Source organism: Candidatus Pelagibacter sp. HIMB1321, from assembly GCF_900177485.1.
Classification (GTDB): domain Bacteria; phylum Pseudomonadota; class Alphaproteobacteria; order Pelagibacterales; family Pelagibacteraceae; genus Pelagibacter.
Window position 1 is genome coordinate 1,264,040 of record NZ_LT840186.1, and the last position, 56,610, is coordinate 1,320,649.

General features: G+C 28.6%; 59 protein-coding genes (1 of these 59 running past the window's edge). 30 read left to right on the plus strand and 29 right to left on the minus strand.

Annotated features, from left to right (window positions below; translation table 11 throughout):
- From B9N70_RS06765 to atpC, 7 genes are all read left to right on the plus strand, one after another.
- A protein-coding gene (locus tag B9N70_RS06765; RefSeq protein ID WP_085115034.1) for an O-linked N-acetylglucosamine transferase, SPINDLY family protein crosses the window boundary here: on the plus strand, positions 1-946 show its 3' end. The gene continues 986 nt to the left of window position 1, outside the view; the window shows 946 of its 1,932 coding nt (coding positions 987-1,932); the start codon falls outside the window, past its left edge; the stop codon is at positions 944-946.
- Positions 947-991: 45 nt separating this feature from the next.
- On the plus strand, positions 992-2,947 hold the full coding sequence (priA, locus tag B9N70_RS06770) for a replication restart helicase PriA (RefSeq protein ID WP_085115035.1): 1,956 nt from the start codon (positions 992-994) through the stop codon (positions 2,945-2,947).
- A gap of 110 nt (positions 2,948-3,057) precedes the next feature.
- On the plus strand, positions 3,058-3,615 hold the full coding sequence (gene atpH / locus B9N70_RS06775) for an ATP synthase F1 subunit delta (protein WP_085115036.1): 558 nt from the start codon (positions 3,058-3,060) through the stop codon (positions 3,613-3,615).
- Between the two features lies 1 nt (position 3,616).
- Complete coding sequence (gene atpA / locus B9N70_RS06780) at positions 3,617-5,149, plus strand: F0F1 ATP synthase subunit alpha (RefSeq protein WP_085115037.1); 1,533 nt, start codon at positions 3,617-3,619, stop codon at positions 5,147-5,149.
- An 8-nt stretch (positions 5,150-5,157) separates the two neighbouring features.
- Positions 5,158-6,033 carry a F0F1 ATP synthase subunit gamma gene (locus B9N70_RS06785; protein ID WP_085115038.1) on the plus strand — a complete coding sequence of 292 codons (876 nt, stop codon included), beginning with the start codon at positions 5,158-5,160 and terminating at the stop codon, positions 6,031-6,033.
- Positions 6,034-6,035: 2 nt separating this feature from the next.
- Entirely contained in the window at positions 6,036-7,454 is a 1,419-nt protein-coding gene (gene atpD / locus B9N70_RS06790) for a F0F1 ATP synthase subunit beta (RefSeq protein ID WP_085115039.1), read from the plus strand.
- Positions 7,454-7,846, plus strand: a complete 393-nt coding sequence (atpC, locus tag B9N70_RS06795; protein WP_085115040.1) for an ATP synthase F1 subunit epsilon — start codon at positions 7,454-7,456, stop codon at positions 7,844-7,846. The genes atpD and atpC overlap by 1 nt, the downstream gene beginning before the upstream one ends.
- Here the strand turns inward: atpC and B9N70_RS06800 are convergent.
- The 12 genes from B9N70_RS06800 to metX form a co-directional block, all read right to left on the minus strand.
- A complete protein-coding gene (locus tag B9N70_RS06800; protein ID WP_085115041.1) occupies positions 7,829-8,314 on the minus strand; it encodes an RNA pyrophosphohydrolase in 486 nt (161 codons plus the stop codon). The genes atpC and B9N70_RS06800 overlap by 18 nt on opposite strands.
- A gap of 1 nt (position 8,315) precedes the next feature.
- Positions 8,316-9,452 carry a S41 family peptidase gene (locus B9N70_RS06805; RefSeq protein ID WP_085115042.1) on the minus strand — a complete coding sequence of 379 codons (1,137 nt, stop codon included), beginning with the start codon at positions 9,450-9,452 and terminating at the stop codon, positions 8,316-8,318.
- Positions 9,449-9,799, minus strand: coding sequence for a ribosome silencing factor (rsfS, locus tag B9N70_RS06810; RefSeq protein ID WP_085115043.1), 351 nt, complete (start codon positions 9,797-9,799; stop codon positions 9,449-9,451). The genes B9N70_RS06805 and rsfS overlap by 4 nt, the downstream gene beginning before the upstream one ends.
- A 17-nt stretch (positions 9,800-9,816) precedes the next feature.
- Entirely contained in the window at positions 9,817-10,359 is a 543-nt protein-coding gene (gene nadD, locus B9N70_RS06815) for a nicotinate (nicotinamide) nucleotide adenylyltransferase (protein WP_085115044.1), read from the minus strand.
- Positions 10,340-11,590: a glutamate-5-semialdehyde dehydrogenase gene (locus tag B9N70_RS06820; RefSeq protein WP_085115045.1), complete on the minus strand. Its 1,251-nt coding sequence runs from the start codon at positions 11,588-11,590 to the stop codon at positions 10,340-10,342. Before B9N70_RS06820 ends, nadD begins: the two co-directional genes overlap by 20 nt.
- The gene (gene proB, locus B9N70_RS06825) at positions 11,590-12,696 is read right to left on the minus strand and encodes a glutamate 5-kinase (RefSeq protein WP_085115046.1); all 1,107 of its coding nucleotides are present in this window, start codon (positions 12,694-12,696) and stop codon (positions 11,590-11,592) included. The genes B9N70_RS06820 and proB overlap by 1 nt, the downstream gene beginning before the upstream one ends.
- Entirely contained in the window at positions 12,686-13,669 is a 984-nt protein-coding gene (cgtA, locus tag B9N70_RS06830) for an Obg family GTPase CgtA (protein WP_085115047.1), read from the minus strand. The genes proB and cgtA overlap by 11 nt, the downstream gene beginning before the upstream one ends.
- A 27-nt stretch (positions 13,670-13,696) precedes the next feature.
- Positions 13,697-13,951: a 50S ribosomal protein L27 gene (rpmA, locus tag B9N70_RS06835; RefSeq protein ID WP_085115048.1), complete on the minus strand. Its 255-nt coding sequence runs from the start codon at positions 13,949-13,951 to the stop codon at positions 13,697-13,699.
- Between the two features lie 11 nt (positions 13,952-13,962).
- On the minus strand, positions 13,963-14,364 hold the full coding sequence (rplU, locus tag B9N70_RS06840; RefSeq protein WP_085115049.1) for a 50S ribosomal protein L21: 402 nt from the start codon (positions 14,362-14,364) through the stop codon (positions 13,963-13,965).
- Positions 14,365-14,430: 66 nt separating this feature from the next.
- Complete coding sequence (gene gloB / locus B9N70_RS06845; RefSeq protein WP_085115050.1) at positions 14,431-15,150, minus strand: hydroxyacylglutathione hydrolase; 720 nt, start codon at positions 15,148-15,150, stop codon at positions 14,431-14,433.
- Between the two features lie 4 nt (positions 15,151-15,154).
- Positions 15,155-15,751, minus strand: a complete 597-nt coding sequence (metW, locus tag B9N70_RS06850) for a methionine biosynthesis protein MetW (protein ID WP_085115051.1) — start codon at positions 15,749-15,751, stop codon at positions 15,155-15,157.
- A 1-nt stretch (position 15,752) separates the two neighbouring features.
- Complete coding sequence (gene metX, locus B9N70_RS06855) at positions 15,753-16,856, minus strand: homoserine O-acetyltransferase MetX (protein ID WP_085115052.1); 1,104 nt, start codon at positions 16,854-16,856, stop codon at positions 15,753-15,755.
- Between the two features lie 194 nt (positions 16,857-17,050).
- On the opposite strand from metX, the gene hisC reads away from it, so the two are divergent.
- Both hisC and B9N70_RS06865 read left to right on the plus strand, forming a co-directional pair.
- Entirely contained in the window at positions 17,051-18,136 is a 1,086-nt protein-coding gene (gene hisC, locus B9N70_RS06860) for a histidinol-phosphate transaminase (protein ID WP_085115053.1), read from the plus strand.
- Positions 18,133-19,029: a prephenate dehydrogenase gene (locus B9N70_RS06865; protein ID WP_085115054.1), complete on the plus strand. Its 897-nt coding sequence runs from the start codon at positions 18,133-18,135 to the stop codon at positions 19,027-19,029. The genes hisC and B9N70_RS06865 overlap by 4 nt, the downstream gene beginning before the upstream one ends.
- On the opposite strand, the gene B9N70_RS06870 is transcribed toward B9N70_RS06865, so the two are convergent.
- Genes B9N70_RS06870 through B9N70_RS06880 form a run of 3 tightly spaced genes read right to left on the minus strand, consistent with a single transcriptional unit; the run spans position 19,026 to position 22,586 of the window.
- Positions 19,026-19,775, minus strand: coding sequence for a C40 family peptidase (locus B9N70_RS06870; protein WP_085115055.1), 750 nt, complete (start codon positions 19,773-19,775; stop codon positions 19,026-19,028). The genes B9N70_RS06865 and B9N70_RS06870 overlap by 4 nt on opposite strands.
- Entirely contained in the window at positions 19,768-21,144 is a 1,377-nt protein-coding gene (locus B9N70_RS06875; RefSeq protein ID WP_085115056.1) for an AmpG family muropeptide MFS transporter, read from the minus strand. The genes B9N70_RS06870 and B9N70_RS06875 overlap by 8 nt, the downstream gene beginning before the upstream one ends.
- A gap of 2 nt (positions 21,145-21,146) precedes the next feature.
- Entirely contained in the window at positions 21,147-22,586 is a 1,440-nt protein-coding gene (locus tag B9N70_RS06880) for a TrkH family potassium uptake protein (protein ID WP_085115057.1), read from the minus strand.
- Positions 22,587-22,667: 81 nt separating this feature from the next.
- Here B9N70_RS06880 and B9N70_RS06885 point away from each other — a divergent pair, with 81 nt between their 5' ends.
- The 4 genes from B9N70_RS06885 to B9N70_RS06900 are packed head-to-tail and all read left to right on the plus strand — an operon-like array spanning position 22,668 to position 26,199.
- Positions 22,668-24,230, plus strand: coding sequence for a lysine--tRNA ligase (locus tag B9N70_RS06885; RefSeq protein ID WP_085115058.1), 1,563 nt, complete (start codon positions 22,668-22,670; stop codon positions 24,228-24,230).
- Positions 24,230-25,273 (plus strand): quinone-dependent dihydroorotate dehydrogenase, encoded by a 1,044-nt coding sequence (locus tag B9N70_RS06890; RefSeq protein ID WP_085115059.1) that lies wholly within the window; start codon positions 24,230-24,232, stop codon positions 25,271-25,273. Before B9N70_RS06885 ends, B9N70_RS06890 begins: the two co-directional genes overlap by 1 nt.
- Before the next feature lie 59 nt (positions 25,274-25,332).
- On the plus strand, positions 25,333-25,638 hold the full coding sequence (gene rpmB, locus B9N70_RS06895) for a 50S ribosomal protein L28 (RefSeq protein WP_085115060.1): 306 nt from the start codon (positions 25,333-25,335) through the stop codon (positions 25,636-25,638).
- A gap of 9 nt (positions 25,639-25,647) precedes the next feature.
- A complete protein-coding gene (locus B9N70_RS06900) occupies positions 25,648-26,199 on the plus strand; it encodes a queuosine precursor transporter (protein ID WP_085115061.1) in 552 nt (183 codons plus the stop codon).
- Here the strand turns inward: B9N70_RS06900 and speB are convergent.
- The 3 genes from speB to B9N70_RS06915 are packed head-to-tail and all read right to left on the minus strand — an operon-like array spanning position 26,183 to position 29,301.
- A complete protein-coding gene (speB, locus tag B9N70_RS06905; RefSeq protein WP_085115062.1) occupies positions 26,183-27,070 on the minus strand; it encodes an agmatinase in 888 nt (295 codons plus the stop codon). The two genes, B9N70_RS06900 and speB, sit on opposite strands and share 17 nt — an antisense overlap.
- A 3-nt stretch (positions 27,071-27,073) precedes the next feature.
- Complete coding sequence (locus tag B9N70_RS06910; RefSeq protein WP_085115063.1) at positions 27,074-28,117, minus strand: 1,9-bis(guanidino)-5-aza-nonane synthase; 1,044 nt, start codon at positions 28,115-28,117, stop codon at positions 27,074-27,076.
- Entirely contained in the window at positions 28,117-29,301 is a 1,185-nt protein-coding gene (locus B9N70_RS06915) for a type III PLP-dependent enzyme (protein ID WP_085115064.1), read from the minus strand. The genes B9N70_RS06910 and B9N70_RS06915 overlap by 1 nt, the downstream gene beginning before the upstream one ends.
- A 151-nt stretch (positions 29,302-29,452) precedes the next feature.
- Between B9N70_RS06915 and B9N70_RS06920 the strand changes: the two genes are divergently transcribed.
- Entirely contained in the window at positions 29,453-30,016 is a 564-nt protein-coding gene (locus B9N70_RS06920; RefSeq protein ID WP_085115065.1) for an ActR/PrrA/RegA family redox response regulator transcription factor, read from the plus strand.
- On the opposite strand, the gene B9N70_RS06925 is transcribed toward B9N70_RS06920, so the two are convergent.
- A complete protein-coding gene (locus B9N70_RS06925; protein ID WP_085115066.1) occupies positions 30,009-30,560 on the minus strand; it encodes a biotin transporter BioY in 552 nt (183 codons plus the stop codon). The two genes, B9N70_RS06920 and B9N70_RS06925, sit on opposite strands and share 8 nt — an antisense overlap.
- Positions 30,561-30,669: 109 nt before the next feature.
- Here B9N70_RS06925 and polA point away from each other — a divergent pair, with 109 nt between their 5' ends.
- Genes polA through B9N70_RS06960 form a run of 7 tightly spaced genes read left to right on the plus strand, consistent with a single transcriptional unit; the run spans position 30,670 to position 39,131 of the window.
- Positions 30,670-33,444 (plus strand): DNA polymerase I, encoded by a 2,775-nt coding sequence (gene polA, locus B9N70_RS06930; RefSeq protein ID WP_085115067.1) that lies wholly within the window; start codon positions 30,670-30,672, stop codon positions 33,442-33,444.
- 49 nt (positions 33,445-33,493) lie between these two features.
- Complete coding sequence (locus tag B9N70_RS06935) at positions 33,494-34,201, plus strand: response regulator transcription factor (RefSeq protein WP_085115068.1); 708 nt, start codon at positions 33,494-33,496, stop codon at positions 34,199-34,201.
- Complete coding sequence (locus B9N70_RS06940) at positions 34,201-35,742, plus strand: sensor histidine kinase (protein WP_085115069.1); 1,542 nt, start codon at positions 34,201-34,203, stop codon at positions 35,740-35,742. The genes B9N70_RS06935 and B9N70_RS06940 overlap by 1 nt, the downstream gene beginning before the upstream one ends.
- Before the next feature lie 44 nt (positions 35,743-35,786).
- Complete coding sequence (gene ahcY / locus B9N70_RS06945; RefSeq protein WP_085115070.1) at positions 35,787-37,073, plus strand: adenosylhomocysteinase; 1,287 nt, start codon at positions 35,787-35,789, stop codon at positions 37,071-37,073.
- Positions 37,057-37,506: a tRNA (adenosine(37)-N6)-threonylcarbamoyltransferase complex ATPase subunit type 1 TsaE gene (tsaE, locus tag B9N70_RS06950; RefSeq protein WP_085115071.1), complete on the plus strand. Its 450-nt coding sequence runs from the start codon at positions 37,057-37,059 to the stop codon at positions 37,504-37,506. Before ahcY ends, tsaE begins: the two co-directional genes overlap by 17 nt.
- On the plus strand, positions 37,507-38,448 hold the full coding sequence (locus B9N70_RS06955) for a phosphotransferase (protein WP_085115072.1): 942 nt from the start codon (positions 37,507-37,509) through the stop codon (positions 38,446-38,448).
- The gene (locus B9N70_RS06960; protein WP_085115073.1) at positions 38,445-39,131 is read left to right on the plus strand and encodes a sugar phosphate nucleotidyltransferase; all 687 of its coding nucleotides are present in this window, start codon (positions 38,445-38,447) and stop codon (positions 39,129-39,131) included. The genes B9N70_RS06955 and B9N70_RS06960 overlap by 4 nt, the downstream gene beginning before the upstream one ends.
- On the opposite strand, the gene B9N70_RS06965 is transcribed toward B9N70_RS06960, so the two are convergent.
- Entirely contained in the window at positions 39,109-39,822 is a 714-nt protein-coding gene (locus B9N70_RS06965; protein WP_085115074.1) for a 2,3-bisphosphoglycerate-dependent phosphoglycerate mutase, read from the minus strand. The genes B9N70_RS06960 and B9N70_RS06965 overlap by 23 nt on opposite strands.
- Before the next feature lie 42 nt (positions 39,823-39,864).
- Here B9N70_RS06965 and B9N70_RS06970 point away from each other — a divergent pair, with 42 nt between their 5' ends.
- Together B9N70_RS06970 and B9N70_RS06975 are read left to right on the plus strand one after the other, a co-directional pair.
- Positions 39,865-40,260 (plus strand): VanZ family protein, encoded by a 396-nt coding sequence (locus B9N70_RS06970; RefSeq protein WP_085115075.1) that lies wholly within the window; start codon positions 39,865-39,867, stop codon positions 40,258-40,260.
- The gene (locus tag B9N70_RS06975) at positions 40,226-40,843 is read left to right on the plus strand and encodes a transglycosylase SLT domain-containing protein (protein WP_085115076.1); all 618 of its coding nucleotides are present in this window, start codon (positions 40,226-40,228) and stop codon (positions 40,841-40,843) included. Before B9N70_RS06970 ends, B9N70_RS06975 begins: the two co-directional genes overlap by 35 nt.
- On the opposite strand, the gene B9N70_RS06980 is transcribed toward B9N70_RS06975, so the two are convergent.
- The 4 genes from B9N70_RS06980 to msrA are packed head-to-tail and all read right to left on the minus strand — an operon-like array spanning position 40,833 to position 46,092.
- Positions 40,833-43,961, minus strand: a complete 3,129-nt coding sequence (locus tag B9N70_RS06980; RefSeq protein WP_085115077.1) for an efflux RND transporter permease subunit — start codon at positions 43,959-43,961, stop codon at positions 40,833-40,835. The genes B9N70_RS06975 and B9N70_RS06980 overlap by 11 nt on opposite strands.
- The gene (locus B9N70_RS06985) at positions 43,962-44,831 is read right to left on the minus strand and encodes an efflux RND transporter periplasmic adaptor subunit (RefSeq protein WP_085115078.1); all 870 of its coding nucleotides are present in this window, start codon (positions 44,829-44,831) and stop codon (positions 43,962-43,964) included.
- Entirely contained in the window at positions 44,832-45,647 is an 816-nt protein-coding gene (locus B9N70_RS06990) for a sulfurtransferase (RefSeq protein ID WP_085115079.1), read from the minus strand.
- A 1-nt stretch (position 45,648) separates the two neighbouring features.
- Positions 45,649-46,092: a peptide-methionine (S)-S-oxide reductase MsrA gene (gene msrA / locus B9N70_RS06995; RefSeq protein WP_085115080.1), complete on the minus strand. Its 444-nt coding sequence runs from the start codon at positions 46,090-46,092 to the stop codon at positions 45,649-45,651.
- A gap of 35 nt (positions 46,093-46,127) precedes the next feature.
- On the opposite strand from msrA, the gene B9N70_RS07000 reads away from it, so the two are divergent.
- Positions 46,128-47,012 (plus strand): DMT family transporter, encoded by an 885-nt coding sequence (locus tag B9N70_RS07000; RefSeq protein ID WP_085115081.1) that lies wholly within the window; start codon positions 46,128-46,130, stop codon positions 47,010-47,012.
- Positions 47,005-47,640, plus strand: a complete 636-nt coding sequence (locus B9N70_RS07005; RefSeq protein WP_085115082.1) for a DNA-3-methyladenine glycosylase family protein — start codon at positions 47,005-47,007, stop codon at positions 47,638-47,640. Before B9N70_RS07000 ends, B9N70_RS07005 begins: the two co-directional genes overlap by 8 nt.
- Here B9N70_RS07005 and B9N70_RS07010 read toward each other — a convergent pair.
- Entirely contained in the window at positions 47,627-47,926 is a 300-nt protein-coding gene (locus B9N70_RS07010; protein WP_085115083.1) for a DUF1330 domain-containing protein, read from the minus strand. The two genes, B9N70_RS07005 and B9N70_RS07010, sit on opposite strands and share 14 nt — an antisense overlap.
- Before the next feature lie 52 nt (positions 47,927-47,978).
- Between B9N70_RS07010 and B9N70_RS07015 the strand changes: the two genes are divergently transcribed.
- Complete coding sequence (locus B9N70_RS07015) at positions 47,979-48,500, plus strand: phosphoribosyltransferase (protein WP_172819961.1); 522 nt, start codon at positions 47,979-47,981, stop codon at positions 48,498-48,500.
- A gap of 32 nt (positions 48,501-48,532) precedes the next feature.
- Here the strand turns inward: B9N70_RS07015 and B9N70_RS07020 are convergent, their stop codons facing one another.
- Positions 48,533-49,843: an NCS2 family permease gene (locus B9N70_RS07020; protein WP_085115085.1), complete on the minus strand. Its 1,311-nt coding sequence runs from the start codon at positions 49,841-49,843 to the stop codon at positions 48,533-48,535.
- A gap of 126 nt (positions 49,844-49,969) precedes the next feature.
- Here B9N70_RS07020 and B9N70_RS07025 point away from each other — a divergent pair, with 126 nt between their 5' ends.
- Positions 49,970-50,275, plus strand: a complete 306-nt coding sequence (locus B9N70_RS07025; RefSeq protein WP_085115086.1) for a hypothetical protein — start codon at positions 49,970-49,972, stop codon at positions 50,273-50,275.
- Between the two features lie 42 nt (positions 50,276-50,317).
- On the opposite strand, the gene B9N70_RS07030 is transcribed toward B9N70_RS07025, so the two are convergent.
- The gene (locus B9N70_RS07030; protein ID WP_085115087.1) at positions 50,318-50,764 is read right to left on the minus strand and encodes an Hsp20 family protein; all 447 of its coding nucleotides are present in this window, start codon (positions 50,762-50,764) and stop codon (positions 50,318-50,320) included.
- Between the two features lie 101 nt (positions 50,765-50,865).
- Positions 50,866-52,941 (minus strand): S9 family peptidase, encoded by a 2,076-nt coding sequence (locus B9N70_RS07035; RefSeq protein ID WP_085115088.1) that lies wholly within the window; start codon positions 52,939-52,941, stop codon positions 50,866-50,868.
- 15 nt (positions 52,942-52,956) lie between these two features.
- Between B9N70_RS07035 and B9N70_RS07040 the strand changes: the two genes are divergently transcribed.
- Positions 52,957-53,460: a J domain-containing protein gene (locus B9N70_RS07040; protein ID WP_085115089.1), complete on the plus strand. Its 504-nt coding sequence runs from the start codon at positions 52,957-52,959 to the stop codon at positions 53,458-53,460.
- On the opposite strand, the gene B9N70_RS07045 is transcribed toward B9N70_RS07040, so the two are convergent.
- Positions 53,457-54,419, minus strand: coding sequence for a glycosyltransferase family 9 protein (locus B9N70_RS07045; protein ID WP_085115090.1), 963 nt, complete (start codon positions 54,417-54,419; stop codon positions 53,457-53,459). The genes B9N70_RS07040 and B9N70_RS07045 overlap by 4 nt on opposite strands.
- Positions 54,420-54,468: 49 nt before the next feature.
- Between B9N70_RS07045 and B9N70_RS07050 the strand changes: the two genes are divergently transcribed.
- Together B9N70_RS07050 and B9N70_RS07055 are read left to right on the plus strand one after the other, a co-directional pair.
- Complete coding sequence (locus B9N70_RS07050) at positions 54,469-55,335, plus strand: dihydrodipicolinate synthase family protein (protein WP_085115091.1); 867 nt, start codon at positions 54,469-54,471, stop codon at positions 55,333-55,335.
- Positions 55,336-55,355: 20 nt separating this feature from the next.
- Positions 55,356-56,543, plus strand: a complete 1,188-nt coding sequence (locus tag B9N70_RS07055) for an SAM-dependent methyltransferase (protein ID WP_085115092.1) — start codon at positions 55,356-55,358, stop codon at positions 56,541-56,543.
- Positions 56,544-56,610: the final 67 nt, after the last annotated feature.

The window sequence follows — 56,610 nt, forward strand, 5'->3', positions numbered from 1 at the left end:
AATTAAGAATAATTCTAAACTTTTTTTTAGTGAGAATGTTGAAGAATTAATTTCTCAGATATCTGCAGATAGTATAGATGTAATCATATATTTGGATATTGGGATGGAACCAAAAATACAGATTTTAAGTTCTTTAAGATTAGCATCATTGCAATTTAATACTTGGGGCCATCCTGTGACCTCAGGTTTTAAGAATATTGATTTTTTTCTCTCAAGTGAATTGATGGAAGCTAATGATTCAAAAAAATATTTTTCTGAAAAATTAATTAAAATGCCTCAATTAGGAATAGATTATGATTTTCCAGATTTATCTAATACAAAAGAGCCTGAATTATCTAAAAGTACAAAATCAACAATATTTTTAAACCTTCAAAGTTTGTTTAAACTTTTACCTCAAGATGATCATATTTATTTAGATATAATAAAGAAAAATCCAAACTGTTATTTTTGGTTTATTGAGGGCATAAAAGATCCAATGAATTTAGTATTTAAAGATAGAATTTCAAAACGATTTCAGGATGAGGGGTATGACTTTAAAAAATATTTTTACTTTCATCCAAGATGTAGCAATAATGAATTTTTAGGTCTAATTAAAAAATCGGATATAATTTTAGATAGTTTGAATTGGTCTGGTGGAAATACTTCTTTAGAAGCTATTAGTTTGAATAAGCCAATTATTACTCTTCCATCTAATTTTATGAGAGGAAGACACACTTATGGTATTTTAAAAATTCTAGGTATAGAAGAAACAATCGCAAACTCTAAAAAAAACTATATTGAAATAGCTTTAAAATTGGCTAGCGATATCAATTTTAGAAATGAAGTAATTAAAAAAATTAAGATAAATAAAAAAAAATTATTTAATAATGAAAAATCAGTAACATTTTTGGAAAAAGTGATTACCAGTGAATATTACAAAAAAAATAATATTAAAGTAAAAGGTTAAGTTTAATCTCTTAGCAACTATTATGTTTATATTTTATAGCTAAATATGAAATATCCAATTCTATTACCTAATATATTTGATTATCCTTTTACTTATGAAAGTGACATCAAATTAAAGATAGGTGATTTTGTAATTGTACCGTTTGGAAAATCAAAAATTACTGGTGTGGTTTGGGATGAATTTGAAAAAAATGATAAAAAAACTTTTAAAATAAAAAAAGTTTTAAAAAAACTAGAAATATTAGCTTTAAAAAAAAATACAATTAATTTTTTAAATTGGTTTTCAAAATACAATCTAATTCCAAAAGGTATGGCATTAAAGTTATCATTGTTAAGTAGTAACGCTGTAGAGAAACTATCTGATGAAAAATATAATGAATATTCTACTAATATAAAAAATAACTCTTTTGAGCTATCAAAAGATCAAAAAACATCCCTTAAATTAATGACTAAATTTTCTGATAAATTTAGGGTTCATGTTTTGCAAGGTACAACAGGCTCAGGAAAAACTATTGTATATTTTGAAGCTTTAAAAGATTTTATAAATAGAGGTTTTCAAGGCTTAATTTTATTACCTGAAATTGGTTTAACTGGACAATTTGAACAAAAATTCTGCGAATTTTTTGGTTTTAAACCTGCTGTATGGCATTCAGGAATTTCAAAGAAAAAAAAAGAAATCATATGGAGCGGTGTTAATGAGGGTAAGATCAATGTTATCATTGGAGCGAGATCATCACTATTTTTACCTTTTAAGAAATTAGGCCTAATCATTGTTGATGAAGAGCATGACCAATCTTACAAACAAGATGAAGGAATCATTTATAATGCAAGAGATATGGCAATCGCTAGAGCATCATTTGAAAATATTCCTATAAATTTAATTACGGCTGTGCCTTCAATTGAAACTTATGAAAATATTAAGAAAGGCAAATATTCAGTATCAAAACTTAATCAAAGGTATCAAGATGCTGCATTACCCAATTATGAAATAATAAATTTGAATAACACCAAACTTGAAAAACAAACGTGGTTGTCAAAAGAGACTATAGAAAAAGCAAATGAACATTTAAAAAAAAATGATCAAGTTTTATTTTTTTTGAATAGGAGAGGTTTTTCACCACATGTGTTGTGTAAAAAATGTTTCAGTGCTTACAACTGTCCAAATTGTTCTATTAATCTAGTTTATCATAAAAAAAAAGAAACTCTGCTTTGTCATTATTGTGGTTTTAAATCATCTTTGAATAGAGATTGCTCAAAAGAAGGACAGTGTGATTTTATTTTTAGTGGCCCAGGAGTTGAGAGAATATCAGAGGAAGTTAAAAAAAATTTTCCTAATAAGAAAGTAGAAATTTTTTCAAGTGACACAATGAATAAAAAAAACTCTTCTGATACATTAAATAAGATTATAAATAATGAGATTGAAATTCTGGTAGGAACACAACTCATATCCAAAGGTTTTCATTTTCCAAATTTAAACTGTATTATCGTAGTTGATATTGATTTAACAACACAAGGTCACGATTTAAGAGCAACTGAAAAAAGTTTGCAACTATATCATCAGTTATCCGGTAGAGCTGGTAGGACTGGTAAACCAGCAACTGTATATTTTCAAACTTATAGTAAAAACACAAAAATGATCAGTGAAATTACTAATAGAAATCCAGATATATTTCTAGATAGAGAATTAGAAATTAGAAAAAAAAACAAATTACCTCCTTATGAAAGATTTATTTCGTTAATACTTACGGGAGAGAATGAGCAGAAATTAGAAAAGGATGCTTTTTATTTCAAAACTTTTTTGGAAGATAAAATTAATGCTAGAGTTCTTGGCCCTGTTAGTGCTCCAATTTTTAGACTTAAAAGGAAATTTAGGATTAGGCTGCTGATCCGAGGCTCTAAATCTTTGAAATTGCAAAGTTCTGTAAGCGAATTAATTGCAAAGTATAAATTTTCGAATGGAATAAAACTGACAGTTGATGTTGACCCTCTAAACTTCAATTAAATGGCAAAAAAAAGGTCTTTTTGCAACATTGTGTTACTTGAAGAGGTAAATTCTATATGCTAATTAAAGCCAGTTTTTAAAGAACAATCAACACTAACTAAAAGATAAAATTGAGTAAGAACAAAGGATTTTCAAATACTTCTGCACAAAGATATTCTCTAGCTTTGTATGAACTTTCTAATGAAGCTAATTCTATAGTTGATATTGAAAAACATACTTTAGCAATTTTAAATTTAATCGAAAAAAATAAAGATTTTAATAACTTGATTAAAGATCCAACTGAAAATCAAGAAAATTTGATTTCTGTAATAAATAAAATTTCCGAAACTTTTAAAGTTAATGATTTATTAAAAAATTTTATGACATTTTTAATAAAAAAAAGAAGATTTTTTTACCTAGAAAAAATTTTAAAAAGTTTTATTGAAATCTGCTCGGAAAAAAGAGGTGAGATTAAAGCTGAGATTCAATCTGCGAAAGAATTATCTAATGAAGAAATAAGTAAAATAACTGAAGAACTCTCACAAAACTTCAGCTCTAAAATGAAATTAAACTACAAAAATGACAAAAGTTTAATTGGAGGATTAATCGTCAAAATAGGTAGCACTATGGTTGATACTTCCATCAAAAATAAATTACAACAAATCGAAAATAGAATGATAGAGGCATAATATGGAAATAAATCCTTCAGAAGTAACAAAAATATTAAAAGAACAAATTAAAAATTTTGGAGATAAAGCAGAAATTTCTGAAGTTGGACAAGTTTTGTCAGTTGGTGATGGTATCGCTAGGATCTATGGATTAGATAATGTTCAAGCTGGAGAAATGGTTGAATTTGCTGATGGCTCTAAAGGTATGGCTTTAAACCTTGAAAGCGAAAATGTAGGTGTTGTAATTTTTGGTGACGATAGAAATGTTAAAGAAGGAGACGTAGTTAAAAGAACTGGAAATATTGTTGATACACCAGTTGGAAAAGAATTGCTTGGAAGAGTAGTTGATGGATTAGGTAACCCTATTGATGGAAAGGGTGCATTCGATAAAGGAATTAAAAAAAGTAGGGTAGAGGTAAAAGCTCCTGGAATAATTCCAAGACAATCAGTCAGTGAACCAATGCAGACAGGTTTAAAATCAATCGACAGTCTTGTACCAATTGGGAGAGGTCAAAGGGAATTGATTATTGGTGATAGACAAACAGGTAAAACTGCAGTTGCTATTGATGCAATAATTAACCAAAAAAAAATTAATGAGTCTGGTGATGAAAAACAAAAACTTTATTGTATTTATGTTGCTGTAGGTCAAAAAAGATCAACGGTAAGACAAATACAAAAAACTTTAGAAGAAGCTGGGGCTATGGAATATACAACTATAGTTGCTGCAACAGCATCTGACTCAGCTCCACTTCAATTTTTAGCTCCTTATACAGGATGTGCTATGGGAGAATTTTTCAGAGATAATGGCATGCATGCTTTAATAATCTATGATGATTTATCTAAGCAGGCTGTTGCATACAGACAGATGTCGCTATTATTAAGAAGACCTCCAGGAAGGGAAGCATACCCAGGAGATGTATTTTATCTTCATAGTAGACTATTAGAAAGAGCAGCTAAATTGAGTGACGAGCATGGTGGTGGTTCTCTTACTGCTTTACCTATTATTGAAACTCAAGGTGGAGACGTTTCTGCCTTTATACCCACAAACGTAATTTCTATTACGGATGGTCAAATTTTCTTAGAAACAGAGTTATTTAACCAAGGAATTAGACCAGCGATTAACGTGGGTTTATCTGTTTCAAGGGTTGGTTCAGCAGCACAAACAAAAGCTATGAAAAAGGTTTCTGGTTCAATGAAACTTGAATTAGCTCAATATAGAGAGATGGCAGCATTTGCTCAATTCGGATCAGATTTAGATGCTTCAACACAACAGCTTTTAAATCGAGGTTCAAAATTAACTGAACTTTTAAAACAAAAACAATATTCACCAATGACTGTTGCTGAGCAAGTAATTTCAGTTTTCTGTGGTGTAAAAGGATATCTTGATGATGTTGAATTAAAAGACATTGCAGATTTTGAACACAAGATCATTGAGAAATGTAAATCTGATAAACCAGAGATTATTAATTCTATTTTAAGTTCAGGTAAACTTGAAGAGGATACTGAAAAAGAATTAGTAGAATTGATTAATCAATTAAAACAAAGCTTAAAATAAAAAAATAAATGGCAAGTTTAGACGATCTAAAAAAAAGAATAGCTAGTGTAAAATCTACACAGAAAATTACAAAGGCTATGAAAATGGTTGCTGCAGCAAAACTAAAGAGAGCTCAGGAAAGTGCAGAGAAAGGTCGTCCTTATTCTGAAAAAATGAATAATGTAATTTTAAATTTGTCAGGTGGTATCTCTGATAAAGAGAATGCTCCTAAGCTTTTATCTGGCACAGGAAATGACAAGGTTCATTTGTGTGTAGTTATGACATCAGATAGAGGATTGTGTGGAGGTTTTAATGCAAATATTATTAAAAAAGCTAAAGCTTATTTTTCAAAGATTTCTCAAGAAGGAAAAGAGTTAAAGATAATTACTGTTGGTTCTAAAGGAAATGATCAATTAAAAAGAGTGTATGGTGATAAAATAATTGAAAATATTTCATTTAAGACTTCAAAAAACACAAATTACTTTGATGCAGAAAAAGTTGGTAAATTGATTATTGAAAAATTTGAAAAAGAAGAATTTGATATTTGTACAATTTTTTACAATCAGTTTAAAAATGTAATAACCCAAATACCTCAAGCACAACAAATTATTCCTTTAAACACAGAAAATGATGAAAACAAAGACACAGAGGAAAGTTACGAATTTGAACCAGATGAAGATGAGATTTTAAATAATTTATTGCCAAAAAATATTTCAACACAAATATTTAAAGCAATGTTAGAGAATTCAGCTAGCGAACAAGGTGCAAGAATGAGTGCAATGGATAATGCTACCCGAAACGCAGGTGAAATGGTTGACAAGCTTACAATAGAGTATAATAGAAGCCGTCAAGCAGCAATTACTAAAGAACTAATAGAAATTATATCAGGAGCAGAGAGTTTATAATTATGAGCAAAGGAATAATCACACAAGTTATTGGAGCAGTAGTAGATGTTAAATTTGAGGGAGCTTTACCAGAAATTTTAACAGCTTTAGAATGTAAAAATGGAGATAACAGACTAGTTTTAGAGGTTGCCCAGCATTTAGGAGAATCTACCGTTAGAACCATTGCAATGGATGCTACTGAAGGATTGAAAAGAGGTGACGAGGTCACAAATACAAATGCTCCAATTCAAGTTCCAGTGGGTCCTGAAACACTAGGAAGAATTATAAATGTAATTGGTGAACCGATTGATGAAAGAGGTGATGTAAAAACAAAAGAAACTTGGCCAATTCACAGAGCTGCTCCAGAATTTAATGATCAATCTACAGAAACAGAAATTTTAGTTACTGGTATTAAAGTAATTGACCTATTAGCTCCATATGCAAAAGGTGGAAAAATTGGTCTGTTCGGTGGTGCTGGTGTAGGAAAAACCGTATTGATTATGGAATTAATTAACAACGTTGCAAAAGCACATGGTGGTTTTTCTGTTTTTGCTGGTGTTGGAGAGAGAACAAGAGAAGGAAATGATCTTTATCATGAAATGATAGACTCTGGGGTTATTAAAAAAGATGGTCCAGGTTCTAAAGCGGCCTTAGTTTATGGACAAATGAATGAACCTCCAGGAGCAAGGGCTAGAGTAGCACTTACTGGATTAACAGTTGCAGAATATTTTAGAGATCAAGAAGGTCAGGACGTACTATTCTTTGTGGATAATATCTTTAGATTTACACAAGCTGGTTCAGAGGTCTCCGCATTACTTGGAAGAATTCCATCAGCTGTTGGATATCAACCAACTCTAGCAACTGATATGGGTAATTTGCAAGAAAGAATTACTACAACGAATAAAGGTTCAATTACATCAGTTCAGGCGATTTATGTTCCTGCCGATGACTTAACAGACCCTGCGCCTGCAACATCATTTGCACACCTTGATGCAACAACAGTTTTATCAAGACAAATTGCTGAAATTGGTATTTATCCGGCTGTAGACCCATTAGACTCTACATCAAGAATTCTAGATCCTAGAATTGTTGGTGATGAGCACTACAGAGTAGCAAGAGAAGTACAAAAAGTGCTGCAAACTTATAAATCTTTACAAGATATTATTGCAATTCTTGGTATGGATGAATTATCAGAAGAAGATAAATTAGTTGTAGCAAGAGCAAGAAAAATCCAAAGATTTTTATCTCAACCATTCTTTGTAGCTGAGGTCTTTACAGGATCACCAGGTAAATTAGTTGATTTAGAGTCGACAATTAAGGGGTTTGCTGCGATATGTGCAGGTGAATATGATCATTTACCTGAAGCAGCTTTTTATATGGTTGGTACTATTGAGGAAGCTGTAGAAAAAGCTGAAAAAATGGCTAAAGACGCTGCTGCTTAATGAGTGAAGAATTTAAAGTAGAAATAGTTAATCCAGAAAAATCTTTTTTTTCAAAAGAGGATGTAACAGAAGTTATTGTTCCAGCTTTTGAAGGTGAGATGGGAATTCTAAAAGACCATATTTCAATTATATCTTTTTTAAAACCTGGTATTATTACAATCTATTCAAAATCTGGTGAAGAAAAATTCTTTGTTGAGGATGGGATAGTTGAATTTAAAAATAATAATCTATCAGTTTTAACTAGCTCTATTTTTAGCTTGAAAGATATTGATAAAAATAAAATTCAGGATTTAATAAAAGTTACTGAGCAAGAAGCAAATAAATCAGAGATAAGTGATCAAGCAAAGTTCTTAGCAGACCAAAAAATTGATGTGCTAAGATCTATTAATTAATATTTTTTCAACTTTTTCTTGGACTTCTTTGTAGACATGAAGTTTGAAATCTACAACTAATTGAGTAATTTCTTTTAAATCCACCCATTTCCAATCTAAAAATTCAGGTTTTTTGGTTTGAATATTTATCTCACTGTCATTTCCAATATGTCTCATTAAAAACCATTTTTGAATTTGACCTTTATATTTTCCCTTCCAAATAATTCCTAATAAGCGATCAGGAAGATTGTAGGTTATAAAACCATCTAGCTCGCTAATAAGCTCTACATTTTTTATACTAGTTTCTTCCTCTAATTCTCGATAAGCAGCAGTTAAATAATCCTCTCCATCATCAACGCCACCTTGAGGCATTTGCCAAAAATTTTTTGGATTATCAATTCTTTTTGCGACAAAAACTTTATCATCTTTATTAAGCACAACTATTCCAACACCACTTCTTAGTGGTAAATCTTTAAACTTTTCCTGCATTTTATCCTTTTAAAAGTTTAATAGCGTAGTTTAATTGATTGTCAGTTTCGGTTTTAATTTTAAATTCTTCACCTTTTTCATTAACTTCAATATCAGGGCTTACACCCACTTCAGAAATAGATTTTCCAGAGGGCAAATAATATTTGGCTACTGTTAGCCTAATAGCCCCTTTGTTTTTTAAAGGAATAATTGATTGAACAGAACCTTTTCCAAAACTGTTTTCACCTAAAATAATTGCTCTTTTGTGGTCCTTTAATGCTCCAGCAACTATCTCTGAAGCAGATGCTGAACCATAATTAATCAAAACTAATAATGTTTTTCCTTTTGTTAAATCACCTTTTTTTGCAAACCATTTTCTATTTTCAGACGGTTGTCTACTTTTTGTTGATACAATTTCACCATTATCTAAAAAGAAATCCGAAATTTTAATTGCTTGAGATAATAATCCTCCAGGATTATTTCTTAAATCTAATATGTAAGCACTGATATCTTGATCTTTCTCTAATTCTTCAATTTTATCTTCTATTTGTTTACTGCTATTTTCATTGAATGATGTAAGTCTAATGTAGCCAATATCTTTTTCAAGTAGATCAGCTTTTACAGATTGTATTTTTATAATTTCTCTAGTTATATTAAACGTTAAAGCCTTTTTTTCTCCTCTTCGTCTTACGGTTAATTCAATATTAGATCCAACAGGTCCTCGCATTAAATCTACAGCTTCACTTAAAGTTTTACCTTGTACTTGAGTGTCTTCAATTTTTACAATGTAATCTCCAGCTTTAATACCAGCTCTTGATGCAGGGGTGTCATCTATAGGAGAAATCACTTTTACAACACCAGCTTCCATACTTACTTCAATTCCAAGACCTCCAAATTCACCACTGGTCTCCGTTTGCATCTCATTAAATACTTCAGGAGGCATATAAGCCGAGTATGGGTCTAGTGACTGAAGCAGACCATTAATTGCAGAATCCATACTGTCTGATTGATTTATTTCATCAACATATTCTTCATTAATTTTTTCAAGTACTTCACCAAATAAATCAATTTTTTTGTAAATATCATTTTCATTTGCAGAGACGAAGTTTGATAAAAATAAACTATTTAAAAAAAAAAATAAAATTAGAAGATATTTCATATCATCACTTTTTCTTTTGGTATTAATTCTGACCAAATTTTTTCAAGCTCATAAAACTTTCTTTTTTCTGGGTGAAAAATATGGACTATTAGATCAATACCATCAACTAATTTCCATTCATTACTTTCTTTACCCTCAATTTTAGAATTTTTTAAACCATTATCTTTAAATTTTTCTAAAACTTGTTCTGATAAAGATTGAATATGTCTTGAAGAGGTTCCACTTGCAATAATCATGTAATCAGCCATTGAACTTTTGTCTTTTAGGTCAATGCTTACAATGTCATGAGCTTTATTAATATCAAGGGTTTTAATAATAATATCTTTAAGATCTGAATTTTTATCCATTAATTAATTTGAGACTATCAAATTTTTCTTAATTGAGAAGATGAAATGTTGACCTTATCAAATTCAACAAATGTAACAGATTTATTAGATAAATTTTTATAAGTTTTTGAATTTAGAGAACTTTTTTTATAACCATGTCGATCAAAAACTATAAGTTTTGACTTTCTAAGAATATTTCTCCATTTGTGCCATTTATGAAAATTGATAAGATTATCAGCACCAATTAAAAAAAAAATTTCATATTTTCCAGTTTTATAAAAATAATCAATTAAGTCTGAAGTTTTATTGGATTTAATTATATCTTCAAAATATTTAATCTTTATAAACTTACTTTTACTAATTATTTTTTTACAAAAGCTCATTCTTTTCTTAAGGTCATTTGAAGCTTTTTTCTTAAAAGGGTTTTGATTTGTTATTGCCCAAACGACAGACTTTAATTTAAATTTTTTTTTTGCCTCTTTTGAGATTGCTAAATGGCCTTTGTGTGCAGGATCAAATGAACCACCTAAAATTCCTATTTTGTTATTATTTATTTTCAATTTATTTTCTAATTCTTCCATTACTAGTGACTTGGTACTTGTAAGAAACTAACTGATCTAATCCTACTGGCCCCCTTGGTGGAAGTGTATTTGTGGAAATTCCAACTTCACCACCAAACCCAAATTCTCCACCATCTGCAAATTGTGTAGATGTATTGTGCATCGATATAGAACTTTTTACCTGTTTTAAAAATTTTTTAGCTGATTTATTATTTTTTGTAATAATAGCATCGGTATGCATTGTGCCATATTTATTTATATGATTGATCGCTTCGTCAATATTTTTTACAGATTTTACTGATACAGTAGGTCCTAAGTATTCTGTTGACCAATCGCTTTCTTTAGCAATTTTAATTTTACCGTTATAGAATTTATTAATATTTTTATCTCCAATTATTTTACAACCATTTTTTTCTAGATTAGATAAAATTGGATCACAAAATTTTTTGAGAATTTTTTTATGAATTAAGATTGTTTCTGTAGCACCACAGATAGCTGTATTTCTTAATTTTGCATTTAAAGTAATTTTTTTTGACATTGTTAAATCAGCCTGATCATCAATATATGTATGACATATGCCCTCTAAATGACCAATTACAGGTATCCTCGATAGTTCTTGAACTTTTTTTACTAAACCTCTACCACCTCTTGGAATAACAACATCAATATAATTGATCATCTTAGTTAATAAAAAATCAACAGTTTTTCGATTTTTAGATTCTATGAACTGAACATAATTGCTGTTAATTTTATTTTTTTGGAGTGCTTTTTTAAATAAATTGGTTAGTATTTTATTTGAGTAATATGCTTCAGATCCACCTTTTAAAATAACTGGATTACCTGATTTGAAACAGAGGGCAGCAACGTCAGAAGTTACATTGGGTCTACTTTCATAAATTACAGAAATTACCCCAATTGGAACGGTTTTTTTTTCAATTTTTAGGCCATTAGGTCTTTTCCATTTCTTTAAAGTTTGATCTACAGGGTCTTTAAAACTAATTATTGTTTTTATAGAATTTGTAATTTGTAAAAGTTTTTTATTGTCTAATAAAAGTCTTTTTATAAGATTATTCTTTAACTTGTTTTTATTAGCATTTTTTAAATCTTTTTTATTTTCTAGAATTATTTTTGAATGATTGTCTTTAATCAAAAAAATATAATCTTTTAAAACTTGATTTTTTTTAACTGAGCTTACATTTTCAATTGAAGCTTTTTTTGCATTTTTTCCAAGACTAAATAAATAATTTCTCATTAAACTTCTACCATATCATCTTTATGAACTACTTCTGATTTTGTAATGTAACCTAAAATTTTTTCAATTTTTCTGGAATGGCATCCTAAAATTTTCTTTATTTCATCTGATGAAAAAGAACATAATCCTCTTGCACATTCTTTATTAGATTTATCTAGTATTCTTATATGATCTCCTTTTTTAAAATTTCCATTTACTTTTTTTATACCAGCAGCCAATAAACTCTTACTATCTTTTAAGGCTTTTTTTGCACCATCATCAATGATTAATTCACCTTTTGGAGATACAGAGCTAATAATCCATTTCTTCCTAGCATCTAATTTTGAAACTTTTGATTTGAATATTGTGTATTCATTTTTTTGTATAATTCTTTTTATTGGGTTTAAATATAAACCATTTGAAATGATCATATCACATCCAGATAGTTGACATATTTTAGCAGCTTCAATTTTTGTATTCATACCACCACTTCCAAACTCATTCATTCCTTTGAAATTTATGTCTTTTAAGTCTTTATTAAAGTTTTCAACTCTTTTAATTAATTTAGCGTCTTTAAATAGCTTTGGATTTTTTGAATACAAACCACTTACATCAGATAATAAAATTAATATATCTGCATTGGTTATTTGAGCCACACGAGATGCAAGTCTATCATTATCTCCATACTTAATCTCAGAAGTTGCAATAGTATCGTTTTCATTAACTATTGGAATGAAATCTAAACCAAATAAGTTTTCAAAGGTTCTTTTAGCATTGAGAGACCTTCTTCTTTCCTCAGTATCTTCAAGTGTTAGCAAAATTTGGGAAATATTTAATTTATATTTTGAAAAAGTATCAGAGAATAAATTCATTAGCTCGATTTGACCAATAGAGGCTATAGCTTGACTTTTATCTAATTTTAAATTTTTCTTAATGAAGTTCATTTTAATGCAACCGAGAGCTATAGCGCCAGAACTTACGATGATAACTTTTTTATTTTTATCTCTTAAATCTTTTATATCTTTTGCAAAACTTGAAAGCCATTTTCTCTTAATCTTTTTATTCTCATCTACTAGTAGGGAAGAACCTATTTTTATTACAATAATTTTGGAATTTTTAAGAGACATACGAAATTAATTTTGCCTTGATCATAGAAACTGATTTTTTATCTAATGTAGAAAGTAATAAAATTTCACCATTAATTTTTTTTGAAAAATCAGCAATAATTTCTTTCACAAATTCCTCATCTACTAAATCAATTTTATTTAAAACAATTAGTTCTTTTTTCTTAATAAGCTCTGGACTGTATCTAGAGAGCTCATTTTTAACCTGTTTGTAGGCTTTTTCAATATCATCACCTGTAATATCGATTAAATGTAAAATTGTTTTGCATCTTTCGATATGTTTTAAAAATTGAATACCTAATCCTACTCCTTGATGTGCTCCTTCTATTAAACCTGGGATATCTGCAATTGTAACTTCTTTATCATCATATGTTGCCACACCTAGATTTGGGTTCAAAGTTGTAAATTGATAATTCGCAATTTTTGGAGTTGCATTTGTAACTGCAGCTAACAAACTAGATTTCCCTGCATTTGGCAGTCCAATAATTCCTATATCTGCAATTGTTTTTAATTGAAGCCAAATTGTAAATTCTTCACCAACAGTTCCTTTGGTAAATTTTTTTGGTGCCCTATTTGTAGAACTTTTAAATCTTGTGTTGCCCAAACCGCCTTTACCACCAGCTGCAGCAACAAATTCTTCACCTGGTTTTGTAAAATCAAAAATTAAAGTTTTATTATCTTCTTCGAAAACTTGAGTGCCAAGAGGAACTTTTAAAATTAAATCTTCACCACTTTTTCCAGTTCGATTCTGGCCCATTCCATTTTCACCTCTTTCAGCTTTATGATGTTGCTGATACCTGTAATCAATTAGTGTGTTTAAATTTTGCTCAGATTTTAAAATTACAGAACCGCCCTTACCACCATCTCCACCATCTGGTCCTCCATATTCTATAAATTTTTCTCTTCTAAAACTTGGTGATCCATCACCACCATTGCCAGCTTTAACGTAAATTTTTACTTGATCTAGGAATTTCATAATACAACATCAATTTTAGTTGTACTATTAATTGGGTTTTACTGAAACGAAAGTTCTATCTGCTTTAGATTTTTTGAAAACTACTTTCCCTTTAATGACTGAAAAAATTGAATGATCTTTACCCATTCCAACATTCTCGCCGGGGAAAATTTTTGTTCCTCTTTGTCGGACTATTATATTTCCAGGTATAACAGTTTCACCACCGTATTTTTTTACACCAAGTCTTCTACCGGCACTATCTCGTCCGTTTCTCGATGATCCACCTGCTTTTTTTGTTGCCATAATTTACCTAATTATTTTTTTTCTTCTTTAACAGCTGTTTCTACTTTTTTTTCAGTTACAACTTTCTTTCCAGCTTCAGATAGTACTTTACCATCTTTTGAAAAAATTTTGTTTATTCTTATCATAGAATATTCTTGTCTATGACCATTTTTTCTTCTTGAGTTATGTCTTCTTCTTTTTTTAAAAATTAAAACTGTTCTATTTTTTCCATTTTTAACTAATTCAGCTTCAACTTTTGCTCCTGTAACCGTTGGTGCACCAACCTCAATCACTTTATCGTCTCCGTAAGCAAGTATTTCTTTAAATTCGATTTTTGTTTCAGGTTTAGAATCTGGCAATTTTTCTATTTTTAGAATTTCTCCAGATTTGACTTTATACTGTTTACCACCTGTTTGTATAACTGCGTATGACATAGTATTTATTGTTAAATTTTGTTAGCGCAATATAGACCGAGCCTCTTATTAGTCAAGCTCAATAAGCTAAAAATTATCCTTTAAATCTCTTAGTTTTGAGAAACTTTTAACATCATTGGCTCTTAAAAATATATTACAATCAAGCTCATCTTTTATAGTGCTTGGCAAAGTTGGATTACCTTGGCTTAGGTTTTTTTTAATTTCTAAAATTTTATTTATTAACATTTTATTCTGAGGATCATATTGCAAACAAAACTTTGAGTTTTGAAGAGTATATTCATGACCACAATATATTTTGGTATCCAAAGGGAACTTTTTGAATAGACTAAGCGACATAAACATCTGAGAGTATGTTCCTTCAAAAATTTTTCCACAACCTAGCGAAAATAGAGTGTCACCAGTAAATAATATTTTTTCATTAAAAAAGTGATAACAAATATGCCCCGTTGTATGACCGGGTATGTGAAAAATTTTTGTTTCAAAATTATCTTTTTTCCAAACTTCTTGATCTTTTAACAAAATGTCAATTTCAGGAATTCTATCTTTATCATTCTCAAAGCCTAAAATTTTTGAATTATAAAACTTTTTTATTTCTATATTTCCACCAACATGATCATAATGGTGATGAGTATTTAAAATATATTTTATTTTAATTTTATTCTTTTCACAAAAATTAATTACAGGATCTGCCTCACTAGGATCAACTACACATGCTTCATTAGTTTTTTGGTCAATAATTAAATAACTATAATTATCTTGTAGACATCTTACAATTTCAATCTTCATAGATTTATTTTTCTATCAAAAATATTCCTAACTCTGAAAATAGATTTTTAAAAAATAGATTAGATCTATCTATTTTTGTCATATTTTTATCATTTAAGGCAATTGATTTAAAAATTTTAAAATTCATTATATTTGAAAATCTTACAAAATCTTTAATAGTGCACATATGTAAATTCGGTGTGTTGTACCATTCATCTGGAAGTGCTTTTGTAACAGGCATAGTCCCTTTTAATAAAAGATGTAATCTCACTTTCCAAAATCCAAAATTAGGAATTGTGACTATTGCCCTTTTTCCAACTCTTAAAAGTTCGTTTATTACTTTCTCAGGATTTACAAATGCTTGTAATGTTTGACTTAAAACAACATAATCGAAAGAGTTGTTAGGAAATTGTTTTAAATCTATTTCAGCATTTCCTTCGATTACTGTTAATCCTTTTGAAATACATATTTGAACTTTATCTTTTGAAATCTCTAACCCTCTAACATCAACATTTTTTTCTTTTTTTAAGTATTCAATTAAAACACCATCCCCACAACCAACATCAAGCACTCTTGTATTATTTTCAATATTGTCAGCAATGATTTTAAATTCTTGTTTCATTCTATTTATAAGATTTATCTAAAAAGTTTTTAAGAGCACTTAAAAAATCAGGCACATCAAGCAAAAATGAGTCGTGTCCTTTATCAGAGTCTATCTCAACAAATCCAACATCAGCCCCTATAGCATTTAGCGCTATAACAATTTCTTTATTTTCTTGAGTTGGATAAAGCCAATCTGAAGTAAAAGAAATTATAAAAAATTTAGTCTTTGTGTTGGCAAAGGCTTCAGATAAATTTCCATTAAATTTTTTTGCTAGATCAAAATAATCCATTGCTCTAGTAATATAAAGATAACTATTAGCATCAAATCTATCTACAAAAACCGATCCTTGATATCTCAAATAACTCTCAATTTGGAAATCAGCATCAAAACCAAATTTTAAATCATCTCTTTCCTGAAGCTTTCTACCAAATTTTTCTTGTAATCCTTTTTTAGATAAATAAGTAATATGAGCTGCCATTCTAGCAACAGATAACCCTTTGCTAGGATTTATATTTTGATTTGAGTAATCACCATTTTTCCAATTTAAGTCTGCGGTGATTGCCTGTCTGCCTAACTCGTTAAAAGCAATATTTTGAGCTGAGTGACTAGATGTACAAGCAATTGGTATTGCAGTTAATGCCTTTTCTGGAAAATTACTTACAAACTGCAAAACTTGCATTCCACCCATTGATCCACCAACAACAGAAAAAAGTTTCTTTATATTAAAATAATCAAGTAAATTTATTTGTGCGTTTACCATGTCATTAATTGTAATAACTGGAAAATCAGTACCTATAATCTTATCAGTTGAAGGATCTTTAAAACTGGGTCCGTAGGAACCCATACATCCACCAATAACATTTGCACATATTACAAAAAACTTATTAGTGTCCAATGCTTTATTAGGTCCAACAGCATAAGACCACCAACCTTCTTTATTGGTTATAGGATTAATCTCAGTTACAAATTGATCACCTGTTAATGCGTGGAATACCAATATGGCATTATCTTTTTTTTCATTTAATTCACCGTAGGTTTCATATGCAATTGGAAAATTCTCAATAGTTCTACCGCAGTCTAATTTTAATGGTTCTTTTACTAATAATGTCTTTAAATTTTTCATAATTTTGTTACTGACGGGGTGAATTGTGAGAAAAAAACTTGTTTAGCGGTTTTTTTAAAGCGCTCGCAATTCAGTTAAATCAGCGCAAAAAATTTGTACTAGAAGAGACAGATATTGTCAATTTTATAAAAAAATAAACTAATTCAGTATAAATATTTAACTATTTTAATTATAAGGAATTAAATATTAGAAACATGACAATACCTGCTTTTAAAAAAATAGATATTCAGGCATATCAGCCAGGAAAGTCAAATGTCAGAAAATTAAAAAAAATCATAAAGCTTTCAGCAAACGAGTCTGCACTTGGTGTAAGTAGCAAAGTTAAAAAGGTTTTGTCTGATAAAAATTTAAACATTTTCAGATATCCTGACAGTAAATCCAATAATTTAAGACAAGAATTAGCGAGAAAATTTAATTGCAATATTGATAAAATAATTTGTGGCGCAGGCTCTGATGAGGTAATCCAAATGCTTTGTCAGCTATATTTAAGACCTAATGATGAAGTAGTTGTACCAAAGTATAGCTTTTTGATGTACAGGATTTATTCAAAAATTGTGGGTGCTAAAGTTAGGTTTGCAAAAGAAGATAATTTTAAAATTTCAACCAAAGAAATTTTAAAAAATATTACTAGTAAAACCAAAATTGTATTTCTGGCAAATCCAAATAATCCAACAGGTACATACTTAACTAAAAAAGAACTCTTAAATTTAAGAAAAAAATTAAATAAGAATATTTTGCTAGTTGTTGATGATGCATATTGTGAATACATGGTTAATAAAGATTATTCTTCCGGATTAAAGCTTTTTAAAAATTTAGACAATGTCTTTATTTTAAGAACTTTCTCTAAAATATATGGTCTTTCAGCTTTAAGAATTGGTTGGGGATATGGAGCAAAAAAAATTGTTGATGAGCTTAATAAAATTAAGCCTCCATTTAATGTTAACAAAATAGCTCAATTAGCTGCTGTAGAAGCTTTAAAAGATACAAGCTTTATTAAGAGATCAATTAAACACAATTTATTTTATGCGAAAAAGATAAAACTTTTTTTAGAAAAGTATAAAATATATTCTAACGCAGTGACTGCAAATTTTCTGTTTTTAGATTTTTCTAAGGCAAAAATAAAAGCTAAACAATTTTATAACAAGTTAAAAAATAAAGGTATTATTTTACGATCGACTGATGAAGGATATGATATTGAAAATAAATTACGTTTAACTATTGGATCGAAATTAGATAATTTAAAATTTTTAAGTATTGCAAAAAGAATTTTAGACAAATGAAAAATATTCTATTAATTGGATGTGGTTTGCTTGGGTCCTCTCTTTTGAGAAAAATTAATCGAAAAAAAATTGCAAAAAAAGTTTTTATTTTTGAAAAATCTAAAAAACATATATCTCAAATAAAAAAATTAAGTGTTGGTGGAACTGTAATTTCAAACTTTGCAGAGGGAATAAAAAAATCTGATTTGATAATTTTATGCACACCAATGAGTTCTTATAAAGATCTAATATTGAAAATGAATAAGCATTTGACATCCAAACATATTATTACAGATGTGGGATCTTCTAAAAAAGAGTCATTCAAAATTATAAATAAACATCTTAAAAAGAATATTTTCTGGACTTCAAGTCACCCCATAGCAGGGTCAGAAGTAAGCGGACCTAAACATGGTAAAGAAAATTTATTTGAAAATAAATGGTGTGTACTAATAAAAGAAAAAGATACTAATCTTAAGCATCTTTCTGAGCTTAAAAAATTTTGGAAAAAAATTGGCTCTAAATTAGTTGAGATGAGTATTGATAAGCATGACAGAATTTTTTCTATCACGAGCCATTTACCGCATTTAATAGCATACAATCTGGTTAAATCTGCTCAAGATTTTGAAAAACAAGAAAAGTATGATCTTATAAAATATAGTGCAGGAGGTTTAAGAGATTTTTCAAGAATTGCCGCTTCTAATGAAATTATGTGGCGAGATATTTTTTTTAATAATAAAAAAAACATCTCTAAAGCAATTGATCTTTTTATAAAAAATCTAAATTCTTTTAAAAAAGATATTAATACTAAAAATAATAGATCAATTCTCAACAAATTAATAAATACCAAAAAAGTAAGAACAAAAATTATAAAATTGAAACAGGATATTGATAAACCAGATTTTGGAAGAAATTAATAATTTTTAATATTACTTATTTTTTTAATTTTAAGATTTGCAGTTCTATGAATAAGGTCAATGGTTTCTTTGATACCCATAATTAATACTTTTTTTCTAGGTCCATATGCGTGAATAAATTTTGATTTATTTATACACAAGCCAACATGGCCTTTCCAAAAAATAATATCACCAGCTTGAAATTCTTTAATTGTTTTTTTCTTACAATATCTAATTTGATCTTTTGTATCTCGAGGAAAAAAAACTCCATTAAATTTAAAAAAAATTTGAATTAAAGCTGAACAGTCAATACCACTTACACTTTTTCCACCCCAAAGATATTTTGTATTTAAAAAAATTTTAAAAATTTTTTTATAATTCTTATCTGTATATTTAATTGATTTTAAATTTTTCTGATTGACCCATTTGTTATTCCCAAACCTAATATAATTTTTTTCATTTTCAAAATTAGTAATTGTACTAGAAAAATATAAATGATTGTTTGTTTTAATAAATTTATTATTAATTTTTTTGAACACAGGACTCTTTGAAGAAAAAACTTTAAAATCAGGATTGTGTATTTTTATAAATTTACTTTTTTTTATAAAACCAATGTAATTATCAAAGCTAGTTTTAATTTTTACCCAATTTTTATTTTTAGAAAGTATTTTAAATTTTTCTCCAAATAAAATCTGAGAAGTAACTTCAGATTTTGTTGAAGTTTTAGAATAAATATTTCCAATTGATTTATTATAAAAATTATTCATTAACTATTTTTAACTTTTTTCTCATTGACCAAAGTATTAGTAGTGAAGGGACAACCATTAAAGCTGTTAAGATAAAAAATAGACCCCAGTTTCCATTTAACCAATCAACAAGTGCTCCAGAAGAAGAAGCTAATGTCGTTCTTCCAGCGGTACCAATAGAAGCAAGTAAGGCATATTGAGTAGCTGTATAAGCTCTATCAACCAATAAAGATATAAAAGCAACAAAAGCAACTGTTGCAAATGCTGCAGCTATATCATCAAATATTACTGCTATTGCAAAAAGTAATTCAGACTTATCACTCCATGCTAAAACGCTAAAAAGTATGTTGGTAGTAGCCATAATAATACCAGCTAAAAACATAGCTTTTAAAACTCCCGATCTAATAACAAAAAGTCCACCAAGCAAAGTAAACACTACTGTTGTAATCCAACCTAATGTTTTTGAGTAAATTGCAATATCCGATTTACTAAACCCAATTTCTTTATAAAAAATAATAGACATCCTACCAAGAAATGCCTCTCCAACTTTAAAGAGAAAAACAAAGCCAAGTATTCCTAAAGCTATTGAAAAACCATTTTTTTTGAAGAAACTTATTATTGGGCCACTAATAGTACCACTAATCCACACAGCGAATTTAGAAAAAAAATTATTATCACCCAGTTTATCTGAGATAAGTTTATCGTTTAAAGCTTGTTTTTTTATTCTCTCCTCTGAGTTTGTTTCAGTTACGAACATTAGTCCGATATTCATTAAGATAATTAATACTCCAAGTATTAAGAATGTAAGTTGCCAATAGTTTTCAATTCCTAAACTTTGAAGATAGTCTGCAGAAAATAAAGCAATTACCCCTCCAAGTTTATAACCACTCCACCAACCAACAACCGCCATTGCAGCTCCAGCGGCCATAGATTTTCCCTCATTTTCACCTATTTGTTCGATCCGTAAAGCGTCCACAGTTATATCTTGTGTCGCTGATGCTATTGCAATTAATAGACCAACACTTATCACTAGTGCTAAATTTTCAGTAGGGTCTATTAAACTCCATAAGCCAAGTGAGCTTAAAATAAACAATTGCATCAAAACAATCCATCCACGTCTATGACCAATTTTTTTTGTTAAATAAGGAATTTGAATTCGATCAATTAGAGGTGCCCATAAATAATTAAAAGCATAAACAGCAAAAATTAATCCAGCCCAACCCACTGTAGATCTGCTTAAACCATCTTCTTTTAACCATAGGCTAAGGCTACTTCCTATAAGAACCCATGGAAAACCTGATATTGAGCCCAGTAAAAGAATTTTGAACATTCTCTGATCAAAATAAATTGAAAATGTTTCTGACAATGATTGTTTTTTAATCTCAATCATAATTAGTTACGCCAAAATGAAGGAAGAAATAATACCAATATTGCAAACAGCTCAAGTCTACCAAGTATCATCCCTAATGTTAAAATCCATTTAGAAATATCAGGCAGAGTTGAGAAGTCTCCATTTGGACCAATTATTGATCCAAGTCCTGGACCTACATTGGATATTGATGTTGCAGCTCCTGATATTGAGGTAATGAAATCTAATCCAGTTAAAGACAATAAAGCAGTTAAAATGAAAAAAATAACCAAGTACATATAAATAAAAGAGATAATTGATGATATGAACTTGTTATCGATAGGATTTTGATCATATTTTAGGACAAAAACACCTTTTGGATAAATTATTTTCTTAAGTTGATTTACTACAAATAGATATAGTATTTGAATTCTAAATATTTTAACACCACAAGTTGTTGATCCAGCACATCCACCAATAAACATTAAGCCTAAAAAAAGTATTAGCGTGAAGCTTCCCCATGTATCAAACTCAGCATTTACATAACCTGTGCCCGTTAGTATTGAAATTATATTAAAAAATATAGATCTAAGATTTAGATCTGCAGATCCAGTTATAAGAAGATATATTGATAGTATTATTATACTTACAATAATTATCTTAAAAAAAGTTTTAACTTGAACATCATTAAATATTATTTTTCTATCTCCACTGATGAATTTAATATAAGCAATAAATGGTAAGCTGCCTAAGATAATGAAAATCATTGCAGAAATTTCAATTGAAACACTATCAAAAAATCCAATAGATTCATTATAATTAGAGAAACCTCCAGTTGCTATTGTTGTCATTGAATGTGTTAAGCTATCAAAAAAACTCATGCCAAAAATTTTATAAGTTAATCCACATAACAAAGTTAATGATGTGTAAATATAAATTAGTCTAAGAGCTATTTCTTTAGACTTTGGTAATATCTTTTCCGATGAGTCGTTATTAGATATTTTAAAAAGTTGCATTCCACCAACATTCATTATTGGCATTAAGGTGATTGCCATAATAATTATTCCAATTCCACCTAACCATTGAAGAATTGCTCTCCATAATAATATACCTTTAGGCATTTTATCCAGATTTGAAATAATTGTAGATCCTGTTGTTGTAATTCCAGACATGCTCTCAAAAAAAGCATTTACGAATGAAAAATTTAAATCAGAAAAGATAAATGGTAATGAACCAAATATTGCAATACTCAACCAAGATAGAGCTGTAAGAAGAAAAGCTTGTTGTAGAGTTAGTTTTTTATCATGATCTAAATTTGACAAAAAAAATAATGTACCAAAAATTATTGTAACAAGAGAAGCTCCAAAAAAAGATGAGTCTATTTCAGAATAAATAAACTGAAAAACTATTGGAATAAACATGAATACACCTAAAATTATTTGTAAAATACCAAGTGTAAAAAAAACTGTTTTATAATTAGACATTTTGAGAGAACATTATTTTATGGTAAATAAATTTCAACACTATAAGAATTGGCAAATTCATTATAATAAAAAGTGTAATTCATGATAAAAAAAGAAAACTTAGATAAAACTAATGCTTGGCCATTCGTTGAAGCTAAAAAAATGCTTCGTGAAAGAAAATCATTAATTGAAAAAAAAGGTAAAATTACACTTCAAACAGGTTATGGCCCAAGTGGATTGCCACATATCGGAACGTTTGGAGAAGTTGCCAGAACTTCTATGATGGTTAATGCTTTAAAGCAATTAACTGACTTACCAACAGAAATAATAACTTTTTCTGATGATATGGATGGTCTTAGAAAGGTTCCAGACAACGTTCCAAATCAAAAGCTATTAGAAGATAATTTGCACAAACCATTAACAGAAGTTCCAGATCCTTTTGAAAAGTTTAATAGTTTTGGTGAGCATAATAATGAAATGTTAAAAAAATTTTTAGATAGTTTTCAATTTCAATATAATTTTAAAAGCTCAACAAAATTATACAAATCAGGTTTTTTTAATTCAACACTACAGCTAATATTAGAAAATTATGATGGTATCATGAATATAATTTTGCCTACATTAGGAAAGGAAAGACAAAAAACTTACTGTCCATTTCTACCTATTTGCCCAGATACGGGTCATGTTTTAGAGATACCCGTTTTAGAAATTGATAAGAATAATTCTAAAATCATTTTTGATAATGAAGGAAAAAAATTAGAAAAAAGTATTTTAGATGGCAATTGTAAGCTTCAATGGAAAGTAGATTGGGCAATGAGATGGTATGCGCTTGATGTTGATTTTGAGATGTATGGAAAAGATCTTATAGAAAGTGCAATTTTATCTACAAAAATTATTAAATTAATTGGAAAAAATAACCCCTCTGGATTTGCTTATGAATTATTTTTGGATGAGAAAGGAGAGAAAATTTCTAAATCAAAAGGTAACGGGATTACAATTGATCAATGGTTAGAATATGCATCACCAGAAAGTTTGTCTTTGTACATGTATCAAAATCCAAAAAGAGCAAAAAAACTTTACAAGGAAATCGTACCTAAAGCAGTAGACGAATATTTAGATTTTATTGAAAAAGCAAAAAATCAAGATGAACTAAAAATGCTTATGAATCCTGTTTGGCATGTTCATAATGGAAAAATCCCAAAAGAAAATTCAATTATGTCATTTTCAATGTTGTTAAATTTAGTTGAAACAAGCAATGCAAATTCAAAAGATCTTCTTTGGAAATTTGTTAAAAAATACAAACCAGATATAAATGAAGAGAACTTTCCAATTTTTGATAGCCTAGTAAGCTACGCGATTAAATATTTTAATGATGTAATTAAATCTCAAAAAAACTATAAAAAACCAAATCAAGAGGAGAAAATTGCTTTAGAAGCGCTTGTTAAGAATCTTGAGAAATGTAATGATCAAATGTCTCCTGAGGACATTCAAACATTAATTTATTCTACCGGCAAAGAAAATGGATATGCTGAAAATCTGAGAGACTGGTTTAAGTTAATTTATCAAGTAGTGTTTGGTGATGAGAATGGACCACGTATGGGTTTTTTTATAAGTTTTTTTGGTGTTAATGAAACTAAAGAGCTTATAATGAGCAAAATTAAATAATGTTTTCAAATTTAAGATCATTAATATTTAAGTTAGATCCAGAAACAGCTCATAAGCTAGCAATCAAATCTTTAAAACTAAATTTTGTACCAAACATTTTTGATAAAAATGATAATGATGAATTATTCAAAACTAAAATCTTCAATAAATCAATTAGCAATCCTATTGGTATGGCTGCTGGTTTTGATAAAAATGCAGAAGTATATAACCAATTATTTAAGTTAGGTTTTGGGTTTGTTGAAGTTGGAACCGTCACCCCTTTAAGTCAATATGGAAACCCTAAACCACGAGTATTTAGATTAGTCGAAGATGAAGCTTTGATAAATAGATTAGGTTTTAATAATCGTGGAGCCCAAGATGTGGAATTAAGAATTAAAAAAAACCCTAAAATAGGATTGCTTGGAATTAACGTAGGGCCGAATAAGGATGCTAAAAATAGGTTAGAGGATTATTTGATTGGAATAAGAACATTTAACAAGTTAGCAGACTATATAACCATTAATATTTCTTCACCTAATACGGAAAATTTAAGAAATTTCCATGATGAAACAAAATTAGATGAATTGTTAACAGAAATTGAAAACGAAAAAAAAAATTTAAAGTCTGATATTCCTATAGTAGTAAAAATTGCACCAGATATTAAAGACAATGAAATAGAAAAAATCTCAGATGTTTTATTGTCCAAAAATATTGAAGCTGTAATTATTTCAAATACCTCAAATGCTACTAGAGAAAAATTAAGGGATATTCAAAAACACCAAAAAGGAGGTCTATCGGGAAAACCTATAGAAGATAAATCTAATTTATTGATTAATAAATTTTATAAATACCTAAATGGGAAAATAAAAATCATTGGTGTTGGAGGTATAGATTCAGGTTTTAGTGCTTATAATAAATTTTTATCAGGTGCCAATTTAGTGCAGCTATATACTGGTATGGTTTATAAAGGACCAAATATTGTAAACTTGATAAAAAATGATCTAGCTGAGCTACTAGAAAAAGATGGAGTTAAAAATTTTAGTGAAATAATAGGAAATAGATAATAAAATTTAATTCTATTAACTTGACGCTAACCTCATCACCCCTTATATAGTCGGCTACAATGTCTAAAAAATGTGAATTAACTGGTAAAATTCCAATGAAGGGTCATAACGTTAGTCACGCTAACAATAAGACAAAGAGAAGATTTTTACCAAATCTAAAAAAAGTAAAATTTACAAGTGAACTTTTAAAAAGAAGTCTTAAATTAACTGTTAGTAATGCTGGAGTAAGATCAGTTGATAAAAAAGGTAGTTTTGATGAGTTTTTAAAAGTTGTTAAAAATAAAAATTTATCACCAAGACTTAAAAAATTAAAAAAAAGTATTTTAATTAAATCTCCATTTCAAAAAAAAAGCGACAGCATCTAAGTCAGCTTAATGAATAAAACATTTATATTCCTATCATTTTTGATGGGTGTGATTGTTTTATCTTCTAATTATCTTGTTCAGTTTCCAATTAATAATTATGGTTTAAGTGAAATTTTGACATATGGAGCATTTACATATCCAATTGCATTTCTAATCACTGATCTAGCGAATAGATCTTACGGAAAGTTAATTGCACAAAAAATTGTATATATAGGCTTTTTTATTGGTGTAGGTTCCACTGTTTTATTTTCTACAAATTTTCAAGATTTGATCTCAATTAGAATTGCTTTTGGTTCTGGAATAGCCTTTTTTGTAGCTCAATTACTAGATGTTCAAATTTTTGATCGATTAAGAGAGAAAAAATGGTTTATAGCGCCATTAACCTCTTCAATCGTAGGTTCAGTAGTTGATACTTTCTTATTTTTTTCAATTTCATTTTATGCAACGGGAGTACCATGGGTAACATTATCTTTTGGAGATTTATCAGTTAAGTTAATTGTAGCTTTAGCTATGTTAATTCCTTTTAGAGTGCTTTTAAATACTTTTAAGCCAGTTTCTTAGATAAAAACTTATAGCTTAATATTTTATAAGCCAATTTTGCTACTAAAAAATTATAAGAATTAAAATTTTTGATAGGCGCAAGTTCATTAATATCTGCACCAATAATATTTGAATTTTTTGAGGCAATTCTAATAATTTTTAAAGTTTCATCCCAAAGCAAACCTCCTGGCTCAGGGGTACCAGTGGCTGGCATTATGCTCGAGTCTAGTCCATCTACATCAAAAGTTAGATAGACAGTTTTATTTTTTATCATTTTTTTGAATTTATCTAAATTCCACTTGGGTTTATCCTTTGCCCAAAAAATATTAATTCTTGATGAATTTTTTTTTAAAAAAGGAATTTCGCTTTGTGAAATGTTTCTTATTCCAAATGAAATAACAGATACATTTGGATAATCTAAACATCTTCTAATTGCAGAAGCGTGTGAAAATTTTTCACCATCATAGCTATCTCTTAAATCAGCATGAGCATCAAAATGAAGAAGGCAGATTTTTTTATTTTTTTTTACAAATGGTTTTAAACAACCAGGTGTTATTGAATGTTCACCTCCAAAAGTCATTGGAAAAAGCTTTTTATTTAATATTTTATCATTAATTGAAGCCATCTTATCTAGTGCCTTATTAATATTTTTATCAATTTTGAAAGGTTTAAGTGTTTTAATTCCAATTTCTTTATAAGGTTCACAATTAAGTTCTTCATCATATAACTCAACTTGATGAGATGCTTTAATTATTTCTTTTGGACCATTTTTTGTACCACCTCCATAACTAACTGTTTTTTCTAAACCAAATGGAACAATTACAACTTTTTCCTTAAAATTAAATTTATTATCTATTCCTAGAAATCCATTTTTATTAGAAAGGTAATTCAATTTTTATCCAAAAATCTTTGTAAAGTTTTTTCTATCTCTTTTTTTCCACTCACCTTTATGATAAGCATCACTTGCAATTAATGGTAAAACGCTAGTTGCTTCTGCAAAAACCATTTGTTCTTTAGTTACATCTACTTTCCCCCATGAGCTTGCTTCTTTCAAGGTTGAGCTGCTACATGCACCATCTCTAGAGTCAGCCACAGTTATTTGAACAGCATATTTATGCATTTCAACTTCTTTACCTAATAGTTCAGCACAGATCACTGTATCTTGAATGAAGTTTTTAGGCACTCCACCTCCGATCATAAATAATCCTGATCCTTTAGATCTTATTTTGATTTCTGTTAGTTCTCTAAATTCCCTAATAGAGTCTATAGTCATATGTTTTTTTGGATTTCTCTCTTGATGCATTACAAGACCAAATCCAGCACTTGAGTCAGTGAATGCAGGACAAAATATTGGAACATTGTTGTCATAAGCATTTTCAATTAATGAATCTTTCTTTTTTGAATTTTTCTTAAGATATTTACCTATTTCATAGATAAATTCTCTCGAAGTGTAACTTCTAGGCTCTAAAGTATCTGCAATATCACCGATGATTTTATCACACATTTGTAATTCATCTTCATCAATGTAGGTGTCATAAATTCTATCTATATAGTTTTTTCTTAATTCAGTATCGTCTTGGAATTGTGAACCTTGATAGTGTTTGAAGCCAAGTGCTTCAAAAAAATCCATATCAATTATAGATGCACCTGTCGCAACAATAGCGTCAACCATATTATATTTAACTAAATCTTTATAGACACTCATACAGCCAGCTGCTGAAGTAGAACCAGCCAAAGTTAAAAAAATTGTACATTCTTTGTCTTTAATCATATCGTTAAATATATTTGCTGCATTGGCCGTTTCTCTTGAGACAAAAGACATTTTTTCCATTGAGGAGATAATTGGTCTTGAATCAAAAGAAGTAATGTCGATGTGCTCTACAGGATTTTTAAGGAAATATTTTTTACTGTTATGTTTAAGATTTTTATCTTTTGACATTAAGCAACTAGTGTAGTTTTACTAATGTCCTTATTATAAAGGCTCATAATTGGATCATCTTCAACTTCGTATATTTCATCAGAGTAAAATCCATTGAATTGAGTTCTAAAAGTTAGTCCATAAGCTCCTAGTTGGCCAAGTTCTATATAATCATTTTCTTTAATATTATTTGGGAGAACAAATGGACCTTTCATATAATCCATACTATCACATGTAGGACCATAGAAATTAAAAGCAGTCATTTTTTTTGAAATAATTTTACTTGAATTTTCTTTTATCATTTTTGAAGGGTAAACAATATTTGGTGTACCAGCATCGAACAGTGTCCCGTAAGTTCCATCATTAATATAAAGTTTTTGTTTTTTTCTTAAATTTACTCTAACAATTGTTGATCCACTTTCAGCAACTAAAGCTCTACCAGGTTCACAAATAATTTTTGGCATTTTTTCAAACTTTAGATTTTCTAAGCCTTTTTTAATTTCACTAAAATATTCCATTAAATTATGAGGGATTAAATCAGGATATATTGTAGGGAATCCACCTCCAACATTAATATAATCTGGTGTTATTTTAGTTTTTTTAATTATATTTCCAATTTCAGTAATTCCTTTGGCATATGAAATAGGGTGCATACATTGAGATCCAACGTGAAAACTTAATCCTACTTTTTCTCCATATTGTTTCGCTAATCTAAGAAGCCCTAAAGCTTCAGAATTTAAAGCCCCAAATTTTTTGGATAGATCAATTTCCGCATGTTCATTTGAAACTGCAACTCTAACAAATAATTCTAAGTCTTTTGCATTATCAGTATTTTTTATAATCTTAATCAGCTCCTCTTTTGTATCTAAAGAAAAAGTTTTTACTCCAAATTTAAAATAAGCTTTCCTTATACTTTCAGGGCTTTTAATCGTATGCATGTAAGAGCATTTAGCTATACTTGAGTATTTTCTTACTTGTTCAATTTCTTCAACTGAAGCAACATCAAATTGTTTTATACCACTTTCTAGCAAGGTTTTAATGACCAAAGGATGAGGGTTTGTTTTTACTGCATATAATATATCACCAGGAAAGTTTTTTTGAAAAAAAGATGATGCTGAAAATACTGATTTTTTTCTGATACAGTAAACAGGTTTTTCAGGTTTCAATTGATTTACTAAATCTTCAACTGATTTAAATTTTTGCATTTATTTGTCTCCAAAAAAAAATTTAATAAAAAAAAAGCTTATTAATTTCTTAAAAAACTTTTTATAAATCGTGCAATTAAGCCAATAATAAAGGCATGTAAAGCAAATAATTTTCTATTGCATTCCCTGAAATAATCTCCATATAAGCCATATGAAAAACGAAGCCACTCTCCAAAATTTAAGCGATTTTGATAATAAATCCTTGCTTATAGTTGATGATGATAACCCTTTCAGGGAGAGATTATCTAGAGCGATGGAAAAGAAAGGCTTTGAAGTTTTACAAGCTGAAAGTGTAAAAAAAGGAATCGATACTGTTAAAGTTAAAAAACCAGGATTCGCAGTTGTAGATCTAAGATTAGCAGATGGAAATGGTCTTGAAGTAGTGAAAGAAATTCAGACATCCAATTCATCAAGTAGAATTATAATGTTAACTGGATACGGAAATATACCAACTGCTGTTGCAGCTATAAAAGAGGGCGCAATTGATTATTTAGCAAAGCCCGCAGATGCTGATGATGTAGAAAAAGCATTGTTAGCTGATCCCTCAAAAAAAGCAGCTCCACCTGAAAATCCAATGTCAGCTGATAGAGTTAAGTGGGAACATATTCATAGAGTATTTGAATTATGTAATAGAAACGTTTCAGAAACTGCAAGAAGACTTAAAATGCACAGAAGGACGTTACAGAGAATATTGTCTAAAAGATCTCCTAGATAAAGCTTTTCAATTTAATTAGCTTTTTTACTAATAAACTTAATAACAATACTTTAAAAGCTTCAGCTAACAAAAACGGAGCAACACCCAAATTTAAAATTGGTTTGTCCCAGCCTATTAAAGTACCAAGCCATATAACTCCGAATATATAAATAGTTGATACTGCCAAAGTAAGTTTAGAAAATATTATGAAAAAATTATCATTTAATTTTACAAAACTTGCAAGATAACAAGCTGATAAAAACCCGATCAAGTATCCCATTGTGGGGCCAGTAAAGTAAACTAATCCAATTCCTCTTTCTGGTGAATTTGAAAAAACAGGCAAACCAACTATACCTTCCAATAAATATAGTCCTACAGCAGATAAACCAATTTTATAACCAAAACTTAAACCCAAAAGCAATACCACAAAAGTTTGCATCGTCATTGGCACTGGGTAGAAAGGAATTTTTATTTTAGCAGAAATTGTTAAAACAATTGAACCTAGTACAACTGCTAATATTGATTTAATTAATTTAGTTTGAAAGTTTTGTTTTATAAGTTCCATAGTTAATACTAACCTTTATTCATTTGATATTCTAGTGGTAAATTTTAGACAATTGAAAATGTATTTTTGTATTAATAGATGATAATACGATTTATAAAATTTACATTTAATGAGCAAAATTCAAAAAACAGATCATTTTTATTTAATTGATGGATCAGGGTATATTTTTAGAGCTTATTATGCTTTACCTCCTTTAACAAGAAAAAGTGATGGACTACCGACAGGTGCTGTAAGCGGGTTTTGCAGCATGTTGTTTAAGTTACTAGAGGATTCTAAATCAAACGAAAATCTTCAAAAACCAACACACTTTGCGGTAATTTTTGACTCCGCTCGAAAAACTTTTAGAAACGAAATTTACAGTGATTACAAAGCTAATAGATCAGAGGCACCAGATGATTTAGCTCCCCAATTTGAATATATAAGAAAGTCAGTATTAGCTTTTAATTTACCATCTGTGGACCTTTTAAATTATGAAGCAGATGATCTTATAGCAACATATGTTGATCAAATTTTAAAATCAGGAGCAAAAGTAACCATTGTTTCTTCAGATAAAGATTTGATGCAATTGTATAAAAAAGGTGTTCGTATTTTTGATCCTATGAAAAATAAATTTATTAACGAAGATGATGTATTTAAAAAGTTTGGTGTTGATGCCAGCAAGGTAATCGATGTTCAAGCTTTAGCTGGAGACAGTAGTGATAATGTTCCAGGTGTACCAGGTATAGGAGTTAAAACAGCTGCAGAGTTAATAAACAAATATGGAACTTTAGAGAAACTCTTAAAATCTACCCATGAGATTAAACAGAATAAAAGAAGAGAAACTTTAATTGAAAACCAAGATAAGGCATTAATTAGTAAGGAGCTTGTTACTTTAAAGTATGATGCACCTGTGGATAGAGAACTTACTGAATTTAAATTAAAAGAGATAGATAAAGATAAACTTTATGAATTTCTAAGAGAAATGGAATTTAATCGTTTATTGAGCTCAGTAATTTCTGCATATGGAGAACCAAATTTAATTTCTAAGAGTGAAAAAAAAGACACAACTGAATCTCCAAAACCATTCAATAATAAAAATTATTATTTAATAAATAAAGTAGATGAAATTGATGAATGGATTAACGAGGCAGAAGAAATTGGAGAAGTAGCAGTAGACACTGAAACAGACTCTTTAGATCCAAATCAAGCAAATTTAGTTGGAATTTCTCTAAGTTCAAAAATTGGTAAAGCTTGTTATATACCCGTAGGACATAAATCTAAAAAAAGTTTAAATATCAAAGAGGTTTTAAAAAAAATAAAACCTCTCTTAGAAGATCCAAGTATTAAAAAAATTGGTCAAAATATAAAATTTGATTTTATTATTTTTTACAAAAATGGAATTACCCTTAATTCTATGGAAGACACTATGTTGATGTCCTATGTGTTGGATGCTGGGAAAAATAGACATAACATGGATACTCTTTCAGAAATTCATTTAAATCACACACCTATTAAATTTAAAGACCTTGTTGGAACAGGAAAAAAAGAAATTAATTTTAGTGAGGTAGAGGTAGATAAGGCAAAGGATTATGCAGCAGAGGATACAGATGTTACTTACAGACTTTATAAAAAATTTTATAAAAGCCTTAAATCTGAAAAATTATTTAATATTTATGAAATTTTTGAGAAGCCTTTGATTAAAATTTTAGCTTTTATGGAAATCGAAGGTATTAAAATTGATAATAAATTTTTAAATTTGTTGTCTTCAAAGTTTGAAAAAAAAATTGAAAAAATTCAAAAAGAAATTTTTAAAATTTCAAAGAAAGATTTTAATATTGCGTCTCCTAAGCAGTTGGGTGAAGTTATTTATAATGATTTAAAGATAACTGGATTGAAAAAAACGAAAAAAGGAAGTTTTGCAACTAGTGCTTCAGTATTAGAAGATTTAGCGTTCAAAGGTCATCAATTTGCAAAATTAGTCTTAGATTGGAGACAATTATCAAAATTAAAGAATACTTATTCTGACTCTCTTCCTGAACATTTAAACCCTAATACAAAAAGAGTTCACACTTCATTTCTCCTTGCCGCGACCACAACAGGAAGATTAGCATCAAGTGATCCAAATTTGCAAAATATACCAATTAAAACTGAAGATGGTAGAGATATTAGAAAAGCTTTCATTGCTGAAAAAGATAATGTTCTAATTTCTGCAGATTATAATCAAATAGAAATGCGAATATTAGCTGATTTGGCAGATGTTAAAGAATTAAAAAAAGCATTTAAAAATAATGAGGATATTCATTCATTAACTGCAAGCCAAATATTTAATGTTGATATTAAAAAAGTAGATAAGGACCAAAGAAGAAAAGCAAAAGCTATAAATTTTGGTATTATCTACGGAATTTCACAGTATGGGCTGGCAAAGCAAATTAATGTTTCAAATCATGAAGCAGAGGAGTTCTTAAATGCTTATTTTGCAAAATTTCCAGAAATTAAAATCTACATGGATAATACAATTAAGTTTTGTAGAAAAAGTGGGTATGTAAACAATATTTTTGGAAGAAGATCTCATTTTAATTCAATAAATGATAAAAATTTTAATGTAAGAAATTTTCAGGAAAGAGCTGCTATTAATGCTCCAATTCAAGGATCAGCGTCTGAAATTATGCGTCTTGCAATGATTAGAATTGATAAAAAATTAAAAGATGAAAAATCAATTAAATCTAAAATGTTACTTCAAATTCATGATGAATTAATTTTTGAAGTAAAAAAAAGTGAGATTAAAAAGATGATGAAGATCATAAAAGATGAAATGGTAAGTGTTGCAGATAGTGATTATCATTCATTCTCAATCCCACTTACTGTTGATATTAATAGTGGTAATAATTGGGGTGAATTACATTAATTTAATTAATTGCCCAAATTAGAACAATTTAGTATTTTTAAACTAACCCATGCACAAACAAACTATAGCACTTGTTGATGATGATCGAAATATTTTAACAAGTTTAAGTATAGCTTTAGAAAAAGAGGGTTTTAAAGTTCAGACATATATTGATGGTGAAAGTGCTTTAATTGGATTAACGAGAACTCCACCAGACCTTGCGGTAGTAGATATTAAAATGCCTAAAATGGATGGCGAAGAATTATTAAAAAAATTAAGAAAAAAAACTTCACTGCCTGTGATTTTCTTAACGTCCAAAGATGATGAAGTAGATGAACTTTTAGGTCTTAAACTTGGTGCTGATGATTTTATAAAAAAGTCAGGTGGTTTTTCTATAAAAGTTTTGATTGAAAGAATAAGAGTTCAACTCAGAAAAAAAGATATAGATACTAATATTGAAGAAAATAAAAATATTATTGCTCATGGAAAACTGAAACTAGATCCATCTCAATTAGAGTGTGAATGGAATGGTCATCAATTACCTGATAAACTGACTACAACAGAATTTTTAATAGTTAAGGAATTAGCTAAAAGACCTGGAATTATAAAAGAAAGAGCACAACTGATGGATATAGCTTATAGAGAAGATACAGATATTGAGGATAGAACAATTGACAGTCATGTTAAGAGAATTAGAAAAAAGTTCAAAAAAGTTGATCCTGATTTTTCAGCTATAGAAACTAGATATGGAAGTGGATATAGATGGAATGTTAGTTAATGTTTAATTATCTCCTAAAAAATCTATCAATTTTAAAAAAATTTTTATTTATAAATTTAATTTTTTTTTCAATTTTAGGTCTATTCACATTTTTATATTTAAAAATTGTACAACCAAATTTGATAAAAAATAAATCGTCTAATCATATTAAGATAATTAATAATACTATTGATAATTTAGAAAGGTTAGAAATCCAATTTAATGAAGAAGACATTAGAAAGTTTTTATTTTCAACAAGATTTATCTTTCAAAGTCTTGATCGTGTAATTTTTTTCGATAATCAGTTAGATCTAGTTGGTGATACAGATACACTTGATCTTGATCCAAGATCATTTTCTTCCAGATTAGATATAGTTGAATTAGAAGTTTTAAATGAGGAGAAAAGTAAAGAAATTACTGAAAAAAAAAATATAAATATTGGAAATGATAATCTTGTTTCTCTTCAAGATATTCTCTTTAATTATGCAGGATCAAAAAATTTTGGCATACCTTTTACATTTACCCAGGAAGAATTTAACAATTTTAAATTAACAACAATAAAAAATGTTTTTAGAAATGATGTTAATATTGGCTATGTAGCAATCACTGAAAATGCTAATGATATAAGGGCTGCAATTGATGAGAGAAAAACTTTTGTTATCAGAACTGCATTTGCTGTTGGTATCGTAATTTTAATATTTTCATTTGTTCTTAATAGATATTTTTTAAAACCTATCCAAAATTTAGTCGCCTACACAAATAAGATAAAAAATAAAGAGCACAAAAAAATTAACATTGATAATTTAAAAGTAAGAAATGATGAACTAGGTTTATTGTCAAAATCATTAGATGATATGACCTTAGAGCTTCAGAAAAGAATATCACATGCTGAAAATTTTTCTACAGATCTTGTTCATGAAATTAGAAATCCTTTGGCTTCTTTAAAAAGTGCTTCTGAAATTTTAAGCGAAACAAAAGAAACAGATGAAAGATTAAAATTAATTAATATTCTAAGTCATGACGTTCAAAGAATTGAGAGATTAATTACAGATTATTCACAAATATTAAAAGATGAGGTTGCTTTAAGTAAAGAGAAATTTAGAAAAATTGATTTAATACCAATTATTAAATCAGTAGTTGATGATTATAATAATATTTATCAATCCAAACGAGGTATTACTATTTCATTTTCAAATGATGGAAATAAAAATTATCAAATTAATGGAATAGAAAATAGAATAGAGCAAATTATTGCAAATCTTTTAGATAATGCGATTTCATTTAGTGAAGATAATAAGACTATTGATATAAAGATTTCACAAAATTCAAAAAAACAAATAATTATCAATATTTTTGATGAAGGTCCTGGATTCAAAGAGAAGGATACATCGAAAATATTTAAAAGATTCTACAGTAATAGACCTGATAAATTTGGCCAACATTCTGGTTTGGGTTTGAATATTGTAAAAAACTTAACTGATCTTCATAATGCCTCTATAAACGCTTTAAATAGAACAGATAAAAGAGGAGCTAATTTAGAAATAATTTTTTCTAGAGCATAAAGTTTAGTTGATAATCCAAAATAATATTGTTAGAAGCCACACTCATGGATGATTTTAAAGTAAAAGATATTTCTCAAGCAGAATTTGGAAGAAAAGAAATTTCAATAGCAGAAAGTGAAATGCCTGGATTGATGGCATTAAGAGAAGAATATGGCGATCAAAAACCATTAAAAGGTGCAAGAATTATTGGTTGTCTTCACATGACAATTCAAACTGCTGTATTGATAGAAACCTTAGTTTATCTTGGAGCTGATGTTAGATGGTCATCTTGTAATATTTTTTCAACTCAAGACCATGCTGCAGCAGCAATAGCTAAAGCAGGAATACCTGTTTATGCATGGAAAGGGGAAACGGAAGAAGAGTACATTTGGTGTATCAAACAAACAATTGAAGGAAAAAAAGATTGGAAACCAAATATGTTACTAGATGATGGTGGTGACTTAACAGCCATGATGCATAATGATTACAAAGAATTACTTAAAGAAGTCAAAGGTGTTTCAGAGGAAACAACCACAGGAATAAAAGCTTTAAATAAGATGGAACAAAATAAAACTTTAATGGTTCCAGCAATTAATGTGAACGATTCTGTTACTAAATCAAAATTTGATAATTTATATGGTTGTAGAGAAAGTCTTGTAGATGGGATTAGAAGAGCAACTGATGTGATGATGTCAGGTAAAGTTGCAATAGTAGCTGGTTTTGGTGATGTTGGAAAAGGTAGTGCAGCATCTTTAAGACAGAGTGGTGCAAGAGTGCTAGTGACTGAAGCTGACCCAATATGTGCCTTACAAGCCTCTATGGAAGGCTATGAAGTCGTTTTGATGGATGAAGCTATTGATAAAGCAGATATCGTGGTTACTGCAACAGGTAATAAAGATATTGTTACAGCTGATCATATGAGAAATATGAAGGACAGAGCAATCTTATGTAATATTGGACATTTTGATAATGAAATCCAGGTTGAAGCTTTAAGAAACTATAAATGGTCTGAAGTAAAACCACAAGTACATGAAATAGAATTACCAAGTGGAAAAAGAATAATTTTATTAGCAGAGGGAAGATTAGTAAATTTAGGATGTGCTACTGGGCATCCAAGTTTTGTTATGAGCGCTTCCTTTACCAATCAAGTTATCGCACAAATAGAACTTTGGAACAATCACCAAAAATACGAAAACAAAGTTTATGTGCTTCCTAAACATTTAGATGAAAAAGTAGCAATGCTTCACTTGAAAAAAGTTGGTGCAAAACTTACTAAGCTTTCTAAAGATCAAGCAGATTATATAAGTGTTGGGACAGAAGGTCCTTTTAAACCCGATGCATACCGCTACTAATAAAAGTAGTAACATAGACATTTCAACTGAAAAAAAATTAGAAGAGTTCGCAAAAGGTCTTAATAAAAAAATTGAAAAGGGAACTGTATTTTTTTTATTTGGTGAAATGGGAGTTGGCAAAACAACTTTTGTAAAATACCTCATAAACAATTTACAGCTTAAATTTAATCAAAATATTACTGAAGTTACAAGTCCTACATTTAATATAATGAATGAATATCAAATAGGAGACATATTGATAAAACATTATGATCTTTATAGGTTAAAAACTTCTGAGGAATTAAATGACCTCAATTTATTTGAAAATAATGAAAAAGAAATAGTATTAATAGAATGGCCTCAAATTATAAAAGAAGTGCCTAAAAATTTAACTAAATTGTATTTTGAGTATAAAAATGATTTTAAAGATAGGTGTATTAAAATTATTCGATAAATGAATTTTTCAAAAGAATTTAAAAAATTAAAGGGAGATGCCTCATCGAGAAATTTTTATAGAAAAAAAAATAATAAAAACTCCTCTATCATTGTTTACTCAAAAAAAGATAAGAAATCTAATTTGTTGGATTATGATTCTATAAATAAAATTTTGATTAAAAATAAAATCACCGCACCTCAGTTGTTGTCTCAAAATTATTCAAAAAATTTTATAGAAATTCAAGATTTTGGAAACGAAACTATATTTAATCTTTTTAAGAATAAAAGAATTAACAAAATTAATATTTACAAAAAGATAGTTAATTTACTTAATAGAATTCAATCAATATCTCAAAAAAAAGTAATTAATTTTAAAAATCAAATATATAAAGTTCCAAAATATACTCCTAAAATTTTAGAGCAAGAAGCTAAACTTTTCACAGATTGGTATATCAAAAATAAAATAAAAAAATCTAAACAAAAAAAATTCAAAAATTCATTCAATAAAATTATAAAAATTTTGATCAAAAAAATTCATTTCAAAAATGATACATTTGTTCATAGAGACTTTCATATATCTAATTTAATGGTAGTTAAAAATGATATTGGTGTAATTGACAGTCAAGATGCCTTGATAGGAAATAAAGCTTATGATTTAGCATCCTTGATTGATGATGTTCGATTTCAAACTCCAGTTGCTTTGAAAAATAAAATCTACAACTCTTATTTAAAAACACAAAAAAAATTAAATAAGAAATATTTTAAAAATGATTTTGAAATTATATCTGTTTTAAGGAACTTAAAAATTATTGGAATTTTTACAAGATTAGCAGTTAGAGATAATAAAAAAAAATACCTTCAATTAATTCCTTATACCTGGAGATTAATAAAACTTCGCTCTCAAAGTGATAATTTTAGAGATTTGAATTATTTACTCAAAGTTTTAAAAAAAAATAAATGAAAATAAACACTGCTTTAATATTATGTGCTGGTTATGGTAAAAGGTTAAATCCAATTACTTTAAAGACACCAAAACCACTTTTAAAAATTAAAAATATAGCATTATTGGAACATTGTATAAATCTTATCAAGCAAGTTGGTATTAAAAAAATTTTTATCAATTCTTTTTATCTAAAAGAACAAATAAACAAATTTATTGAAGAAAATAATTTTGAGATAGAAATCAAGGTGATTGAAGATGGGAATGTTATTTTAAATACAGGAGGAGGAGTTCTTAACTTAGTTAGTAAAATTAATGAAAATGATTTTTTAGTATTTAATCCCGATACAATTTGGAACAAAAATTATTCATTAGAAATTGAGAGTATGATTAATTTATATTACAAAAAAAAACTAAAAAATTTACTTTTATTAGTAGATAGAAAATTAAGTTTTGACAAAAGTCTAAAGGGAGACTTTAATTTAGATAATAATTTAATCACTAAAGATCATAAAAATTTTATATACACAGGTTGTCAAATTTTAAATAAATCAATTTTTAAAGATAGATCTATAGAAAATTTTTCAATTTCTGAAATTTGGTCAGATTTGATTAAGAATAATTTGCTAAGTGGTTTTGAAAGTAAGTTGGAATTTTATCATGCAACTGACCTTGAAACATTTAATAAACTACTAGATCTTTAGCCCTTTCTTTATCCAAATATTCACAATCTAAAATTTCTAAATTTTCATTAATATTTATTGATAAAGGATTGCCCGTAGGAATTTCTAATTTAGCTATTTGATTTTCATCAAGTTTAAATAAATATTTACATAAAGCTCTAATAGAATTTCCATGTGCAGAAATTAAAAAATTGTTATCTTTTATTCTATTTTCAATTTGTGATTTAAAATAGTTTGTAACTCTTTCATATGTATCTTTTAAAGACTCTGTGTCAGGAATATTTTCTACCGCTATATCTTTATATACTTTAATATTTAATGGATGGTATGGACTTTTTTTATTAAGAGGATCAGGTCTTAGATCCCAAGATCTTCTAAATTGATAAACTTTTTCTTCACCAAGTCTTTGACTCATCTCAATTTTATTAAGTCCAGTTAGCGCTCCATAATGTCTTTCATTAAGTTCCCAGGCTCTTACAAAATCTCTTTCATCATTGAGTATTTTTTGAATAATCTTTAGTGTATTATTTGCTCTGAGTTGGAGGGACGAGAAATATTCATTAATTTTAATATCTGAATTTTTTATTAATTCTCCAGCTTTTTTAGCCTCCCGTTTGCCATTTTCGGTTAGATCAACATCTACCCAACCAGTAAATCTTTTTTCAAGATTCCAAGTACTTTGCCCATGTCTAACTAAAATTAAAATACTCATTTGATTATCTTTTTTTAATTTTTATAAACTATTTAACATTTAATGATAAATTTTTTTTCTAAATATAAAATTTTTTTTTACATTGCTAATTTTGTATTAATTTTTTTATATTTATTTCCTGGAAGTCTAATTGGTTGTTTTTTATATAATGACTGTAAAATACAACCACAAATTACTAAAGATTTATCATTTATTTCGGCAAATCATGTTTATGCATTTTTATTACTTTCACTGATCGCACTGTTAACGTATTCTCAGTCTTCTAAGAGAAAACTAGTAATTTATTATCTATTTTTTTTATCAGTAATTTTAGAAATCTTACACATTATTATACCAATGAGAAGTTTTGAGTGGTCGGATTTACTTGGAAATATGCTAGGTATTTTTATAGTTTTTATTGTTTATGAAATTATTAAAAAAAAAAATTATAAGAGATAATTATTTTTTAATAATCTTATTAATTTTATTAAATGGATGTACCTCAATTCCTCAAAATACCTCTAATAGCTGCGATATATTTTATGAAAGATATCTTTGGTACAAACACTCCAAGAAAGTTGAGCAAAAATGGGGAACTCCAATCCATATTCAACTAGCAATTATAAAAATGGAATCTGATTTTGACTGGCTTGCCAAACCTCCTAGACAAAAGTTATTTAAAGTAATTCCATTTAAAAGACCATCAAGTTCTTTTGGTTATTCGCAAGCCGTAAAAGGAACCTGGGAGCAGTATAAGAGCGAAACAGGAAATAAACTAGCAACAAGGGCAAGATTTAAAGACAGTGTAGATTTTATTGGTTGGTACACAAACAAAACTAAATCTATTTTAAAGATACCATTGAACAATGCTTTTAAACAATATGTTGCTTATCATGAGGGATGGGGAAATTATAAATATTATAAGAAAAACAAAAAAGTAATTAGTCTAGCAAAGAAAGTTGAAAAACAATCTAAAGCTTACAAAAATCAACTTTCTAAATGTCAAAATTCTTTAAATAAGAATAAATATATTATTTTTTAGATAATTGTTTATCTAGCTCAATATCAACAGCATCAATTCTTTTAGTATTTCTTGCTAAAGCTAAATACATTGAAGGAGTTATATAAAGCGTAAAAAATGTAGAAATAATCATGCCCCCAAAAATTGTAGCACCAACTGCAAGTCTCGATCCCTCACCAGCACCAGGACCTATATTTCCTATAATTAGTGGCAACATTGCAATCATTGTGCTTAGTGACGTCATTACAATTGGTCTAAAACGAACAATGCAAGCCTCTTTAACTGCTGCCTCAATATTTTTGCCTGTAGTTCTAATTTGGTTTGCAAAGTCAACAATCAAAATACTATTTTTAGTGGATATTCCTATTAGAATAATAAGAGCAATTTGTGAAAAAATATTAATTGAAGTGTTCAAAAATAAAATAAATACTAAACCACCAAAAATTGCTAAAGGCACTGTCAATACAATTATAAATGGGTGAATGAATGAGTTGAAGGTTGCAGCCATTACTAAGTACGCGGTCAATAATGCAAGTCCAAAAATTATAAATAATTCATTACTTGTCTCTTTAATTTCCTCAGATTTGCCTTTCCATGTAATTTGATTTTCAGGTGCAACTTCTGACATTACATTTTCAAGAAATTTAATCGCTTCTGTTAAAGTGTATCCCTCGGATATATTGGCGGATATAGTAACTGCTCTTTGTCTATTATATCTTGCCAATTCTTTAGCTGATCCTTCCTCTTTAAATTCAACTAAATTAGCTAGTGAAATAAGTTTACCTGTCGTTTCAGATCTTACAAAAATTTTTGAAATCCCATCTTTATTTCGTCTATCTGATAAATATTGCTGTACAATTATTGGATATTCTTTTCCAAGACGGTTAAAAGTTGTTATCCTTTTTCCTCCATATAAAGTCTCAAGCGTCCTTCCAATTGATTGCGTTGATAAACCTAGATCTTTAGCTTTATTCTTATTAATAACTAATTTTACCTCAGGTTTATTTCGATTATAATCTGACTCTATTCTAGATAAATTTCTATTTGTTCTAAGTTTTCTTATAACATTGGTTTGAATTTGCTCCAATTCTTCATAAGCGCTTCCATAAATTACCATCTGGACTGGTTTGTTATAACTTGAAACTCTTATCGATTGAGGAGATATAGGAAATGCAACTGCTTGAGGTACTGTTACAATTTTTCCTATAGCCTCTCTCATAACAGTTTGAGAATTTTTGCTTCTATTTTTCCAGTCATCTAATAGTGCTATGATTATGAAACTATTAAATGAGTTAGCGTTACTTCCAAAACCTGGCACACGCATGATAAATCTTGAATAAGGACTGTCTTCCGCTTGAAGTAAAGGAATTAATCTTTTTTCAACTTCTTGTGCTCTTTCTTGAGTGTATTCAAAAGAGCTACCTTCATCTGTAAAACCAATAACTAAATAAGCGCCTCTATCCTCCATTGGTAGTAATTCTTTTTTTGTAAAGTTGAATAAGAGTACAGATACAATTATTATAAATACAATAAATGCGCCAGTAATTCTTGTTTTATTGATAACAAAATCTAAAGTTTCTTTATAGAAATTAGAAAAGCTTAAGAAAATTTTTTCAAATTTTTTAACAATCAAATTTTTTGTAGTTTTTTTTGATAAAAACTTACTTGCTAACATTGGAGACAAAGTTAGGGCTACAAAAGATGAAACTACGATTGAAAATGATAAAGCTATTGCCGTTTCTCTAAAAAGAGTACCAGAAATACCTTCAATGAATATTAATGGCAAAAATACAGCAACTAATATTAAAGTAGTTGCAATAATCGCAAATGAAATTTGTTTAGAACCTTTGTAAGCTGCAACTAAAGGTGTTTCTCCATTTTCTATTCTTCGATAAATAGAGTCTGTCATAATAACCGAGTCGTCGGTAATTATTCCAATTGCTAATATAAAACTTAAAAGCACAAATATATTTATAGATAGACCAAAAATATAAAGTCCTAAAAATGATGCAATCAAACTCACAGGCAATGCTATTGCAGGCACAATCACTGCTTTTAAATTTCCAAGAAATAGATAAATAATAACAACCACAAGAATGAATGCTGTAATTAGTGTTTTGTAAACTTCTTCAATTGCAGCCTCAACATAATTCGCTCTATTAAAAGCAACTCTTAAATCTAATTCATCTGGCAAAGATTTTTTTACTTCTATTATCTTTCTTTTTATATCATCAGAAAGCTCAACAGTTGACGCTCCACTTCTTGCATAAATACCAATTCCAACTGTTTTCAAATTTAATTGATCTCTAGTTTGAGCTTTAAAGAGTGTTTTTTCTGATACAGGGCCAAACTCAATATTAGATACGTCAGAAAGAGTGATAACTTTGTTTGCTGATTTTTTGATAGGTAATTGCTTGATTGTTTCAATGTTATTATAAGATTTATCAAGGTTTAAAGTTAAATCCACATTATCAGCTTCAAGAGTTCCTGCTGGCAATCTTATATTTTCATTTCTTAATGCTGCCTCTACTTCTTGAATAGTCAAATCATTTGCTGCTAATTTGATTGGATCTACCCAAACTCTAATACTTAATTCCCTTAACCCCCCAACTCTTATTCTTCCAACATTTTTTACACTTGAGAATTGATCAACTAAAAATCGTTCAGCATAATCACCAAGTTCTAGGTCATCCCAAGTTTTTGATGACAGAGCTAACCACATGGTCGTGGTAAAACCTGCGGCTCTTTTTAAAATTTGTGGTGGGTCAGATTCGTCAGGCAAATTGTCAACTACCCTCGCAACCCTCTCTCTAATATCATTTGCAGCATTATCTAAATCAATGCTTGTATCAAATTCAATATTAATAGTACTTCTTCCATTCTCTGATTTAGAGTCGATATTTTTAATACCTTCAGCACCTCCAATCACATCTTCCATTACTTGAGTTACTTCTTGATCTACAATTGAGGCTGATGCTGATTTATAATCTACTTGAACCTGGACAACAGGAGGCTGAATGCCATCAGGCAATTCTCTAACTGGCAATTTCCAAAAAACAAAAAGACCAAATATAATTAGTATTAAAGACATTACCCACGAAACAGCTGGTCTCTTAATACTTAATTCAGTAATGAACATTTAATTTTTAATTGGTTTTATTTTTCCCTTGGGTCTAACTTTTTTTAAACCCTCAGCAACAATCTGGTCACCTTCATTAATACCAGAAAGAATTTCAACTTTACTATCTCCCCTTAATCCAATCTGAACCTCGGTTTTGTTGGCAATATTTTCATCTGAAACAGTATAGATATAAGACTTTTCTCCTTCCATCATAATACTAGTATCTGGAACACTTAAAGAGTCTCTTAAATTGAACTTAACTGTAATTTCTAATAATGATCCTGACAATAATTCTAAATTGTTATTGTTAATTTTAATTCTAGCTAACAAACTTCTAGTATCAGCATTTATTCTACTTGAGATAAAATCAATTTCTCCTAAAAAAACTTTATCCTTATAACTAGACACTCTTGCCTCAACAGGTAAACTTTTTTTAATGAAAGGCGCATAACTTTCAGGGACTTTTATATCTGAAAAAATTGTAGAGTTATCATCCAAAGTTATTATGAATATATTGTCTGAAACAAATATATCTTCTGTTAAACCGGCATAACCCAGCACACCATCAAAAGGCGCTACGACATTACCGCTCTTAAGATTTAAGATTAAATCTCCTTTTTTAACCTTATCTTTTAAGTTTAATTCACCAACAACATCATTTTTTCTTATTTTAAATGTCTCACTTTTACTTGAAATAGCTGTTCCAAAAGTTTCTAATTTTTCAGCAAATTCTTGTTTTACAACTTCAGTGACTATTATACCAGGAGGAGGTCTTTTACTAAATTTTTTTTTAAAATGATTTCCAATCATTGTTCTTGCAGTAATAACGATTGTAATCACAAGAAAGAAAACGGTTATAATTGTAACTATTTTTGTAGATCTTTTCATTTACATTTGTCCATACTCTGACCACGAGCCATCGTATATAATTGGCAAATAATTATCATTAATTAAAGAATATGCTAGCGCTAAAACACATGCAGTTACGCCTGAACCACATGAAAATACAACATTATTTGATGATAAATCTTTTAAATTTTTGTTAAAAATTTCTTTTATCTCCTTAATACTTTTAAAAGTTTTGTCAGAATTGATTAAATATGTGAAAGGGATACATGTTGAGTTTTTAATATTACCACTTCTTAAACCCGCTCTTGGTTCTTTTACATTACCATTAAATCTCTCAATACTTCTTGCATCAATTAAGTTAAATTCTTTTTTAATAATATTTTCATCTATTTGATTTTTATTTTTAACTAAGTTTTTGTATTCTTTAGATTTGTAATTACTTTTTGTAATCTTTGTTAAGGCATTACTTGTTTGACGTTCTTCATCAATCCATTTTTTTAATCCACCATTCAATACCTTAATCAGTTTTGGATTATGTCCGTAATAAATAAAATTATACCAACATCTACATGAGCTAATAACATCAGAATTATCGTATATAACTATTTCGTCATCATTGTTTATTCCCATATTAGATACTATTTCTTCCCAATCATTTAAATCTACAAGCATATGGGGAAGATCTATCCCTTTTTTTGAATTTTTGTCTAAATCAAAAAAAATAGCATTTGGAATATGTTGATTTTTAAATTCTTCATTACCAATTCTATCTGCTTGTGGCATATGCCAAGAACAGTCAATAATTTTTACTTTATCAAGAACTTTTTCAAGTTCATCTGTTTCTATTAACGACATGTTAATTTTTCTCTAAATATTTTTGGTGGTATTCCTCAGCTTTACAATAGTTATGAATTTTTGATATTTTAGTAACTACTTTACCAGAAAGTTTTTTATTTACTCGATTTAGAACTTTTTCAGCTATCACTTTTTGACTTTCACTATTGTAAAATATTTCACTTCTATATTGCGTTCCAAAGTCTGGACCTTGAGAATTAAGTGTTGTTGGATCATGAATTGTAAAAAAAATATTTATAATTTCATCATAAGATATCATTTTAGGATCGAATTCTAATTTAACAACCTCTGCATGATTTGTAGAGCCTGAGCAAACTTCTTTGTAAGAAGTTATTGGATTATTTCCCCCACAATATCCAACCTCGGTTTTTTTAATGCCATTAATTTTTGAGAATTTTATTTCAGGTCCCCAAAAACATCCCAAAGCTAAAACTGCTATTTCCATTGATAATAGTTAAAATTAATCTACTAATTATTATCATGCTTAGCAAAAATCAATTAGGCTTTTTATATATGTTTCTATGTATTTGTGCATTTTCAATTATGGACGTACTAGTTAAATGGTCAGATGGCTATCCACTTGGGCAGGTTCTGTTCTTTAGAGGTTTTTTTGGAATAATTTTTTATATTTTTTTGATTCCAAAAAATAAGATTAAGAATTTTTATTATACGAATAGAAAAAGTTTGCATTTTTGGAGATGCTTAGCAGGTATAATTTCATTAATTGCAATTTTTATTGCACTAAGAAAATTACCTCTTGCTACTGTTGTAAGTATTTCGTTCGCAACACCTATTTTTACAACTATTTTTTCAATACTATTTCTTAATGAAAAAGTTGGTATATATCGATGGTTGGCTGTGGTCGTTGGTTTTATAGGTATAATAGTTATTACTGAGCCTGGTATAACAGAATTGAATATATACTATTTTTTCCCTATCATTTTTTGTATTGGTTTATCTTATGTTGCAATAGCAATAAGACAACTTTCAACCACTGAACCAATTTGGTTAATTTCTTTATTTTTTTCAATAACAATTATGGTCTCTGGAATTTTAACGATTCCATTTGTTTGGGTTATGCCAAGCTTAAAAGATCTTATGTTATTATCTATGATTGGTTTATCAGGGGGAGTGGCTAATTTGTGGTTAGGACAATCTTATAAATATGCTGAAGTTTCGTTGGTAACACCTTTAAGATATTTAGGATTAGTTTTTGCAATATTTTTTGGTTATATTTTTTGGGAAGAAGTTCCGTCTATTAAAACTTTACTTGGTTCTCTGCTAGTTATTATATCTACTATTATAATATTAAGAAGAGAAATTTATAAAAAAAAAATTATAACCTCAAAAGCTGTACATGACTAAGATCCCACTGTACTGGAAAAAGGCAAAAAGATTTTTATCTGCGAAGGATAAAATAATGGAAAAACTTATTAAAGATTATTCTGGTCCAAGTGAAACTATTCTAACTACACGAAAAGATATTTTTTTTTCATTGTGCAAAAGCATAATAGGTCAACAAATAAGTGTTGCTGCTGCAAATTCAGTATTCTTGAGATTTAAAAAGAAATGTTCAAATAAAATAAATGTAAATAATGTTCTAAAATTAAGCACAGTACAGTTAAAATCTTGCGGATTAAGTAAGCAGAAAGTTATTGGCATTAAAAGTTTAGCTCATCAAATTAAAAACAAAACATTTAAACCTAGTTTAATAAGTAAAATGTCAGATGAAGAGGCAATAATTTATCTTAGTCAATTAAGACAAATAGGCAGGTGGTCTGCAGAAATGATTTTATTGTTTACTTATAATAGATCAAATATTTGGCCTATCCAAGATATTGGATTGTTAAGAGCAATATCAAAAAACTATAAAAAAGATTATTTGCCACCAATGAAATTTGTAGACCTTTTACAAAAAAGATTTTCACCTTACTGTTCAGTTGCGACCTGGTATTTATGGAGAAGTATAGATCCTGAACCTATTCAGTACTAAAACCTTCAACAACTTGCATGTGTCTAGTGGTAGTACTTTTGGCTAAGTCCCAACCAGCTAGATACTCTTTTGAATTATGACACTCAACCGCTTTTTCAAAACTAGGAAATTCCCAAACAACAGTTCTAGAAAAATTTTCTCCTTCAAAATTTTCATACTTCCCGCCTCTGACCAAGGGTTTGCCGCCAAAACTTTTGATTATAGGGGTAACAGTTTCAGCATATTTCTTTAAATTATCTTGATTATCAATTTTTGTGTATAAACTTATCCAGTATCCTTTTTTCATTTCTTTCTCCTATTAGATCTTTTTAAATATCATTTTTGTGATAAAAAATTTCATGGCGGATAAATTAATTATTTCCTTTGAGGAATATACTAAAATTGTTGAAAAATTAGCAATAGAAATTCATCAAAAATATAACCCCACAGTTCTTGTTGGAATTATGAGGGGAGCTGCTCCAATAATTGACATTTTATCAAGAATTTTAAAACTACCAATAGCCTATATTGTAATTCAAAGTTACTCGGGTGAGGGCATGGAAGATCAGCAAGGTAAATTAATGTTTGCTCGAGAGATAAGTTCTTTAGCTAATGATAAGGACTTTAATAAAGTGTTATTAATTGACGATTTATCTGACACAGGTCTTACTTTAAATAAAAGTATTGAATGGCTCAAAAATTATGGACCAACTAAAAATTTTATTAATGAAGTCAAAACTGCTTGTTTATGGAAAAAAAAATCATCAACATTTGAACCTGATTTTTGTCCAGTTAGATTGGACTCTGACCCTTGGATTGTTCAGCCGACTGAACATTATGAGGAATTAAGTATAGATGAGATTATTAAAAGAAATAAATAGGGCCAGTTAGAACCAGCCCTATTAAATATTTTTTAAGCAACCACAAAACTAATTACACTTAGAATTGCAATTACCCATATTGCTGGCGAAGTTGAAGAAAACTTACCAGTGAATATTTTTATTAATGCATACGAAACAAACGCTAATGCAATACCATTACTGATACTATAAGTTAAAGGCATCGTTATCATTGCGAGAATTGCAGGAGCAGACTCTGATATATCATCCCATTCTATTTCTGTAATATTTCTGATGAATAAAACTGAAACGAATAGCAATGCACCACCATCAATTTGTTTTGGCAAACTAGTTGCTAACGGCGCAAAAAATATACAAGCTAAGAACAATAATCCAATTACAAGAGAAGTCATTCCTGTTTTGCCACCAGCTTTGACACCAGCACCAGATTCAACATAACTTGTGACCGTAGTTGTTCCCATCACTGCACCAGCAACAGTTCCAACACTGTCTGATAACATTGCCTTATTGATATCTTGAACTTTTCCATCTTTATCAACTTTACCAGCAACATTGGCAACTGAAGTTAGAGTTCCCGCTGTATCAAAAAAGTCGATAAACAATAAAGTAAATATCACAGTCGACATTCCAGCAGTCATTGCAGCAGAAAGATCAAACTCAAATAAATAAGTCATAGGCGGAGGAGAACTTACAATACCATTAAATTTTGCAAGACCAGCAGCCCAAGCAATAATGCTGAATACTAAAATACCAATAATAATATTTCCTTTTACATTCATTTTTTCTAATACGATTATTGAAATAAACGTTGCACATCCCAAAAGAACCAATGGATCTCCAAGATCACCTAATTGAACTAGTGTTACAGGATTATCTACAACCACCTCCATAATTTGGAGACCAATAATTGCTAAAAATAATCCTATTCCAGCACCAATCCCAAGTTTTAAACTTTTTGGAATTGAATTGATTAACCAAGCTCTAATTGGAGTAAGAGATATAATTAAGAATAGTACACCTGCAACAAGAACAGCGCCCAGTGCTTCTTGTGGTGTGTAGCCCATTCCAGCACAGACACCAAAAGCTACAAAAGCATTGATACCCATACCTGGTGCAAGCCCTATAGGCCATGTTTTTCCATAAAAAGCCATTATAAAACATGCTAAGGCAGTTGCTAAAATAGTTGCTGTATATACGGCTCCAAAATCAAAAAAGCCTTTCTCTGGTCCGGCAAACTCACCAGATAAAATAAATGGATTTAAAAACATAATGTAAGCCATTGTTAAAAAGGTAGTTGCGCCGGCGATTACTTCTGTTTGAAAATTAGTTTTGTGTTTTTTATAATTAAAATAGTTATCGAGCATTATTCCTCCTAGTTACTTGATAATTATTAGATTCTTTTAAGAGATACTCTTTTAAATTGAAGGTTATTCACATAATTCAACTTATAAGTTTATATTTATGCCATATTTTAAAGTTAGAAATCTCAAATGAAAAAAAATCTCTTAATTAGTATTTTAATTACATCATTTTTTTTTATTTCTGGTTGTCAAACAGTTAAAAACAAGACTGATGCAATCGTTGAAAAAGAAAATGCCAAACTAAGTAAGTATATTGGCAAGTCATCAAATGAGTTGCGGTTAGATCTTGGTAAACCAGATGAAGATTTTAAAAATGAAAAAGGTAATTTAGAATTAGTTTACAAAACTAGAAAATATGGAATTCCCTGCGAAAGAAGATTTGAGATCGATTCAAATCAAGTTGTAATAGGGTTTGTTTCAAATGGATGTTTTTAAATCACTTGCGGAGAGTTAATCTCCGCAAGTAAGGTCATTTACTTATCTAATTTCAATAAGTTTTTTCTTTTTATGTTCTGGGATAATTCTTTCACAAGAAATTGTTAAAAGACCATCTTTTAGCTTAGCTTCACCCACTTTTACGTCATCAGCAATAGTGAATGATCTAGCAAATTGTCTTTGAGAAATTCCTTTATGAATTATTTCTCCGTCAGAGTTTTTATCATCTGATTTATTAACTTGTTTTGTTCTTACAGTTAATAAATTATCTTCAAACTCAACTTCAACATCATCTTTTGAAAAACCAGCTAATGCTACTTCAATAGCATAGTTATCTTTACCAGTTTTTCTGATATTGTATGGAGGGTAGTTTGATTGCATTGTTAAATGCCCATTACCCAACATATTTTCAAATTGATCAAACATATCGTCAAAACCAATTGAAAAAGGTCTTAGTGAGTTAAATATAGATAGATCCTTACTTGTCATAATATCCTCCTTTGTTTAAGCAAGTTTATTTTTGCAAGCCCCATTAGGCGACTTACATATGTAATTTAATAACAAGTTTTAAATTTTCAAGAGCTTTAAAATCAAATTTTTTTCGAAATTTTTAATGCAAAAGCATAATCCAATGCAATTTCTTCAATTGCACCATCACGTCCTGATTTTCCCCCATGACCTGCATTCATTTCAGTTTTTAAAAGTAACAAGTTGTTATCTGTTTTATAGTCTCTTAACTTTGCTGTAAATTTTGCAGGCTCATCAAAAAGAACTCTATTATCACTTAAGCTTGTAGTAATTAAAATATTTGGATAATCCATTTTTTTAATGTTGTGATATGGTGCATATGAGTAAATGTAATCAAAGTGATCTTTATTATCTTTGGCATTTCCAAATTCATCAAATTCACCTACAGTTAATGGCAAAGAATGATCAAGATTTGTTGTAAGCGAATCTACAAAAGGCACTGCCATTATAATTCCAAGAAAAAGCCCTGGTGCTTGATTAACCACTGCACCCATAAGCAAACCACCAGCAGATCCACCCATTCCAATAATTTGGCCTTCAGATGAATATTTGTTATCAATCAAATATTTTGCAGCATGTATGTAGTCTTCAAAAGTATTTTTTTTATTGGTTAGTTTTCCTTCTTTCCACCATTTCATTCCTTTTTCCATACCACCTCTGATATGTGCTGTAGCCCAAATTATATCTCTATCTATTATACTCAATCTTGTTGATGAAAAACTTGGACTCATTGAGTGACCATATGAACCGTAACCATAAAGCAGCAAATTAGCCGAACCATCAATTTTTGTCTTTTTATGCCTAGTTATTGTAAGAGGTACCATTCTTCCATCGTGAGATTTATATTCAACTCTCTCAACTATGTAATCATCAGGATTATGACCAGATGGAATTTCTTGTTCTTTAATTAATTTTTTTGATTTAGATGCCAAATTAAATAGATAAACTCTAGAGGGAGTCTTTGGAGAAGAATATCCCAAATATATCTCATCAGTATTTCTGTTTTTTTGTTTTAATGAAACATTTGGAACACAAACTTTTTCTTCAGAAATCATTAACTCTTCTTCTATTCCATTTTTTTTATTAATTACAAATAGTTTATCAAGAGCACCAGAGGTCTCTGATCTTATAATCCAATTGTTTAAAAAAGTTAGTCCACCAATCAATGTTTCTTTTTTAGCTGGTATAAAATCTTTCCAATTTTGATTTTCAAGACTATCAGAAGTTTGAATTTTGAAATTCTCAGCATCTTTGTTGGTGTGATTATAAAATTTTCTATCCCAAGAATTCACAGAATATAATATTCCCTTTTCCCTTTTTTGAATCAATTTAGGAACAGGTTTTTCTTCATTTACATCAAAATAATATTGTTCAGATGTATTATGATCTGAAGTTGATATAAAATAAAATTTTTCATCTGAGCTTATGCCGATATTTACGGTAAATGCTTCACTTTTTTCCTCAAAAATTAATTCATCTTTTTTGTCAATACTGCCAATTTCATGTCTAAAAATTTTTCTTGCTCTATGATTTTCATCTAAACTTGAATAGTAAATAAATTTATCATCTAAACTAAAAGTAATATTTCCAGATGTTTCTTTAATTTCTTTTGATATAATTTCTTCTGTTTTAATTTCCCTTATAAAAATTGTGTAATATTCAGAGCCTTTAGTATCAAGTGAATATGCTAAATATTTATCATTATTGCTAACTTCTAAATCTCCAACTCCAAAATACTCTGTTTTTATTTTTTCTTTTTCTTTGTCACCATTCCAAATTTCTTCAACTTTGTCTGATCCAATTTTCTTTCTTAATTTTATTGAATAATTTCCTTTAGTGGTTGTTTTAGTCCAATATTCATATGAATGATCTTTATAAGGCAAAGATTCATCATCTAGTTTTATTCTACCTTTAATTTCATCAAAAAGTTTTTTTTGTATTTCCTTAGTGTCCTTTAGTTGTTCTTCGGTATAGCTGTTCTCTTCTTCAAGATATTTTCTAACTTCTGGGTTTAATTTTTCTTTATCTTTTAAAACCTCTAAAATATCTTTTTGATGTATCCAGCTATAATTATCCTCCCAAGTGACATCGTGACAGGATTTTAGCTCAGGTTTTTTTGCTAATTGTGGTAATTTCATAAATAAAGGAAATATATGAATATAATTATTTATACATTAGTCATTTTAACTATTTTTTATTTATTAGTTAAAAAATTCACTACTATTTCCTCAAAGAAAATCTCTAAAAGTGCAAGAATACTCCTTATTATTGGGCTCTTTCTACTTGCTATACTATTTGCTGTTGGAGGAAGGTATTTACTCACACTTCCTCTCACACTAGCCAGCTTGGCATTATTGAAGCTAAAAGGATTATCAATTTTTCAATTAATATCTCTATTTAGATTAATTCAAACTTTAAGAAACTCTGGTAGATTTTCTTTTAACAACACACAGAATAATAATAAAACTAGCCTTAGTATTGATGAGGCTTATAAGATTTTAAATTTAGATAGAACAAAAAACATCACCAAAAAAGAAGTAAAAAAAGCGTACACAAGAATCCAAAAAAAAATACACCCAGATGTTTCACCTGAAACTGCTAGACTTTCCACAATTGTCAATGAAGCTAAAGAGCTTGTTCTAAATGATATTTCTTAATTTAAAATCTTAATTAATTTTTCATAAATTTTTGTTGGATTAATTTTGTCTTTTCCGTCACTATGATGATTAACATCTTCCATACCGTCAGGAATAACAGGATGCATCCTTGGGCTATAATTTCCATACATCAAAGGCGTGTCAGCCATTAAGGTAATTGTTTCTATGCCAAGAGCAGCAGAAAGATGGGAAAAACTTGTATCATTACAAATTGATGCATTACATATTTTAATAATTGGAAGTGTTTCATTAATTGACAATTCATTAATTGGAGTACACAATTTACCAAACTCAGAATAAATTATTTTTTCTAAAATTTTTTTTTCCTCTTCATGATTGCCAGTTGCAAGGAAAAAATGGCAATTCTTAATTTTTGAAATTTTTTCAATTACACTTATAAAAGTTTCTGGTGGAATTCTTTTAGATGGTCCTGAACCACCGATGCCCAGTAAAATATAAAATTTATCTTTATTTATTTTATATTTTTTTTCTATTTGTAATAATTTTTTTGGATTAAGAAAAATTTTTGCATCAGTTTCAACGTCAATATTTAAATTTTTTTTTAAGAAATATCTAGCCGTATTAATTATATGCTGATTTTTTTTACTAAATTGAGGATATTGAAATATTTGTTTAGAGCCAGATAATTTTGAGCACAATTTATACCTTAAGGATGAATTAAATATAAAAATTTTGTCAAATTTTTCTTTTTTTAAATCCACAATTAAATTAAAAAATCCTCTTATTCCATCATGACGACCATTTAATTTTTTATTCCTATCTAAAGTGAGTATCTTACCAATATAAGGCGTATCACTCAGAAATTGTTCAGCTTTAGAACTTTTTCTTGATAAAAGATCAACAGGAGTATTATATTTTTTACTTATTGCTTCAATAAAAGGAAGAAAAATTACTGTGTCACCAATACCCATTTTATTTTGAACGGCTAAAATTTTCATATTTGTTTATAATCTTTACTAAATAATTTTTTTATATAAATTTCTACTTATGAGCAAAATTAATGGCATATATGCTGCTTCTATGTCTATATTTAATGATGATTTAAGTTTAAATGTGGCGAAAACAATTCAACATAGTGAACAGCTTATTGATGAGGGCTGTCATGGAGTGGCTATTTTTGGTAGCACAGGTCAGGCTCAATTAATTTCTATATCTGCAAAAATTGAATTATTGAACAAATTATCTTCAAGTAAATATAAAGAAAAATTTATAATAGGGACAGGACTTAATTCCCTTACAGAAACGATTAATTTAATGAAAGTTTCAACCTCATTATCTTTTAAAAGATTTTTAATAATGCCACCAGCATATTACAAATATGGACATGCAGATGTAATTAATTTCTATAGCAAAATTATTGAAGCAGTATCAGATTGTGAAATAGTTTTATATAATTTTGAAAAACTTTGTGGATATAAATTTGATATACCTACAATTAAGGAATTGGTTAAAAAATTTCCAAAACAGATTATTGGTATTAAAGACAGTACTTATAATATTTTTGAAGAACTAAGATTAGATAATTTTTCTGTTTTACCAGGTTCTGAAACTAAATTAATAAAAGGTTTAAAAGTTGGTTGTTCAGGAATTATAACTGCTACTTGCAACATAACAGCTAAATTATCTAGAAAAGTTTATGATGATTTTATTAGAGACAAAAGTGAAACAGATAATAAAAAATTATGTGATGTTAGAAAAGCATTTGAAAACTATAATTTGATTTCTGGCATACATGCATATTACTCTACTAGAGATATAATTTATAAAAATGTTTTGCCCCCATTAAGTTTACTTTGTAAAAAAGATTATCAAGATTTAGAAAAGAATTTAATATCTTTAAATTTTAAAAATTAATTTTTTAATGATGGTAAAAAATGCAACTAGCAAGATTTCTTAATAAGGTTTTTAAAAAAAGTGGTTTTATTTTAATAGATGCAAATAATAACAACTATATTATTGGTGAACCAAAAGAAAATCCAATCAAAGTAAAAATATTAAATCCAAAACTTCATTATAAATTATTGTTTCATCCAGATTTATATTTTGGTGAGGCATATACAGATGGTGAAATCGTATTAGAAAATGGAAGTTTGACAGAATTTTTAGATCTTGTGCTAATGAATATAGGAAGAAGAGAATTTAATTTTTTTAGCTATTTATTAAATAAAGCTAGAGGTTCATACAGATATTTAACAAATTTTAATTTTATAAAAAAATCAAAAATGAATGTTTCCCATCATTATGATATTTCAGATGATTTGTATGATTTATTTTTAGATCCTAAAAGACAATATTCGTGTGCATATTTTAAAAATGAAACTGATACACTTGAACAGGCTCAAAATAATAAGATTCAACATATTATAAAAAAATTAAATTTAAAACCTAATCAAAAAGTTTTAGACATTGGTTGTGGCTGGGGATCTCTAGCAATTGATATTGCAAAAGCAGCTCAATGTGAAGTTACAGGAATAACTCTATCAGAAAATCAACATAAGTACGCAAATGAAAAAGTAAAAGAATTAAATTTAGAAAATCAGGTAAAATTTAAACTCATCGATTATAGAGAATTAAATGAAAAATTTGATAGGATTGTAAGTGTTGGAATGTTTGAGCATGTTGGTAGAAAATTTTATAATAAATTTTTTAAACAGGTTGAAAACTTATTAGTAGATGATGGAGTTGCAATGATCCACACCATTGGATCAGTTGATCCACCAAGAGACCCACATCCATGGATTACTAAGTATATATTTCCAGGCGGTTACACTCCAAGTTTGAGTGAAGCGGTAATTTCGATTGAAAAAGCAGGATTAATTGTAACAGATATTGAAGTTTTAAAACTACATTACTCCCATACACTTAGACACTGGAAAGAGAATTGCCTGAGCAATAAAGAAAAAATTATCAAAATGTTTGATGAGAAATTTTTTAGAATGTGGGAATTTTATCTTGCGGGATGTGAAATGGCGTTCAAATGGGGAGATCAAGTAGTATATCAATTTCAGCTTGCAAAAAATTATACATCAACTCCAGTTACAAGAGACTATATTTATCAATAAATAATTGATAAATATTTAATCTCATTCAAATGAAAAAAAAAAAAAAAAAATTATCAAAAAATAAATC

What these genes read in the sequence shown, in the direction of transcription:
- metW (WP_085115051.1), bottom strand. Translation starts at nt 15,751, where the DNA reads ATGAAACAAGAATTTAAAATCATTGCTGACAATATTGAAAATAATACA.
- tsaE (WP_085115071.1), top strand. Translation starts at nt 37,057, where the DNA reads ATGCATACCGCTACTAATAAAAGTAGTAACATAGACATTTCAACTGAA.
- B9N70_RS06985 (WP_085115078.1), bottom strand. Translation starts at nt 44,831, where the DNA reads ATGAAAAGATCTACAAAAATAGTTACAATTATAACCGTTTTCTTTCTT.
- cgtA (WP_085115047.1), bottom strand. Translation starts at nt 13,669, where the DNA reads ATGAAATTCCTAGATCAAGTAAAAATTTACGTTAAAGCTGGCAATGGT.
- msrA (WP_085115080.1), bottom strand. Translation starts at nt 46,092, where the DNA reads ATGGAAATAGCAGTTTTAGCTTTGGGATGTTTTTGGGGACCTGAAATA.
- metX (WP_085115052.1), bottom strand. Translation starts at nt 16,856, where the DNA reads ATGAAAAATTTAAAGACATTATTAGTAAAAGAACCATTAAAATTAGAC.
- B9N70_RS06880 (WP_085115057.1), bottom strand. Translation starts at nt 22,586, where the DNA reads ATGTCTAATTATAAAACAGTTTTTTTTACACTTGGTATTTTACAAATA.
- B9N70_RS06990 (WP_085115079.1), bottom strand. Translation starts at nt 45,647, where the DNA reads ATGTCGTTAATAGAAACAGATGAACTTGAAAAAGTTCTTGATAAAGTA.
- nadD (WP_085115044.1), bottom strand. Translation starts at nt 10,359, where the DNA reads ATGGAAGAATTAGAAAATAAATTGAAAATAAATAATAACAAAATAGGA.
- polA (WP_085115067.1), top strand. Translation starts at nt 30,670, where the DNA reads ATGAGCAAAATTCAAAAAACAGATCATTTTTATTTAATTGATGGATCA.
- atpC (WP_085115040.1), top strand. Translation starts at nt 7,454, where the DNA reads ATGAGTGAAGAATTTAAAGTAGAAATAGTTAATCCAGAAAAATCTTTT.
- B9N70_RS06920 (WP_085115065.1), top strand. Translation starts at nt 29,453, where the DNA reads ATGAAAAACGAAGCCACTCTCCAAAATTTAAGCGATTTTGATAATAAA.
- B9N70_RS06965 (WP_085115074.1), bottom strand. Translation starts at nt 39,822, where the DNA reads ATGAGTATTTTAATTTTAGTTAGACATGGGCAAAGTACTTGGAATCTT.
- atpD (WP_085115039.1), top strand. Translation starts at nt 6,036, where the DNA reads ATGAGCAAAGGAATAATCACACAAGTTATTGGAGCAGTAGTAGATGTT.
- B9N70_RS06925 (WP_085115066.1), bottom strand. Translation starts at nt 30,560, where the DNA reads ATGGAACTTATAAAACAAAACTTTCAAACTAAATTAATTAAATCAATA.
- B9N70_RS06870 (WP_085115055.1), bottom strand. Translation starts at nt 19,775, where the DNA reads ATGAATAATTTTTATAATAAATCAATTGGAAATATTTATTCTAAAACT.
- B9N70_RS06940 (WP_085115069.1), top strand. Translation starts at nt 34,201, where the DNA reads ATGTTTAATTATCTCCTAAAAAATCTATCAATTTTAAAAAAATTTTTA.
- B9N70_RS06875 (WP_085115056.1), bottom strand. Translation starts at nt 21,144, where the DNA reads ATGATTGAGATTAAAAAACAATCATTGTCAGAAACATTTTCAATTTAT.
- B9N70_RS07015 (WP_172819961.1), top strand. Translation starts at nt 47,979, where the DNA reads ATGGCGGATAAATTAATTATTTCCTTTGAGGAATATACTAAAATTGTT.
- B9N70_RS06915 (WP_085115064.1), bottom strand. Translation starts at nt 29,301, where the DNA reads ATGCAAAAATTTAAATCAGTTGAAGATTTAGTAAATCAATTGAAACCT.
- B9N70_RS07010 (WP_085115083.1), bottom strand. Translation starts at nt 47,926, where the DNA reads ATGAAAAAAGGATACTGGATAAGTTTATACACAAAAATTGATAATCAA.
- B9N70_RS07055 (WP_085115092.1), top strand. Translation starts at nt 55,356, where the DNA reads ATGCAACTAGCAAGATTTCTTAATAAGGTTTTTAAAAAAAGTGGTTTT.
- ahcY (WP_085115070.1), top strand. Translation starts at nt 35,787, where the DNA reads ATGGATGATTTTAAAGTAAAAGATATTTCTCAAGCAGAATTTGGAAGA.
- B9N70_RS06980 (WP_085115077.1), bottom strand. Translation starts at nt 43,961, where the DNA reads ATGTTCATTACTGAATTAAGTATTAAGAGACCAGCTGTTTCGTGGGTA.
- B9N70_RS06960 (WP_085115073.1), top strand. Translation starts at nt 38,445, where the DNA reads ATGAAAATAAACACTGCTTTAATATTATGTGCTGGTTATGGTAAAAGG.
- B9N70_RS06975 (WP_085115076.1), top strand. Translation starts at nt 40,226, where the DNA reads ATGAAATTATTAAAAAAAAAAATTATAAGAGATAATTATTTTTTAATA.
- B9N70_RS06800 (WP_085115041.1), bottom strand. Translation starts at nt 8,314, where the DNA reads ATGCAGGAAAAGTTTAAAGATTTACCACTAAGAAGTGGTGTTGGAATA.
- B9N70_RS07035 (WP_085115088.1), bottom strand. Translation starts at nt 52,941, where the DNA reads ATGAAATTACCACAATTAGCAAAAAAACCTGAGCTAAAATCCTGTCAC.
- B9N70_RS07005 (WP_085115082.1), top strand. Translation starts at nt 47,005, where the DNA reads ATGACTAAGATCCCACTGTACTGGAAAAAGGCAAAAAGATTTTTATCT.
- B9N70_RS07030 (WP_085115087.1), bottom strand. Translation starts at nt 50,764, where the DNA reads ATGACAAGTAAGGATCTATCTATATTTAACTCACTAAGACCTTTTTCA.
- B9N70_RS07045 (WP_085115090.1), bottom strand. Translation starts at nt 54,419, where the DNA reads ATGAAAATTTTAGCCGTTCAAAATAAAATGGGTATTGGTGACACAGTA.
- B9N70_RS06890 (WP_085115059.1), top strand. Translation starts at nt 24,230, where the DNA reads ATGTTTTCAAATTTAAGATCATTAATATTTAAGTTAGATCCAGAAACA.
- B9N70_RS06900 (WP_085115061.1), top strand. Translation starts at nt 25,648, where the DNA reads ATGAATAAAACATTTATATTCCTATCATTTTTGATGGGTGTGATTGTT.
- B9N70_RS07000 (WP_085115081.1), top strand. Translation starts at nt 46,128, where the DNA reads ATGCTTAGCAAAAATCAATTAGGCTTTTTATATATGTTTCTATGTATT.
- B9N70_RS06785 (WP_085115038.1), top strand. Translation starts at nt 5,158, where the DNA reads ATGGCAAGTTTAGACGATCTAAAAAAAAGAATAGCTAGTGTAAAATCT.
- hisC (WP_085115053.1), top strand. Translation starts at nt 17,051, where the DNA reads ATGACAATACCTGCTTTTAAAAAAATAGATATTCAGGCATATCAGCCA.
- B9N70_RS07025 (WP_085115086.1), top strand. Translation starts at nt 49,970, where the DNA reads ATGAAAAAAAATCTCTTAATTAGTATTTTAATTACATCATTTTTTTTT.
- B9N70_RS06820 (WP_085115045.1), bottom strand. Translation starts at nt 11,590, where the DNA reads ATGAGAAATTATTTATTTAGTCTTGGAAAAAATGCAAAAAAAGCTTCA.
- rsfS (WP_085115043.1), bottom strand. Translation starts at nt 9,799, where the DNA reads ATGGATAAAAATTCAGATCTTAAAGATATTATTATTAAAACCCTTGAT.
- atpA (WP_085115037.1), top strand. Translation starts at nt 3,617, where the DNA reads ATGGAAATAAATCCTTCAGAAGTAACAAAAATATTAAAAGAACAAATT.
- B9N70_RS07020 (WP_085115085.1), bottom strand. Translation starts at nt 49,843, where the DNA reads ATGCTCGATAACTATTTTAATTATAAAAAACACAAAACTAATTTTCAA.
- rplU (WP_085115049.1), bottom strand. Translation starts at nt 14,364, where the DNA reads ATGTCATACGCAGTTATACAAACAGGTGGTAAACAGTATAAAGTCAAA.
- proB (WP_085115046.1), bottom strand. Translation starts at nt 12,696, where the DNA reads ATGTCTCTTAAAAATTCCAAAATTATTGTAATAAAAATAGGTTCTTCC.
- B9N70_RS06805 (WP_085115042.1), bottom strand. Translation starts at nt 9,452, where the DNA reads ATGAAATATCTTCTAATTTTATTTTTTTTTTTAAATAGTTTATTTTTA.
- B9N70_RS06865 (WP_085115054.1), top strand. Translation starts at nt 18,133, where the DNA reads ATGAAAAATATTCTATTAATTGGATGTGGTTTGCTTGGGTCCTCTCTT.
- B9N70_RS06910 (WP_085115063.1), bottom strand. Translation starts at nt 28,117, where the DNA reads ATGTCAAAAGATAAAAATCTTAAACATAACAGTAAAAAATATTTCCTT.
- B9N70_RS06885 (WP_085115058.1), top strand. Translation starts at nt 22,668, where the DNA reads ATGATAAAAAAAGAAAACTTAGATAAAACTAATGCTTGGCCATTCGTT.
- B9N70_RS07050 (WP_085115091.1), top strand. Translation starts at nt 54,469, where the DNA reads ATGAGCAAAATTAATGGCATATATGCTGCTTCTATGTCTATATTTAAT.
- rpmA (WP_085115048.1), bottom strand. Translation starts at nt 13,951, where the DNA reads ATGGCAACAAAAAAAGCAGGTGGATCATCGAGAAACGGACGAGATAGT.
- B9N70_RS06955 (WP_085115072.1), top strand. Translation starts at nt 37,507, where the DNA reads ATGAATTTTTCAAAAGAATTTAAAAAATTAAAGGGAGATGCCTCATCG.
- gloB (WP_085115050.1), bottom strand. Translation starts at nt 15,150, where the DNA reads ATGAAGATTGAAATTGTAAGATGTCTACAAGATAATTATAGTTATTTA.
- B9N70_RS06935 (WP_085115068.1), top strand. Translation starts at nt 33,494, where the DNA reads ATGCACAAACAAACTATAGCACTTGTTGATGATGATCGAAATATTTTA.
- B9N70_RS07040 (WP_085115089.1), top strand. Translation starts at nt 52,957, where the DNA reads ATGAATATAATTATTTATACATTAGTCATTTTAACTATTTTTTATTTA.
- rpmB (WP_085115060.1), top strand. Translation starts at nt 25,333, where the DNA reads ATGTCTAAAAAATGTGAATTAACTGGTAAAATTCCAATGAAGGGTCAT.
- priA (WP_085115035.1), top strand. Translation starts at nt 992, where the DNA reads ATGAAATATCCAATTCTATTACCTAATATATTTGATTATCCTTTTACT.
- B9N70_RS06970 (WP_085115075.1), top strand. Translation starts at nt 39,865, where the DNA reads ATGATAAATTTTTTTTCTAAATATAAAATTTTTTTTTACATTGCTAAT.